We start from the raw sequence: 57,671 nt of genomic DNA on the forward strand, positions 1-57,671 counted from the left end.
CGCGGCCCCTCCGGTACGTCCGTGGCGGGCATCAGCACGTCCGCGCCGAGGCCGCTCGCCCGGGTGACGGTGTTGTCGACGTCCGCGACCGAGAAGTACGGCAGCCAGTGCGGCGGCACCTCCGGCGGGAAGCGGTCGTCCATCACCAGCATGCCGCCGAAGTCCCCACCGTGCACGCCCCATTGGGTGTACTGGTCGGAGCGGCTCACGGACCAGCCGAACACCTCCGGGTAGAACGCCGCGGAGGTCACCGGGTCGCGGGTGAGCAGCTCCACCCAGCCGAGCGCACCGGGCTCGTTGAGCACCCCGGCGCCCTGGAAGGCGCGGGCCTGCCAGAGCGAGAAGACCGCCCCGGACGGGTCCGCTGCCACCGCGAACCGGCCCAGGTCGAACACCTCGGCCGGCTCCATCAGGACCCGGCCGCCCGCGTCCTTGACCAGGGCGACGACGACGTCGGTGTCGGGCACGGCGAAGGACACCGTCCAGGCGGTGGGCTGGTCCGGCGTGAACAGCGGGGTGAGTCCGGCGGCCGGGGCGTCGCCGAGGAGCATCTGGGTGTAGCCGCCGGCCTCGGGGCGCGGGTCGGTCTCGGCACGCCAGCCGAACAGCTCGCGGTAGAAGGCCTTGGCCGCGGCCGGGTCCGAGGTGCCCAGCTCGACCCAGCAGGGGCCGTCCATGGTCACTGAATTCTGCTTCATGGCCTCTACTCTCGACTTTCTCTGAACGTTCTTCGACGAGATATGATGAATCGTCACGAATCTTGTTTTTCAAGCGATTTCGAGAACGACCTTGCCCCGGGCGTGCCCGGATTCGACGGCGGAGACCGCCTCGACCGCCCGGTCCAGCGGATAGCGGCCGGTGACGTGCGGGTCCAGCTCGCCGGCGGCGACCAGGGCGGCCAGATCGGCGAGGGTCTCCGGGGTGGCCGAGCGGGTGACGTAACGGCCGCCGAGCTCCGCGACGGTGACCGGGTCGGCCGTACTGACCAGCTCCACCCGGCCCTTGAGCGGGCCGGCGGCCTCCCTGAGGGCGACACCGCCGACCAGGTCCAGGACGCCGTCGACGCCGTCGGGCGCGGCGGCGGCGATCCGCTCGGCGACACCCTCGCCGTAGCGCACCTGGACCGCGCCGAGGGACTCCACGTGCTGCCGGTTGGCATCGCTCGCCGTGCCGATGACGGTCAGGCCGCGGCTGCGGGCGATCTGGGCGGCCGCGCTGCCGACGCCACCGGCGATGCCGAGGATGAGCACCGTCCGGCCGGCCCCGAGGCCGAGGTCGCGCACGGCGTCGTCCGCCGTGGCCACCGAGACGGACAGTGCGGCGGCCCGGTCGAAGCCGACGCCGCCGGGTTTGAGCGCGCTCGCGTCGGCGCGCAGAAGCGTCTGCTCGGCGAACGCGCCGGCGGCCGCGAGGCCGAACACCTCGTCGCCGGGGGTGAACCCGGTGACGCCCGGACCGACCTGTTGCACCACCCCGGAGGCCTCCTGCCCCATGACGGCCGGAAGGGTCCGCTCCCGGCCGAGCAGGCCGCGGCGGATCTTCCAGTCCACCGGGTTCACGCCCGCGGCGCGGACCGCGATCGCCAGCTGTCCGGGGCCGGCCTCAAGGACCGGGCGGTCCATGAACTCCTGTGTCTCCGGCCCGCCGTAGTCGACGAAGCCGAACGCCTTGGCCATCGCTGATCCCACTCCTCGGTCGCGGCTCCTGCTCCCCCGGGGCCCCAGGCCAGCATGCGGGGACGGGCGGGGCGGGGGCGGGCGCTGGTGGGCCGAACGGGGGCCGCGGGTGCGAGCCGGGGGCTGGGGCCGAGACGGCGAACAGATGACAGCGGACAGATGACAGATTTCGAAATCTGTTATCTGTCCGCTGTCATCTGTCATCTGTTACCTGTTATCCGTCGGTTGTCGACCGACCCGCACCCGCCGGCCGTCAGCTCCGTACGGCCCGGGCCACGGGGATCCACAGCTCCGCCTCGGCGTCGGCCGTCCCCGGGACGAAACGGGTCTGCAGGATCTCCGGGCCCGGCCGGGCCTCGTACGGGTTGGACGGGAACCACTGCGCGGCCACGTCCCCCCACATCTCCTGCAGGGCCTGCGGGAACGGCCCGCTGTTGCTGAACACGGCCCACATCCCGGCCGGGACGTGCAGGACGTCCAGGTCGTCCGGGACCACGGCGTCCTCGCGCGCCACCACCGCGTGCCAGTAGTCGAGTTCGGAGCCCTCCTCCCGGTTGGCGGAGAAGTCGTCGCTCACCGACACGATGCCGACCGGATCCCGGCCGGTGAGCTCCGCGATCCGCTCGACGGTGTCCTTGCCGAGCCCCCTGATGAACTCGGCGATCCCCGGGTTGACGCCCTGGTAGATCAGGGTGACCCGGGCCTTCCTGCCGACGATCCGGAAGTCCGGCTTCTGGACGATCCGGTATTCCATGCTGCTGCTTCCCTCCACGACGAGTCGGAAGGACATCCGGGGCTGGGAGGTGAGCACCGCACGGCTGCGCCGGGCCTCGCCGGGGCCGACCCCGTGCATCGCCCGGAAGGCCCGGGCGAACGCCTCGCCCGAGGTGTAGCCGTATCTGACCGCGATGTCGAGCAACGTCCTTTCGCCGTCGAGGACTTCCGCCCCGGCGACGGTCAGTCGCCGACGGCGGACGTACTCAGACAGCGGCATCCCGGCGAGCATCGAGAACAGCCGCCGGAAGTGGTACTCCGACGTCATCGCGATCCGCGCCAGGGCGGCCACGTCGATCTCGCGGTCCAGGTTCCGGTCGATCTCGTCCATCGCCCGGTTGAGGTGTTCGAGCACTCCTGCCCCCGTCCTTCCCTTGCTGATCTCCACCGTAGGAAGGACCCACCCTGCCGGACCCGACGATCGGTGCCCGCTCCGGTCGGGTACGGCAGGACCCGACCGGAGCGGCAGGAACGCGGAGCGGCAGCACCCCGGAGCGGCGCAGCAGTGCGGCGGGGTGGCTCAGACCAGGCCCTGGGCCAGCATCGCGTCCGCGACCAGCTCGAAGCCGGCGATGTTGGCGCCCACCACGTAGTCGCCCGGGTGGCCGTAGCGCTCGGCGGTGGTGAAGCAGGAGTCGTGGATGTGCTTCATGATCCCGGCGAGCCGCTCCTCCGTGGCGGCGAAGGTCCAGGAGTCGCGCGACGCGTTCTGCTGCATCTCCAGCGCGCTGGTCGCCACCCCGCCCGCGTTGGCCGCCTTGCCGGGGCCGAAGGCCACTCCGGCCGCCTGGAACACCCGCACCGCCTCCGGCGTGGTGGGCATGTTGGCGCCCTCGGCGACCGCCTGCACGCCGTTGCGGACCAGGGCGAGCGCGTCCGCCTCGGTCAGCTCGTTCTGGGTGGCGCAGGGCAGCGCGACGTCGCAGGGCACGCTCCACACGCCCGAGCCCTCGACGAACCGGACGTGCCCGCCGCGCAGCCGGGCGTAGTCGGCGACACGGCCGCGCCGGACCTCCTTGACCTCCTTGAGCAGGTCGAGGTCGATGCCCTTCTCGTCCACCACGTAGCCGGAGGAGTCGGAGCAGGTGAGCACCGTCGCGCCGAGCTGCTGCGCCTTCTCGATGGCGTAGACGGCCACGTTGCCGGAGCCGGAGACGGCGACCCGCCGCCCGTCCAGGCCCTCGCCGCGGCTGCGCAGCATCTCGGCGGTGAACATCACGCAGCCGTAGCCGGTCGCCTCGGTCCGGACCTGCGCGCCGCCCCAGCCGAGGCCCTTGCCGGTGAGGACGCCGCTCTCGTAGCGGTTGGTGATCCGCTTGTACTGGCCGAAGAGGTAGCCGATCTCCCGGCCGCCGACGCCGATGTCCCCCGCCGGGACGTCGGTGTGCTCGCCGAGGTGGCGGTGCAGCTCGGTCATGAAGGACTGGCAGAACCGCATGATCTCGGCGTCCGAGCGGCCCTTGGGGTCGAAGTCGGAGCCGCCCTTGCCGCCGCCGATGGCGAGCCCGGTGAGCGCGTTCTTGAAGATCTGCTCGAAGCCGAGGAACTTGACGATGCCGAGGTTCACCGAGGCGTGGAAGCGCAGCCCGCCCTTGTAGGGGCCGAGGGCGCTGCTGAACTCGACCCGGAAGCCGCGGTTGACGTGGACGGCGCCGGAGTCGTCCGTCCACGGCACCCGGAACATGAGCTGCCGCTCGGGTTCGCAGATCCGCTCGATGATCCGGGCGTCGACGAGCTCGGGGCGCTGGGCGAGGACCGGGCCGAGGGTCTCCAGGACCTCGTGGACGGCCTGGTGGAACTCCGCTTCGCCCCTGTTCCGGCGGACGACCTCCGCGTAGAGCGCCTCGATGACGCGCTGTTCGGCGTCGAAGGGGTGCGGGGAGGCTGCGGCGTGAGGGTTGGTGGGCATCAGATCAGGACCTTCCGTGGTCGTCGGTGGTCGTGCGCGAGGCGTTCCCGTGCCCAGGAAACGGGGGAAGTCTCGCCGTGTCCAGGACCCGGCTCCCGGGACATCCACATGCTGAAACCCCCTCACCTCGCGGACCGTACGATCCGGCAGCGCCCTCGGGTCCGCATGGAGCCCGGCTGAACCCCCGCGTCCGGGAAGGGCTCACGCCGACGGGAACGGGTCGCGAACAGGTCGGGAACAGGTGGGGCGCGGGCGCTGTTGTGCGCCTGCGTGCACCCGGTGGGCACGGACGGTACCCAGTTGTTCAAATTGGAACGACCGAGTACGGTCGACACCCGGCTCACCCGGAGCCGCCCGGTCCACCCCTCATCGACGGAGGCCCACCCATGCCGCAGCCCGGCCCCGCCACGGTGCGCTCGCGCGTGCGCATCCCGCTGACCTTCCCCGACGGCTACCGCGCCGAGGCGGAGGCCTTCACCTTCCACGGCCTCGCCGACGGCGCCGAGCACTTGGCGCTCGCGTTCGGCGAGGTGCCGGAGGGCGGCACCCCGCTGGTGCGCCTGCACTCGGAGTGCCTGACCGGGGACGTCTTCGGCTCCGACCGCTGCGACTGCGGCCCGCAGCTGCGCGAGTCCGTCGAGCGGATCGCCGAGGCGGGCGGGTTCCTGCTGTACCTGCGGCAGGAGGGCCGGGGCATCGGCCTCTACAACAAGCTCGACGCCTACGCCCTGCAGGACTCCGGCCTGGACACCTACGACGCCAACACCGCGCTCGGCCTGCCCGAGGACGGCCGTGACTACACCGCGGCGGCCCAGATGCTCGCCGCGCTCGGCGCCGCCACCGTCGATCTGCTGAGCAACAACCCGGACAAGGCCGCCCAGCTGGCCGACCTCGGCGTCACCGTCCGGCACCGGGTGCCGACCGGCGTGCACCAGAACGCCAGCAACGTCCGCTACCTGCGGGCCAAGGCGGAGCGGACCGGGCACTCGATCGAGCTCTCCCTGCTGGTCGGCTGAGCCCGCGGCCCCGCCCGGACCCGACCCGCCCGGACCCCGCCCGACCCGCCCGGACCCCGCCCGACCCGTCCGGACCCCCGTCCGGACCCCCGCCCGACCCGTCCGGACCCCCACCCGGGAAGCGTCCCCGGGAAGCACCCCCGCAGCGGCGCCGGCCCGAGGACCGCAGCCGCCGTCAGCGCCCCGTGCGCAGCACCGCCCGCTGGATGCCGAGGCAGGCGAGCGGGAGCGCGACCAGGACGGCCGCCCAGAACGCGCCGTGCCCCCAGAGCTCCGCGACGGACCGGTACAGCGGCCCGGCCACCGGGATGCGCAGGGCCTCCATCGGTCCGAGCGGCGGGGGCAGCGCCCCGAGCAGCAGCGTGCCGAGCACCCAGAGGGCGAAGAGCCAACGGGCCGTCCGGGCGCGGGCGAGGGTGGACGCGATCGACACCGCGGCCAGCAGCAGGGTGAAGCCGGCCTGGTAGGCGGCGCCGACCTGGCCGGTTCCCCAGGACGCCGGGGTGGTGTGGTGCCCGACGGCGGCCAGCCGCACCTCGACGGCCGACCCGAGCAGGAGCACCAGGACGACCGTGCCGCCGAGCGCGAACCGGACGCGGTCGCGCACCCCGGCGGGGCCGGGCCGCCAGTCCCGGGAGGCCGCCGGCCGGCCGGCGGCGCCACCCCTCGCGCCGCCCGGCGCACCACTCGCCGCCCCGCCCGTCGCCCGTCCCGTCGCCCCGCCCGTCGCGCCGCCCGTCGCGCCGGACGGACGGGGGGCCCGCCGCGGCGCCCGCCCGGCGCCGTCGTCCCGGGCGGTCCGGGCCGCCCGCATCAGGCGGGTGGCACGTTCGGCCAGCACCAGCGCCAGCACGACGCCGACGGTGGCCGCCACCCCGGCCCAGCTCCCCATCCCGCCCTCGAAGGTCACCACCCGGTCGACCACCGCCGGCGGCGGCTTGAGCACCGTCATCGGCGGCCCCAGCCGCAGGTAGCCGATCGCCGCGGCCCCGGCGGCGACCAGCGCGACCGTGCCCCGGCCGACCCGGGCGGGGAAGGCGACCAGGATGAGGGCCGCGGCGAGCGCCGCGCCCAGCTGCGGGGCCACCGACCGGGCCGCGTGGTCGCCGGCGGTGCGCAGGTGGCCGCCGAAGAGGCTGTTCGGGAAGACCTTCAGCTGGTTCCCGGCGTCCACGCTGAGCCGTGCCAGCGCGCCCGCCCAGAGCAGCAGGGCGAGGGCGACGAGCAGCAGCAGGGCCGCGGCGGCCCGGCGGGGCAGGCCGGAGCGGGCGTCCGCCCACCAGGCGCGGATCCGCGGGGCCGCCCCGGCCCGGAGCCGGCGGGCGGCGGCGGCCGCCCGGTCGGTCCGGGTCGCTCCGCCCGTGCGGGTCGCCGCTGCGCCGCGTTCGGTCGCGCCGCCCGCCCCGACCGCGCCGCGCCGGGCCCGCAGCGCCTCGGCGGCGACCAGGGCCGCGCAGCCGGACACCTCCCCCGGGTCCGCCGCCACGGCGCGCCGGCGCAGCAGCGACCAGCGGCGCCGCACGTCGTCCGCCCGCCCGCCGCGCACCGCCGTCCAGGCGGCCAGCACGGCGTCCGCCACGGCGGCCGCGACCACGGCCAGCAGCACGGAGAGCCGGCCCGGCAGGGGCAGCCGGTGCAGCGCGCCGGGCAGCGGGGAGAGCCGGGCCAGCAGCCGGGCGTGCTCCTGGGGCTGGACGGTCAGCCAGACGGCGAGCCGGTACGCCTCGGCCCGCTCGTCCGCGCCGAGGCCGTCGCCGGTGCGCCGGCCGCCGCCGAGCTCGTGGGCGGCGCGGTCCGCCTCGGCCACCACCTGCGGGACCCGGCCGAGCCCGAGCAGCCGCCCGCAGTGCTCGCCGGAGCACTCGGCGTGGTCGCAGTCGTAGCGGGCGGCGACGGCCGGCACCGAGGCGGCGAGCAGCTCGTCGACGAAGGCGACGCCGTCTGGCCCGGCGGCGATCCGGGTGAGGCCGTCCGCGTCGACCGGGCGCTCGCGGTAGACCGGGACGGCGGACGGCGCGAAGGCGGCGCCGAAGGCGAGGACCGCGAGCGCGGCCGCCGCCGCCCGGCGCGCACCGCGGGCGGTGTCGACCGCCCGCAGGTAGTGCAGGTCGAAGAGGGTGTCCCGGACCTCGTCGCGCAGCCAGGCCAGCAGCTGCTGCGCGCCACCGTCGACGAGCCACTCCGCCGCCTCCCCGGAGCGGTTCAGCATGCTCCGGGCCAGGACGGACGGGGCGTGGTACGGGTCGCCGAGGAAGGTCACCGGGCGGTGCGCGGGGCCGCCGCCGGGGCCCGGGGCGGGCCGCTGGGGCCGCACCACCACCGGGCTCTCGCCCGCCAGCCAGCGGGTGACCTGCGGGGCCCGCCAGCGGTGCGCCGGGTTCCTGGTCAGCAGGCCCTGGAGCAGCAGCAGCCGGCGCGGATCGGCGACGGCGGACAGGTCCGTCCCCTCGCCGAAGACCAGGTCGTACTGGAGCACCTCGTCGCTCACCAGCAGGCCGTCCGCGTCGAGGTAGTGGGGCCGGCCGGAGTACAGCTCGTACAGCACGTTGCCCAGGCCCCACCAGGGCCCGGCGGGGTGGTTGGCGCCGGCGAGCTGTTCGGGCGCCATGTAGGCGACGGTCACCTGCATCTCGGGGGTGAAGCTGCGGCTGGCGGTGAGCCGGGCGATGCCGCCGAAGTCCGCGATCACGAACTCCCCGGGGCCCTCCCCGGGGCCTGCGCCGCCGGGCCGGACCAGGATGTTGGAGGGCTTGAAGTCCACCGGGTTGCGCTCGATCCGGCGCTGCCAGAAGTCCAGCATGTCCACGAGCTCGCGGACGATGCGGTCGGTCTCCCGCCCGTCGGTGTGCCGGCCCTGCCGGTGCAGCTCGGCGACGTGGTCGGCCAGGGTGACCGGCAGGTACTCCATGGCCACCCAGGCGCAGCCCACCCCGGCGTGCTCGACCTGGCCGTAGTCGACGATCTCGGGCACGTGCCGCCGGTGGGCCGGGTCGCGCAGGTGCTCCAGCAGCTCGGCGTCCATGCCCTGCCCGGCCCGGGTGACCTTCACCGCGGCGTCGCCGCCGCCGTCGGTGCGCCGTACGTGCCAGACCGTCCCCTCGGTGCCCGATCCGGCGACCTCGTAGGGCTCGTAGCGGTTGAGCAGGGCCGCGGGGAAGGCCCCGCCGAAGTGGCCGCCGCGGGCGGGGGCCGGGCGCCGGGTGACGGTCGGCGGGGTGGCGCCGCGCGGCGGGGTGACCCTGGTCGGCGCGTCGGGCGGGGTGCGGAAGCGTCCGAGCCTGGTCGGCGGGTCCGGTGCGCCGTCCTCCCGGCCGCCCCAGGGCCGCCGGTCCACCCTCGTCCGCGGGCCCGTCCCCGTCCCCGTCGGCACGCCATCGGCCATCCGCCACTCTCCCGCCCGCCGCCGCAACCTTGACGCATCATCATGTCGCGGCTTCGGGACAGCGGTTACCGCTTTTCACCGGGCCTGTGGCCAAGCCGTTACGCGCCGCCGTGGCGCCAGACGTCGCCGATGGGGGCGGTGGCCGCGGCGGCGCCGGTCGGCGGCAGGCCGTAGGCGTCCTCCAGCGTGCGCAGCAGCCGGTAGTGGTCGATCCGCTCGCCGTAGTGCCCGGGGGCGACCGGCCCGCCCACCACGACGGTGGGGATGTGGTTGGCCGGGCTCCCGTCGTCCTCGTCCCAGGTGACCACCAGCAGACTGTTGTGGGTGGCGGCCCAGTCGGCGTAGCCGGCCAGGTTGTCCCGGAGCCAGTCGTCGCCCTGCCGGACGGTGCCGTCGTGCATGTCGTGGGTGAGGTCCGGGACGACGAAGGACACCGTCGGCAGCGCCGCGTAGTCGTGCGGGAACGCGGAGAACGGCTGGTTGACCTCGGACGGCAGGTCGGCGAAGTCCACCCACGGGTTGTGCCTGCGGGCGTAGCCGCCGTTGTCGCAGACGGTGGAGCCGGCGGCCGGCAGGCCCTCGGAGTAGCCGGCGAAGGACAGTCCGGCGGTGCGCAGCGCGGAACCGAGGTTCGCGCCGCCGAAGGTCTGCGGGCAGGAGTCGTCGGTGACGCCCTGCACCGAACCGGAGAAGAGCGCCAGGTAGTTGGGCTGGCTGGGGTGCGCCACGGCGAAGGAGCCGGTGAACAGGGCGCCGCGGTCGGCGAGCGCGTTGATGAAGGGCGCCTGGTCGGTCCGGCCGATGACGTCGGGGTAGGACCGGTTCTCCTCCATCACGACCACGACGTGGTCGGGGCGGGGCACCGCGCCCCCGGCACCCGACGGGGCCGCCGCGCCCGGGGCGGCGCCCGAGCCCGGGACGGCGCCCGGGCCCGACGGGGAGACGGTGGCCGACGGGGAGGCGGTGGCCGCGCAGCCCGCCAGCAGCAGGGCGGCAGCGGCCGCACCGACGGCCCCGCCCGTTCGGCGGCGCCGGCCGGCGGCCCGCGGCACCGCCCGGATCACCTCTCCAGCCTGGTCGCCCCCGGCGGGCGCGGCAAGCGCTGCCGCCCGGCGGAGCTGCTCCGGCACCGCCGAACCGCCCGGGCCTCAGGCGTCCCTGAAGCCGATGACGCGCTTGACCGCGCCGCGCATCCGCCGGTCGGCCGCCGTCAGCGGCAGGCGCTCGCGGTAGTACGCCGGGTTGCGCACCGCGCGGGCGCCGAAGCTCTCCTTGAACTCGGCCAGCGAGGAGTCCGGCCGGGCGTCGCCCATGTCGTAGCAGCGGCTCCCGGCCGCGCAGGCGTCCTCGACGGCGAGGCGGTGCAGCAGGTGGTTGGCGCGGACCGGGTTGGCCAGGGCCCGGTCCATCGCGCCCCGCCAGTACTTGGTGTGGTCCCCGTGCCGCAGGACGACGATCGCGGCGGCCGGCTCCCCGCCGCAGCGCGCCAGCCAGATCGCGCAGGAGGGGCCGAAGCGTTCGGCGACCGCCTCCAGCAGGCGCGGCGGCTCCTCCCGGCGGTGGCGCCACCGGGCCAGGGCGGGCGGCTCGTGCTGCTGCGCCGCCCACCGCTCGACCGACTCCCGGTAGAGGCGCTGGAAGAGCGGAACCAGCCGGCCGGTCCGGTCGACCTCCACCTCCACCCCCGCGCGCTCGGCCTGCCGCACGCCCCGGCGGACCCGGGCGTGGAAGCGGCGGGCCCAGACCTCCTCGAACCCGCCGTCGAGGTCGAGCAGGAAGGTGGTGCGGTCGTAGGCCGCGAAGGCGCCGGGGGCGGCCTCGCCCCAGACCGGGGAGGCCCGGGGGCTGAACCGCACGGCGACCCGGACGGCCGGCCGGTGCGCGAGGTCCTCCAGGACGGCCCTGGCCTGCCGCAGGTCCGGTGCCCCGTCCGGCACGAGGGCCCCGCCGACGCCCCAGCCGGGCCAGGACTCCTCCGCCAGCAGCCGGGTGGCCCGGCGCCGGTGACGCACCAGCGGGACGAGGATCCGGCGGCCGCCGTCGAAGCGGTACAGCCGACTCGCGTCCTCCAGCGGCCAGGCCTCGCAGAGGCAGTCGAGCCACGTCGGGGTCTGCGTCACCAGTGCGCCGCCGTCCCGCCCGAGCAGCTCCCACCACAGGGCGCGCGGCACCGGGCTGGTCACCCGCACACCGGCGGGCGGATTCCTGGGCATGGCACGGGGGCTCCTCTCCGGTCGTCGGGCCGGGGTCCCGCCTCCCAGGCTAGGGACGTCCGGGCGTTCCCGCCGGTCCGCCCGCTCCTCGCCCCCGAACCCCGCCCCCCGAGCCCCGCCCCGGGGTAGCACGGCGGCCGGGCGGCGGCCGGGCGGCGGCCGGGCCCCCGGTCATAGGATGGGCAGGCCGGCCGTACCGGCAGAGCGCCGCGACCGGGCCGGGGAGGCCGAGGACGGGAGCTGCTGGTGGTGAGCAACGGATCCGGCGGCCCGCCCACCGCCACCCGGTCCCTGCGGTCGCGGGGCAGGGCCGTCCTCACCGCCGCCAGGAACTACGACCCGCTGCTGCGCAACGCCCATCTGCTGACCGTCAGTTCACTCCTGACCTCGGCCTTCGGCGCCCTGTACTGGGCGCTGGCCGCCCACTGGTACGACGCGGCCACCGTCGGCCGCAACGTCGCCGCCGTCTCGGCCATGATGTTCCTCGGCGGAATCGGCCAACTGAACCTCGCCAACGCGATGGTGCGCTTCGTGCCCTCCGCCGGCCGGCGCGCCGGGCGCCTCGTGGGGCTGGCCTACGCCGTGGCCTCGTCGGTCACCCTGGTGCTCGCCGCCGGGTTCGTGCTGCTGATCCCCTGGCTCTCGCCCGGGCTGGACTTCCTGCACAGCTGGGGCCTGGGGCTGTTCTTCGCCGTGGCGACCGCCGGCTACGCCGTGTTCAACCTGCAGGACGGCGTCCTGACCGGCCTGCGGCGGGCGGACTGGGTGGCCCTGGAGAACGGGCTGTTCGCGGTCGAGAAGATCGGACTGCTGGCCGTCCTCGTCGCCTTCGGCGCGGAGAACGGGATCCTGGTGTCCTGGATGGCCGGCCTCGCGCTCGCCCTCGTGGTGACGAACGCCTTCGTCTTCCGCCGCGCCCTGCCCCGGCACCAGCGCGCCGCACCGCAGGCCGCCGCGGACACCTCGAGACCGACCTTCGGCTACCTGGCCGCGGACTACGCCGGTGCGATGTGCTGGCTGGCGGCGGTCAACCTGCCGCCCGTGATGGTGCTCAACCGCCTCGGCGCCGCCGACAGCGCGTACTTCTCGCTGGCCTGGACGGCGCCCTTCGCGCTGTACTGCTTCAGCTCCAACATGGGCTACTCGCTGGTCGTGGAGTCCGCGCGGGACATCACCCGGCTCGACGACTACCGGCGGGTGCTGCGCCACTCCGGTCGGGTGCTGGTGGCGGCGGTGGTGCTGCTGATCGCCGTCGGGCCGTGGGCGCTGCGGGTGTTCGGCGCGGACTACGCCCGCCACGGCACGGTCGTGCTCTGGCTGCTCGCGCTCTCCGCGCTGCCGAACCTGCTCACCACCACCGTCGTCGCCCTGTCCCGGGCCCGGCGCCGGATGGGCGTGGTGGTGGGCGTGCTGGCGTCGCTCTCGGTCACGGTGCTGGCGCTGACCGCGCTGCTGCTGCCGGTGCTCGGCATCGACGGCGCGGGCGCGGCCTGGCTGATCGGGCAGACCCTGGTGGCGGCCGTGCTGCTGTGGCGGCGCTCCTGGTGGCTCCCCGCTCCGCCGCCCGGGGGCGGGAGCGCCCCGACCGGTCCGGCGGCGGCCGCGCGCGGCCGCGAGGGGTGACTGAGGGGGCAGCCTGGACGCCTGGTGCCTAGAGTGGATAGGCACAGCGCCTGCACGGTCCCGAGGGCGCTTCCCCGCTTTCGGGAGCTTACGGGAGTCCACGAATGAACGATGTGCGGACCGCGGCGGCCGACGGTGCACCGGCACCGGTGGACCTGCACCTGACGGTGCCGGAGCTGACCGGCCGTCTCCTCGGATGCGCCTCCGACGGGCAGTGGCTCGACGCCTTCCTGCTGAGCGCCGGTGTGGTCCAGGTGGTCGAGGACGTGCTGGAGGGCACCGCGTGGCGGCCCCGCCGGCTGCTGGACCACCTGGCGAAGGGCGCCCGGCCGGGCGCGGTCGGGGCGGCCCGGGCCGGACTGCGCGGGGCCACCGGGCTCTGGCTGGCCGTACCGCCCGCCCGTGGACTGCGCGCCTGGTGCGGGCGGTTCGCGACGCTGCGCGACCGGCTCGCCGAACTGGCGCTCCAGGACGGGGCGGCCACCGGCCGGCCGCACGGGGAGGGCCAGGACGGCGCCGACCCCGGCCCCACCCGCCCGGACACCGCCGACCTGGACGCCGTCGGCCCGGACACCGCCGGCCTGGCGGCGGAACTGCGCGCCGCGGTGGCCGCGTTGGGCCGGCTGCCCGGCGCCCGGCGGCTGCTCGCCGGGGCGGTGCAGCGCCCGCCCGCCTGCTTCCGCAGCTTCGACCAGCACCCGCAGGACTGCGTCGCCCTGGCCCGGCTGGTCACCGCACGTCACCCGGACCGTCACCGCCCCCTGCTCGTCCTGGGCGTACGCACCTCCGGCAGCCACCTGGCTCCGCTGCTCGCGGCGGCGCTGCGCGGCCTCGGCCACCGGGAGGTGGTGGTCGGCACCACCCGTCCGGGCGCGGCCCTGCTGCCGGGCCGGGCGGCGCTGGTGCGCGAGCTGCGCCGCAGGTCGGGGCTGGTGCTTCTGGTCGACGACCCGCCGGTGACCGGCGGCTCCCTGGCGGGCCTCGCCGGTCTGGCCGTCCGCGGCGGTTTCGCACCGGACTCGGTCGTCCCCGTCCTGGCGTCCTTCGACGGCGCGGGCGCCCTGCCGCCCGCCCTGCGCGGCCTACCTTGCGTGACCCTCCCGGGCCGCGACTGGCACGTCCGGACGCTGCTCGGGCCCGCCGCGCTGGCCGCGGCGGTCGCCCGGCTGCTGCCGCCCGGCCGGCGCCTGCTGGACCTGACGGCCGACGCCCCGGGGCCGCTCTCCCGCCGCGCGCACCTGGCGGTGCCCTGCTCGGCCCGCGTGGTCGACCCGGACGGCGGTGTGCGCACCCTGCCGCTGCTCGCCGAGTGGGCCGGGGTCGGCTACTTCGGGGCGTACGCGGCAACGGTGGCCGGTGCGCTCGCCGGACTGGTCCCGGAGCCGCTCGGGATCGCCGACGGCGTGCTGGTCCGCCCCCGGCCGGAGCACCGGCCGGCCGACCGGCACGGCGTGCCACCCGCCGAGGTCGCCCGCTACGTCGCCGCCCGGCAGCGGCTGCTGGCCGTACCCGCCGACCGGAGCCTGCTGCTGGCCGGTCGCGACCCGGTCTGGGAGGCCTCCGCCCGCCAGCTGGCGCCGGTGGTCGGCCGGCTGCACACGCTGCTCCGTCCGCTGCTGCTGGACCGGCTGACCCGCACCCTGCTGACCCCGGCCCGCCCCTGCGTGACCGACGGCCTGACCGCGCGCCACCGCTGGACGGCGGGCGGCGCGGACGGCGCGGGCAGCGGAGGTGGCAGCAGCGGGCACGGGAGCGGCGCCGGCTGGCGCAAGACCGCCTACGCCGACGGCGCCTTCGGCCACCTCAACCTGGCGAGCTACGACGCCGTCTACGACCTCGCCGGCGCCGCGCACCGCCCCGCGTCCGGCACCACGGACCCCGCCCCGGCCCCGGACCCCGCCCGGGACGCCGCCCCGGACACCCCCGCGGACGCCACGAGGGACACCACGACGGACACCCCCGCGGACCAGGCCCCCGACCGCCCCGCGGACGACGACGCCGAGCTGCTCGCCGAGTACCGCCGCCTCACCGGAGAGGACGTGTCGGACGCCCGCTGGTGCCTGCTGCGGCTGGTCCAGGCCCGGCACGCCGCCGTGCAGGACGGCCTGCCGCCCTCCGAACGGACCCGGGCCGACGCCCGGCGGGCCCAGGCGCGCGCCGTGCAGCGCTTCCTCTCCGCCGTCTACCTGGCGGACCTGGACACCGAGCCGCGGGGGCCGTGCTGCGTCCTCGACGTGGACGGGGTGCTGGAGTCCGACGTGCTCGGCTTCCCCGCCTCCTCCCCCGCCGGCGCGCTGGCGCTGCGCGCGCTGCGGGCGCACGGCTACCGCACGGTGCTCGCCACCGGGCGCTCCGGCCCCGAAGTCGCCGACCGCTGCGCCGCCTACCGGCTGGACGGCGGGGTGGCCGAGTACGGGGCGGTCCTGGTGGACGCGGTGTCCGGCAGTACCGAGGTCCTGCTCGACCACGAGCGCCGCCGGGCCGGCGACGGCGGGCTGCGCGCCCGGCTGGCCGCCCTCGACCAGCCCGCCGCCGCCGACCCGCTCTCCCGCTGGTGCATCCGGGCCTCCGTCCGCTCGCCGCGGGACGGCCGGCGGCACGCGCCGGCGCCGCAGGCCGTCGCGGCCCTGCTCGCCGAGGAGCCGTTCGGCCGGCTGTTCACGACGGTGCCCGGCCAGGCCCAGACCGACTTCGTCCCGCGCGGCTGCGGGAAGGCCCCCGGGGCGCGGGCCCTGCTGGCCCGGCTCGGGGCGGACGGGCCGCCCGCGCTGGCGGTCGGCGACGGCGTCGCCGACGTGGAGCTGCTGGGCTGGGCGGGGCGCGGCGCGGCCCCGGCGAACGCGGAGCGGGCCGTCCGGGCGGCCGGCGTCCCGGTGACGCGGCGCGCCTACCAGGCCGGCCTCGCCGAGGCGGTGGGCCGGCTGATCGGGCACCGGCCCGGCGGCTGCCCGCTGTGCCGGGCACCGCGCCCGCCCGCCGACGCCCGCGCCCTGCTGGCGGTGCTCGCCGTGCCGGAGGCGGGCCGCTCCGGCGCGCCGCTGCGGCTGGCCCGGCTGGCCGTGGCGGCCGCGCGCACGACGCCGGCCACCCCGACCCCCCGGGCCGCCGGGACCTCCCGGACCACCCGCACCGCGCCGCCCGCCCGGGCCGGCCGGACCGCACCCCCTGCCGCGGCCGCACCGGCCGCGCCGAACCGCCCGGGCCGGGCCGGATGAGCCCGGCGGTCCAGCGCCTGCGCCGCGCCCCGCAGCCGTACCGGGCACGGGCCCGGTCCGTGCTGGCCGCGCAGTGCGCACTCGCCGCGGAACTGGTGCTGCGCCGGACCCGCCGACTGCCGCCCGGGCACCCGGGCGCGGGCGGGCACGCCCCCCGGCTGCGGTCCTCCCCCCGGGCGCTGCTGCCGCTGCGCCGGGCCCGGCTGGTCTACCGCATCACCGACCACTGGAAGTCCCGCAGGATCGCCCGCCGGCTGGGCCTGGACGGCACCTGCACCCTGCGGCCAGGGCCCCCGGGGCTGGCCGACGTCCTGGTGCTCTCCCTCGACGCCCCCGGCCGGGAGCGGCTGGCCGTCAAGCACGCCCGCACCGGCCACGCGGTGGCCTCCCTCGACCACGAGTGGCGGGTGCTGGAGACCCTGGCCGCCGACGCCCGGCTCGGCGGCTGGCGCGCCCTCGTCCCCGTGCCCGTCCACCAGGAGCTGACCGGGCCGCTGCCGCTGATCACCGAGAGCTGGCTGCCCGGGACCACCGCCGACGAGCTGCTGGCCGCCCCCGGCGCGGACGACGGGGTCGCCGAGCGCGCGCTCACCGCCGTGGCCGAGCTGCACCGGGCCACCGGGCGCACCGAGACCGCCACCGGCCGGCTGGTGGCCTGGGTCGACGAGCCCCTGGGCGTGCTCGGCACCGACATCCCCTGGTGCCGCACCGGGAAGGGGGCCGCCGGGCTGGCGGCCCTGCGCCACCGGCTGCGGGCCGGCCTCGCGGGCGCCGAGACCACCGTCGCCTGGACCCACGGCGACTTCCACGCCGGCAACGTCCTGTTCGACGGCCGGGGCAGCCGGGTCACCGGGATCCTCGACTGGGGCGGCGCCCGCCCGGACGGCCCCTGCGCCATCGACGCCTACACCTTCGTGATCGCCCTGGCCTGCCGCCGGGAGGGCCGCCAGCTCGGCAGCGCCGTCCGGGAGATGGTGCGCCACGGCGCACTGCCCGGGCCGGGCCTCGCCCTGATCGACGGCACCCGCGACGACCTGGTGGACCTGCGCCGCAGCGGCCCGGCCGGACCGCCGGACGACGCGGTGCTGCCCCTGCTGACCTGGCTGTGGCACGTCGTCTCGAACGTGACCAAGTCCCCCCGCTACGCGCGCAGCCACTGGTGGGTCTCGCGCAACGTGACCCCGCTCCTGGAGGAGGCCGCCACATGGCGGGCGACCCGGCCGTGACGCCGGTGTCGGCGCCCGGGCGGCCGCCCGCCGCCGGGGCGACGCAGCGCCGCCCCCGCCGGTTCGGCCGGCTGCCCTCGCTGACGGGCCGCGCGCTGCTGCCGGTCTCGCTGCTGCTGTGGCTGCTCTCGCTGCGCCACGTCCACCTGGAGCGGATGGGCGATCTCGGTCTGCTGCAGGTGCTGCCGGTCCTGTACTGGACGGCGGCCGGCCTGCTGACCGCGGGCTTCCTGCTCGTGCTGCGCGACCGCCGGCTCCGCCAGTGGTGGCTCGCCGGGTACGTCCTGGCCCTGATCGCCGTCGTCCACGCGACGCCCACGCTGCTCTACGCCAACCTGCGGTACTCCTGGGCGTGGAAGCACGTCGCCGTGATCGACGCGATGCTGCGCCACGGCGGCCCCGTCCCGCAGGCCGGGACGCTGGACCCGTACAACCAGTGGCCGGGCTTCTTCGTGCTGAACGGGCTGCTGCTGCGGCTCACCGGCCTCCACTCGGCGCTCGGGTACGCGAGTTGGGGCCCGCCGCTGTTCAACGCGCTGCTGCTCGCCCCGCTGCTGCTGCTCTACCGGGCGATCAGCACCGACCGGACGCTGGTGTGGGGCGCGGCCTGGGTCTACTACTCCTGCTCCTGGGTGGGGCAGGACTACTTCTCGCCGCAGGCCTTCGCCCTGGTGCTCTTCCTCGCGGTGATCGCCGTGGTGGTCCGCCAGTTGCCCGACCGGACGGACCGGACGGACCGGACGGGCCGGACGGGCCGGGCGCCCGGCCCCGCTCCACCGGGCGGCTCGCACCGCTCGGCCGCCCCCGCACCGGCGACGGGGCCTGCGGCCGGCGCGGCCGCGGGCGACGGGTGGATGCCGATCCGGTTCCTGATGGTCCTGGTGCTGGAGGCCGCGATCGTCTGCTCGCACCAGCTGACCCCGCTGATGCTGATCAGCTCGCTCGCCGCGCTCGCGATCCCCCGCCGCAACCGCCGGGTGGTGCTGCCCGCCCTGGCGGCCGCCGTGGCGATGACCGTGGTGTGGGACGCCACCGTGGCGCGCCCGTACCTGTCCGCGAACCTGGGCCAGTTCACCAAGGCGCTCACCACACCGGACTCCAACATCAGCGCCGGTCTGGCCAACCTCGGGATCGCCGCGCCGCAGCAGGTCACGGTCGACTGGATCGACCGCGGGCTGTCCGCGACGGTCGTCCTGCTGGCCGTGATCGCCTTCGTCCGCCGGCCGTGGCTGCGGCGCACCCCGCTGCCCTACCTGGCGCTGGCCCCGGTGCCGCTGCTGGCCGCGAACAGCTACGGCGGGGAGATGATCTTCCGCACCTACCTGTTCGCGCTGCCCGCCTGCGCGTTCATGCTGGCGGCGCTCGTGCTGCGGCCCTCCCCGCGGCCCCGGTTGCGCGCGGCCTGCTCGCTGGTCCTGTTCCTGGCACTGCTCGGCGGGCTCTTCTTCGGCTACGACAGCAAGGAGCGGATGAACTGGTACGACGACCGCGAGGTCGCCGCGACCGAACAGCTCCTCAAGGCCGCGCCACCGTACTCGGTGGTGGTGTCGATGACCGGCAGCGTGCCGGGCATCTACGAGGGCTACGACCAGCACCCCGGGGTGCGGCTGGCCGAGACGACCCCGCAGACCCGGGAGCTGCTGAACCAGGACCCGCTGGGCGGGTTGGAGGCCGCGGTGGGCTTCACCCACCCCGGTGTGCCCGCGTACCTGATCCTCAGCCGGGCGCAGGCCGCCGAGTGCCGGCTGACCGGCATCTGCCCGGCGGACCTGGAGGACCGGCTCGCGGAGGTGGTGTCCCGGACCCCCGGGTTCGACCTGGTGTACCAGAACCAGGACGCCGTGGTGTACCGCTTCGTCCCCAACCCGCTGCCCGGCCAGGAGCCGGCCGCGGGCCCGTCGCCGGCCCCGCAGCTCCCGGGCGGTGCCGTCCCCCAGCCAGGAGGCGGGCCGTGAACGGCACCTCGTCCGCAACCGCCGCCCGGGCCGGGTGGGCCCTGGCGCTGTCCGGGTGGGCGGCCCTGGCCGTCTACGCGCTCGCCGACGCCGACCCCGTCCGGGTGGCCGTGGCCGGCGCGTTCCTGCTGCTGTGCCCAGGCCTGGCCGCGGTGCGGTCGGCCCGGCCTGCGCTGGCCGCGCGCGGTGCGCCGATGGACCCGCTGGAGTACTGGGTGCTGGCGGTGGCGCTGAGCCTGGCCGTCGACACGGTGATCATCGTGGGCTTCTACCTGGCCGGCGGGCTCATCAGCGGCTGGGCGCTGGGGGCGGTGGCCGCCGCCACCACGCTGCTGGCGCTGCCGCAGTGCCGCCCGCGCGGCCGCAGACCTCCCCCGGACGGCCCGGACGGCGACGGCGGTCCGGGCGACCGCGACCGGGGCGGACGCGGCACACGCGCACGCGACCAGGGCGACGGCGGCACGGACGGCGGTGGCACGAACGGCAACCGCACGGACGGCGACCGCACGGACGGAAGGCGGCGCCGACGACGGCGGTGGCGCAAGCGCGTCGGCGGGGCCGGCGCGGGCGCGGCTGCGCTGCTGCTGGTCGCCGCGTGCGCCGGGGGCGGCCCGGCCGCCACGGTGACGGCGTCCACCCCGCCGAGCGGCGCCGGGGCGAGCAGCCCCACCGCCGGTCCGACCGCCCCGGCGGCCCCCGGCGCCTGGCACCTGGCCTTCCAGGACGACTTCGACGGCACGACGCTCGACCACGCGAAGTGGGCCACCTGCTACGACTGGAACCAGGACGGCTGCACCAACGCCGGCAACCACGAGCTGCAGTGGTACCTCCCGCAGCAGGTCGGCGTGGGCGACGGCCGGCTGACCCTGAGCGCCGACCGCTCGGACACCCGCGGGAGCGACGGCAAGGACTACCCGTGGACCTCGGGCATGGTCTCGACCGGCCGGGACTCCTGGAACGCGCAACCGCGGCACACCTTCACCCGCGGCTACTTCGCCGCGGCGGTGCGCATCCCCCCGGAGGCCGGCATGTTCCCCGCCTTCTGGCTCCTGCCGGCCTCCCGCACCACCCCGCCCGAGCTCGACGTCGCCGAGTTCATCTCCACCACCCAGTACGTGCAGATGACCGTGCACTTCACCGGGCCGGACGGCAACCCCAGGGACCAGTGGCAGCGCTGGGGCCCGCAGGACTTCCCCGCGGGCGACCACGTGTTCGCGCTCGACTGGGAGAGCGACTCGCTCACCTGGTACGTCGACGGCGTCCAGCGCTACCAGGTCACCGACCCGTCGAAGATCCCGGACGAGCCGATGGAGCTGCTGCTCAACCTGGCCGTCGGGTACCCGAGCTCGCCGCCGCAGAACGTCTCCTCGGCGCGGATGACGGTGGACTGGGTGCGGGTCTGGCAGCACTGAGCCCCCGGGGCCGCCCCGGGAGGCCGCACCCGTCAGGCCCGGGGCGGCCCGCCCGCCGGGCGGCCGAGCAGCGCCCGGCCCCGGCGGTACGCCCGCCAGCCCCTGGTCCGCATCCGCTCCGGGTACGGCGCCACCGGGGCGCCGACGCCCTGCACCCAGCGCCGGAACTCCGCCGCCGGGGTGTCCGCCCGGAGCATCAGCCGGGAGATCCGCAGCGGCTCGTCCCCGTCCGAGCTGAACGCGTTGCCGACCGCGCACGCCGACGTCCAGCCGGACGCCTGGACCTTCTGCCGGACGGCGGCGCTCGAGTAGCCGTGCGGGTAGGCGAACGAGGCGGCCTGGTGGCCCACCGCGTCCTCCAGTTCGTGCTTGCAGCCCCGGATCTCGTCCCACGCCTGCCGGCCGCGCACGGTGTCCAGCTGGGGGTGGGTGCGGGTGTGGCCGCCGATCTCGACGCCGAGCGCGTCCAGCGTGGCGACCTGGCGCCAGGTGAGCATCTCGGCGGGCGGCAGCAGGGTGCCCTCGCCCGCGTGCCCGGGGATGTGCACGGCGCCGGTGGTGACGAACAGGGTCGCCGGCAGGTCCCGGTCGCTGAGCATCGGGGCGACCGTCCAGTAGAAGTCGGCGAACCCGTCGTCGAAGGTGAGCACCGCGCAGTGCTCGGGCAGCGGGGGGCCGCCGCGCAGGGCCGACACCAGCCGGCGCAGCGGGACGATCCGGCGCCCGCCCTCCACCAGCGCGTCGAGCTGCCGGGCGAACACCCGCGGCGACACGGTGTACGGGGCGATCCAGCCGGGAGGGTCGTCGGAGACCGAGTGGTAGAGCAGCACGGGCACGGCGGTCATGACGCGCGCTCCGCGGGGACTGCGCGCACCGGCGCGTCCGGGGCGGCCGCGGGGCGGCCGGGCAGGGCGGCGGCGATCCGGCCGGCGGCGTAGCCGAGCACGGTGACGGACACGCCGGCGAGAAGCGCGGCGGCCCGGCGCGGATCGGCGCCGGCGGCCCGCAGGGAGCGGGCGAGCGCGGCCGGGATGGTCGTGGTGAGGTAGCGGCGCTCGCTCGCGAGAGCGGCGCGGCTGCCGCGCTTGCGGGCCACGGCGGCCTTGGAGCGGCCCTCCGCGAAGCAGCGGGCGCGGAAGTAGGCCCAGGTGGACCGGCCGGCCGGCACGTGGTGGCGGACCACCGCGGCGGGTTCGTGGAGCAGCAGGCCCCGGGGGTCGCGTTCGGCCAGCCGCAGGCACAGCTCGGTCTCCTCGCAGCCGAGCGGGCGGGTGCCGACCCGGCCGAGGTCGGTGCGGAAGCCGCCGGCGGCGAGCACCTCGGCGCGGCGGAAGGACATGTTGGCACCGATGAAGTTGCGCACGGCGCTGCGGCGGGTGGGCAGGCCGCGGTAGGAGCAGCCGACCACCCAGTCGAACTCGGCGGGGAACCAGGACGGGCGCCCGCCGTCCCACCGCGGCAGGACGAGGCCGCCGACGCCCTGGACCCGCGGGTCCCGGTAGGGGGCGAGGAGGTGGCCGGTCCAGCCGGGCTCCGCGGCGGCGTCGTCGTCGAGGAAGGCGACCACCTCCTGGGAGGCGGCGGCCACGCCGGAGTTGCGGGCGCCGGACAGGCCCTGCCGCTCGTGGTTGGGCAGCACCAGGACGCCGGGGAACTCCGCCCCGGCCCGGCGCACCAGCTCCGGGCAGTGGTCGACGACCAGCAGGACCTCGTCGGGCGGCCGGTGCTGGCCGTGCAGCGAGCCGATCGCGGCGCGCAGGTCGTCCCAGCGGTCGAGGGTGTAGGCGCAGACGATGACGGACAGGCCCGGGGGGTTCACGGCCGTCTCCGTTCGTGTGTCGGGAGCCACCGCGGCAGGGTGCACAGCAGTGGCACGGCGAGGGCGGTGGCAGCGGTCGCCCAGGCGAGGGCGGCGCCGGCGAGGCCGATCGCCGACAGCAGCCAGGCGGTCAGACCGGCGGCGGTCAGACCGGCGACGGTGAGGCCGAGGGCGGAGCGGCGACCGACGGTGCGACCGGGGGCGGTGCGACCGGGGGCGGCCGGCACGCGCCCGTTGCGCAGCAGCCGTCCACCGGCCACCACGGCGGCCTGCAGCCGGGCCCGCACCAGGGCGGGGTACGAGCACTCGCAGGGCAGCGGCAGCGGGCAGGAGCAGGTCCCGCGCCCCCGGGCGAGGGCGGCGGCCGCGGTCCGCGCGAACACGGCCCGTCACCCCGTCGCCCGGGCGGTGGCCCGGTCCCGGTGGACGCTGCGCACGTACCCGAGCGGCCCGTACAGCATGCCCTGCAGCTCCAGCCGGGCGAGGTGCCAGCTGGGGCGGCGGCCCGCCGCGCCCGGGTCCGGCCGGGTGCGTGCGCGGCGGGCCGCGTAACGGAGGCCGCCGGGGAGGCGGCGCAACAGGGCGGGCAGCATGGCGGGTTCGTGGTGCAGCGCGGCGGCGAGGTAGGCCCCGAAGCCTGCGCCGTAGCCGAAGGCCTGGGCGGGCAGGGCGTCCATGGTGCGCCGGTGGCGGTGCCAGATGATGGCGTCGGGCGCGTAGGCGAGGGCGTGGCCGGCGACCAGGATGCGGAAGAAGGCGAGCAGGTCGTCGCCGCCGCGGGCGGGGGTGCCGGTGCCGGTGGCGGGGTCGAAGCCGCCGAGGGCGCGCAGCGGGGCGGTGCGGAAGGCCATGTTGGCGCCGGAGCCGAAGCGGCCGGCGGCGAAGGGGAAGAGCGGGTCGCCGAGGCGGTCGGCGAGGCTCCAGGTACGGGCGGCGAAGCCCTTCGCGAAGCCGCCGTGGTTCTCCAGCGCGACCTGGGCGGGGGTGTCGAGTTCGGCGGGCAGGATCAGGCCGGTGACGCAGCCGATCCGCCCGTCCTCGGCGAAGGTCCGGGCGAGGGCGCCGATCCAGTCCGGGTCGGCGAGGGTGTCGTCGTCGGTGAAGGCGGTGATCTCCCCGGTCGCGGCGGCGAGCCCGGCGTTGTGGGCCCGGGCCAGGCCCGCCACCGGCTCGCGCAGGTAGCGGACCCGGCCCCGGTACCGGTCCCTGATCAGCCGTTCGGCGGCGTCGTCGGCGGGGGCGTTGTCCACGACGATGACCTCGGTGCGCGGATAGCCGTTCCGCAGCAGGGAGTCGAGGCAGGGTCGCAGCAGGCCCGCCCGGTTGTGGGTGGCGACGACCACGCTGACCGTGACCGGGCCCGCGGGCACCCGGGCGCGGCCGACCCGACCGGGACGCGCCGCGGGTGTCGCGGTGGACAGTGCGGGAACGCGCAGTTCCCGGTGGGCGGCGTCGACCAGCGCCCGGCGCAGTTCGGCGCTCCCGCCGGCTGCTCCGGTGGCCGTGACCAAGCCGAGCGGGTGTCCGTGCAGCCGCACCAACGCCAACACGCGTCCGGCCGGGTCGACGGCACCGAGACCGCCGGGCGAGCGCAGCCCGCTCGGTTCGTCCAGGTCCAGCTCGACGACGCGGACGGGGGTGTGGAGCGAGTCACGGGCGGCGGGGCGCGGGCAGGCTGCTGCGGTGCGCCGGTCGGTGCCATTCATCAGTGCTCCCCCACGGAGGCGGTCGCCGGGGACCGGGCGCCGGGACGCTCGGCGATCAGGGTCCTCAGCACCCGGCGGCCGTCGGAGACGGCGTGCAGGTGGGAGCGACCGCTGCGGCGGGGGAGTTCCAGGCTCGGCACCTCGGCGATCCGCAGTCCGGAGCGAAGCGCGTGCGCGATCATCTCGGCCTCGATCTCGAACCCGGTGGAGCGGAGGTCGAGGGCGCTCAGGAAGGAGCGGCGGAAGGCGCAGTAGCCGTAGCACAGGTCGGTGAGGCTCGCGTCGTAGAGGCGGTTGACGACGGCGAGCAGGGCCCGGTTGCCGAGCGAACGGATCCGGGTGAGGTCGAGCGAGCCGCCGCCGGCGATGCAGCGCGAGCCCTTGACGAAGTCGAACCCGTTGTCCAGGAAGTGCAGGTAGTGCGGGATCTCGCCGGGCCACATGGAGCCGTCGGCGTCCATCATCACGACGTACTCGCCGGTGGCGGCCGCGAAGCCGGTGCGCAGGGCGTTGCCCTTGCCGGGGCCGCTCTGCTGGACGCTGCGGACGGTGGGCAGGCAGTGCCGGGCCATCGGGACGGTGGCGTCGCTGGACGCTCCGTCGACCAGGATGACCTCGTCGACGCAGGACGGGATCTGCTCGAAGACCCAGGCGATGTTGCGGGCCTCGTTGTGGGCCGGGACGACCAGGCTGACCGAGTGCCGGGCGGCCACCTGGGCCTGGGCGGCCGGTCGGGCGGAGCGGGCGGTGGCGGGCGGGTCGCCCGCACGGCGCATCGGGTGGTGCGCGGTGGCGCGGTCGGTGGCCCGGCGCTGCGGGTGGGCCTCGCCGTCGACGGGCCGGTCGACGGGCGGTTGGTAGGGCCGCTCGGACGGCCAGTCCTCGGACCGCCTGGTCTCGGACCGCCGGTCTTTCGACCGTCCGTTCTCGGACGGGCTGTTCTCGGAGGGCCTGGTCTCGGACGGCCTGGTCTCGGACGGCGGCCCGGCGGACGGCGGTGCCACGGCGGGGTCCTGGGCCACGGAGGCGTGGTTGGTGGAGGGCAGGGTGGTGCTCATCGGGGGCGGCCTCTCGGGAGGGAGGCGACGGGCGGACGCCGGGGACGGCGCGGGCCCCTAACGGTGGCGAACGGGCCTTGGGCGCGGACGGATACGCGCGGGCGGGGCCCGGTGGGGAAGCCCGGAGCGAGGACCTCGGGGAGGCCTCGGGGCTGCCGAAACGAGGGAGGAGCTCCGTGGCGGCCGGATGGGGGTGCGCACCGCCCGGGCCCTCCCCGGCGCCTGCGGCGCCGGTCGTACGAACTGGCCTATGAACCACCGCACCTTCGGGTGCGGAGTGTGCCAGGGCCTCATCGTCCGTCGGCACGGACAGTCACGTCAAGAGGGCTTTGTCCGCTTTTTACCGTAACTTCCCATGACCCGTGGTGACACCGAGTCACCAGACCCGATCCTGCGCCGTCACACGGCGCGACCGGGCCGCCCGGCGCTCCCGGCGGCGCGAGCCCGCCCTGCGCCCGTCAGCCCCGCGCCCGTCAGCCCCGCGCCCGCCAGCTGCGCGCCCGTCAGCCCTGCGCCGGACGGCCGCGCAGCGGACGGCCCTGCACCGGGCGGCCCTGCGGCTCCTCCGCGATCCGGCGGGCGATCTCGCCCGGCCGCACCGGCCGGCCGAAGTGCCAGCCCTGCGCCCAGTCGCAGCCGATGGTGCGCAGGCGCTCGGCGTCCTTCAGGGTTTCCACGCCCTCGGCGGTGACGGTCAGTCCGAGCGCGTGCGACATCGACACCAGACCGCTGACGATCCGCCACCCGGTGGACTCGTCCTTCGCCGGATCGTGCAGATCGCCCACGAAGGACCCGGCGATCTTCAGCCCGGAGACCGGGAGGTCCCGCAGGTACGCCAGGTTGGACCACCCGGTGCCGAAGTCGTCCACGGCCAGCGACACGCCGAGGTCGACCAGCCCGTGCAGGGTGCGCAGCGCCTCGTCCTCCGGCCCGACGACCGTCGACTCGGTGATCTCCAGCTGCAGCCTGGCCGGGTCCAGCCCGGTGCCGTCCAGGATCCGGGCGAGGTCGGTGACCAGCGCCGCGCTGCGCGCCTGACGGACCGCCAGGTTGACGTTCAGCTGCGGGGCGGCGTCGCCGAACCGCTTGATCCAGTCCGCGGCCTGACCACAGGCCTGCTCCAGCACCCAGCGGCCGAGCGGCATGATCAGCCCCGTCTCCTCGGCGGTGGTCACGAACTCGTCCGGGCCGAGCACGCCCAGCTGCGGGTGGCGCCAGCGCACCAGCGCCTCCACCGCGGCCAGCCGGCCGTCCGCGAGCGCGTACAGCGGCTGGTAGTCGATGAAGAACTCGCCGCGGTCCAGCGCCGCCGGCATCCGCACCGACACCGCGTAGCGGCTGACCGCGCGGGCGTTCTCCTTGGGGTCGAACAGCGTCCAGCGGCCGCGGCCGGCCTCCTTGGCCCGGTACAGCGTCAGGTCCGCGGCCCGGACGGCGGCGCCCGGGGTGGTGGTGGAGACCCGCCGCTCCAGCACGCCGACGCTGGCGCCCACCGCCAGCTTGTGATCGCCGATCAGCACCGGCCCGGCCAGCGCCTTGAGCACCGTCTTCGCGGCCGCGACGGCCTCCTGCTCGCCCCGGCAGTTCTCCAGCAGCACCACGAACTCGTCGCCGCCGAGCCGGGCCACCAGGTGGCCGAGCGGGGTGAGCGCGGCCTTCAGCCGGGCGGCCACCGCGGCCAGCAACTGGTCGCCGGTGTCGTGGCCGAGGCTGTCGTTGACCACCTTGAAGCCGTCCAGGTCGACGTAGCAGAGGCCGAACCTGGCACCCGGCTCCGGCTCCTCGAACAGCTTCTCCAGCCGCTCGAAGAACGCCGCCCGGTTGGGCAGGCCGGTCAGCGGGTCGTGGGTGGCCTGGTGGCGCAGCCGCTCCTGCAGCCGGTAGCGGTCGGTGATGTCCTCCAGCATCGCCACCTGGTACTGCGGGACGCCGTCGTCGTCCCGGATCAGCGAGACGGTCAGGTGCGTCCAGACCACCTCGCCGTCCTGGCGGTAGTACGGCTTGTCGATCTGGAAGTACTCCCGCCGGCCGCTGATCAGGTCCTCGTACGCCTCCCAGACGCCCGGGGTGTCCTCGGGGTGCACGAGGTCGCCGACCCGGCGGCCGGTCATGTCCTCCGGCCCCGCGCCGAACAGCTCCTGCAGCGCCTTGTTGACGGCCAGGATGTTGCCGTCGGTGTCCCCGATGCCGATCCCGATCGCCGCGCTCTCGAACAGCGCGCGGAACCGCGCCTCGGAGGCGCGCAGCGCCCGCTCGGCCTCCTTGCGGGCCGCGTCGGCGGCGGTGCGGATCGCCTCCTGCTCACGCAGCGTGCGCTCGCGCAGGGCCGCGGCCCAGCCGGCCGCGAAGGCGCCGGTCAGCGCCGGGCCGCGCTCGTCCCCGGACGGCTGCGCCTGCAGCAGCTCCACCGCCCTGGCCAGCAGCACCGGGTCGGTGAAGTGCGCGTCGACCAGCTCCGCGCCGGCCTGCGCGGCCAGCCGGGGCTCGAACGGCTCCTCCTGCTGGGCGCGGTGCAGCAGCCCCGCCGTCCGGGCCACCAGCCGGCCGAGCAGCCCGGGGTGGATGGCGATGCCGTGGTCGGCGGAGAGCAGCCGCGCCCAGGCCTCGTGGAAGCGCTCGGCGCTGTCGGACACCGGGGCGGCGCTCATCGGTCCACCCGGGTGGGCGGGGCGGGGGGTGCCGGAGCGATGACGGACGCGACGGCGGGAGCGGTGGCGGGAGCGGCGGGGGGTGCGGCGGGGGGTGCGGCGGTGGCCGGCGGGGCGGGACGCGCGGGGCCCGCGGCCGGCGGGGCCGCGTGCGGACCGGTCCGACCGGCGAGCGGACCGGTGCGGCCGGCGCGACCGGCGCGACCGGCGCGACCGGCGAGCGAACCGGCGCGACCGCCGGCCGCTGTGCCCGCTCCGCGACCGTCGGCTCCTCGTCCGGTCCGTCCGCTCAAGGGCGGAACCCCATGCCTGCCACCCCGGTCATCCGCTCGGGGTGCTCGCCGACCGCCTCCGGCTGGTCCGGGCGCCACTGCGGGAGGTAGACCACGCCCGGTTCGACCAGCTCGAAGCCGTCGAACATCGCGGTGATCTGCTCATGCGTGCGCATGGTCAGCGGGGTCGGCGTCATCCGGTACAGCTTCTGGTGGTCCTCCGCCTGGTCCGGGCGCCCCTCCAGGGAGGCGTGCGAGAGGACCAGCGCGCTGCCGGACGGCAGCACGTCGCGGATGGTGCGGATCAGCTTCCACGGGTCCTCGTCGTCGGTGACGAAGTGCGCGACGGCCACCAGCAGCACGGCCACCGGCTCGCCCGCCGACAGCAGTCCGGCCACCTCGGGGCGGCCCAGCAAGTCGTCGACGTCGCGCAGGTCGGCCTGGACGACGGAGCACTCCGGGTCGTCCGCCAGCAGCAGGCGGCTGTGCGCCACGGCCACCGGGTCGCGGTCCACGTAGACGACCTCCGCCCCGGGCCGGATCGCCCGGGCGACCTCGTGCACCGCGCCGAAGGTCGGGATGCCGGAGCCGATGTCCAGGAAACGGGTCACGCCGCGCTCGGCGAGGAAGGAGACCGCGCGGCGCAGGAAGGCGCGGTTGGAGCGCATGATCTGCGGCAGTTCGGGCCACAGCTCCATGGCCCGGCGGGCCATCTCGCGGTCGACCTCGAAGTTGTGCGAACCCCCCAGGTAGTAGTCGTAGACCCGCGCGGCGTTCGGTTTGTCCAGGTCCGTACCCTCCGGTACCCAGCTCGGTCGCCGCATGCCTGTGACTCCTTCACTCCGGTTGTGGGGCCGCAGCGCCTCACGACGACTGCTGTGACAGCTGAGACTACAAGCACAGAAGATCCTCCTCTGCACCCCGAACGGGTGCAAGCGGAGTGCCCCCTTCCCGGAACGCGGCGTTCGCACCGCGTTCGCCCCCCGTCCTGCCGAACCACCGGTTCCCGGCCCAGAATGGACGTGATGGCCGGAGGCATCGAGGACTACGCCCTCATCGGTGACTTGCAGACCGCCGCCCTGGTGGGCCGGGACGGATCGGTCGACTGGCTCTGCCTGCCCAGGTTCGACTCCCCCAGCTGCTTCGCCGGACTCCTCGGCGACCAGCGCCACGGCGCCTGGCGGATCGCCCCCGCGGGCGCCGCCGAGTGCCACGCCCGCCGCTACCGGGGCGACAGCCTCGTCCTGGAGAGCGAATGGCAGACCGCCGGCGGGAAGGTCCGGATCACCGACTTCATGCCGCAGCGCAGCCCCGGCGGACGCCCCGGCCCGGTGCACCACGGCGAGCAGGACGGCCGCCCCGGCCCGGGAGGGCACCGCGACCCGCAGCTGATCCGGATCGTCGAGGGCCTGGAGGGCACCGTCCGGATGCGCGGCACGCTGCGGCTGCGCTTCAACTACGGCCGCATCGACCCGTGGGTCCGCCGCACCGGACACCACCGGGTCGCCGTCGCCGGGCCCGACTCGGCCTGGTTACGGGTACCCGCCGGGGTCCATACCTACGGCCTGGACGGCGTCACCGTCTCGGACTTCACCGTGACCGCCGGGCTGCGCGTCCCCTTCGTCCTCACCTGGCAGCCCTCCCACCTCACCACCACCCCGCGCACCGACCCCGAACAGGCCCTGCTCGCCACCGTCGCCCGGTGGCAGACCTGGGCCTCCGACTGCCGCTACCGCGGCGAGTGGCGGGCCGCCGTCCTGCGCTCGCTGATCACCCTCAAGGCCCTCGCCTACGCGCCCACCGGCGGCATCGTCGCCGCACCCACCGCCTCCCTGCCCGAGCGGATCGGCGGGGCCCGTAACTGGGACTACCGCTTCTGCTGGCTGCGCGACTCCTCCATGACGCTCTCCGCCCTGCTGCGCGGCGGCTTCCGCGAGGAGGCCGCCGCCTGGCGCCGCTGGCTGCTGCGCGCCATCGCCGGCGGGCGCGGCGACCTCCAGGCGGTGTACGGGGTCGCCGGGGAGCGGGTGCTCGGCGAGGCCACCGCCGACTGGCTCCCCGGGTACGAGGGCTCGCGGCCCGTCCGGTTCGGCAACGCCGCCGTCGACCAGCTCCAACTCGACGTCTACGGCGAGGTGGTGGACACGCTGCACCTCGCCGTCGAGGCCGGACTGCCGATGGAACGGCACGTCTGGACCCTGCTGCGCGCGCTGATGGACCACCTCGAACAGCACTGGCGCGAACCGGACGAGGGGCTGTGGGAGGTACGCGGCGGGCGGCAGCACTTCGTGCACTCCAAGGTGATGAGCTGGGTCGCCGCCGACCGTGCCGTCCGGCTGGCCGAGAGCACCGGGCTGCCCGCCCCGGTCGACCGCTGGCGGGCCCTGCGGGACGCCGTGCACGCGGACGTCTGCGCCAACGGCTACGACCGGCGCCGCGGCGTCTTCGTCCAGCACTACGGCGGGCGCGGCCTCGACGCGGCCACGCTGTTCGTGGTGAAGAGCGGCTTCCTGCCCCCGGACGACCCCCGGGTGGTGCGCACCGTGGACGCCGTCCGGGACGGACTCGACCACGGCGGACTCGTGCTCCGCTACCGGGCCGGGCCGCACGGCGACGGCCTGCCGGGCGGCGAAGGGGCCTTCCTGGCCTGCTCGTTCTGGCTCGCCGACGCGCTCGCCGCCACCGGGCGGGTCGACGAGGCCCGCGCCCTGTTCGCCCGGGTGGTCGCGCTCGCCAACGACCTGGGGCTGCTCGCCGAACAGTGGGACCCGCACGCCGGACGCCAACTCGGCAACACCCCACAGGCGTTCAGTCACGTGGCCCTGGTCAACACCGCCTTCACCCTGGCCGAGTCGACCCGGGGACGGTAGCGGCGGGGCACCGCTAAGGTTTGCGCGTGGACCCCAACCACTACCGGTTCCGCGGCGTGTGGCGGCTCGCGGCGCCGGCGCCGGCCGTGTACGCGGCGCTGGAGGACGTGCGGAGCTACCCGCGGTGGTGGCCGGAGGTGCTCGACGTGCGGCCCGTCGACGAGCGGTCCGGGGAGGTCGTGGTGCGCGCGCTGCTGCCGTACCGGCTGGTGATCCACCTGGAGGCGCGGCGGCGGGACCCGGCCGCTGGGGTGCTGGAGGCCACCATGCGGGGCGACCTCGACGGGTGGTCGCGGTTCACCGTCACCGCCGACGGCGACGGCACCCGGGTGCTCTTCGAGGAGGACGCCCGGCCCGGCAGGCCCCTGTTGCGCCGCCTCGCCCTCCCGCTGCACCCGCTCTTCCGCGCCAACCATGCGGTGATGATGCGCCGGGGTCGGCGCGGACTGGCGGCGTACCTGGCGGCGGCCGGGGGCGAACGGCGAACAGATGACAGCTGACAGATTTCGAAATCTGTTATCTGTCATCTGTTCGCCGTCATCTGTTCGCCGTCGGTCGTCAGCCGTCAGCCGTCAGCCGTCAGCCGTCGGCCGCTACCTGCCGTCCCCCTGCGGGAACAGCCACCGCCGCAGCAGCCGCGTCACCAGCGGCAGCGCCGCGTACGTCATCAGCCCGCTGATCAGCGGTGCGGTGACCAGCGGCCGGACGGCCACCGGAAGCGCCGCCAGGTGCGGGCCGAGCCACACCGCGGAGGCCACCGTCAGCGGGGCGATGGCGACGGTGGAGGCGACCGCCATCCGCCAGCGGACCGGCGGCCGGCGCTGCGCCGCTCCCGGGGTGGTGGCGAACCAGCCCTCCATGCCGAGGATCTCGTGCCGGTGCACCTCGTGGTGGTGGCCGTCCGCCTTCTCGAAGCAGGCCGCCCGGGCCGGGGAGGACTGCCAGGACCGGAAGGCCGCCGCGTCCCGGAAGTGCAGCAGCAGGTGCCAGGGCTCGTCCGGCCCGGCCGGGCGCAGCAGCCCCGTCCCCAGGTTGCCGTCGTGCGCGGAGGCGGCGGCGAGGATGTTCTTCGCCCAGACCTCGAACGTCTCCTCGTAGCCCGGCTCCACGCGGCGCGCCACGAACAGCGTCACCTCGTCGTGCTCCTCGGCCTGCCCGATGGCCGTCCCCCGTGCCGTCGTCGCCATGCCTGCACCCTTCTCCCCGTGCGGCTCCGCCGTGCGCGGGCCGGTCCGGCTTCCCCGGTCGCGAGCCGCCGGGCAGCCTACGGGCGGCCCGCCGTTGCCGTCCGCCGCGCCCGAACCGTGGGACGCGGCGCCGCCGCCGGGCGGGAATCGCCCCGGATCTCCGCCGGGCCCGACAGAATCCAGGAGTCAGGCCCCGACGCCGGCCGCGCTTCACCCCACCGGAGGTCCGCCATGAGCACCGCCCCGCCCGAGGACTTCGGCTTCGACTCCCCCTTCGACCGGGCCGGGACGGGCAGCAGCAAATGGGCCCGCGCCGGGGCACCGGGGGTGATCGCGATGGGTCTGGCGGACATGGACCTGCCCGGCCCGCCGGCCGTGGCCGCGGCCCTGCGGAGCCGGGCCGCTCACCGGGCGTACGGGTACACGGTGTGCGACCCGGCCGGTCGGGCCCTGGTGGCCCGCTGGTACCGGGAGCGGCACGACGTCGAGGTGGATCCGGACTGGGTCCTGCTGCTGCCCTGCGGCCCGCGCACCGCGCTGCGCCTGCTGCTGGAGACCGTCCGGCCGCAGGCGCCGGTGCTGTTCCCGACGCCGGAGTGGGGCGGTTTCGCGCAGATCTGCCGGGCCGCCGGGGTGGCGCACCGGGAGCTCGCCCTGACCGTCACCGGCGACGGCTACCGGTTGCCCGAGGCCGGCCAGCTCCCGCGCCCCGCCTCGGCCCTGCTGCTGAGCAGCCCGCACAATCCGTCCGCCCGGGTGTGGCCGGGCGCCGCGGTGCGCGGCCTGGCCGCCTGGGCGGCGCGGTGCGGGGCCCTGCTGGTCTCGGACGAGGTGCACGGCGACCTCACCCATCCGGGCCGGCACCACCCGGTGGCCGTCACCACCGCCCACCCCTGGGACCGGCGGCACGTCGTCTCGCTCAACTCGATCGGCAAGACCTTCAACTGCTCCGGGATCCCGTCCGCCTTCGCGCTCGTCCCGGACCCGGCACTGCGCGCCCGCTTCACCGACACCCTGGCCGGGTTCGGGCTCTGGGAGGGCGGTCTGCTGGAGCAGACGGTGCAGGAGGCGGCGCTGCGCGCGGGCGGCCCGTGGCTGGACGCGCTGCTCGCCCACCTGGCGGCCGCCCGCGCCCGGCTGACCGAGCGGCTCGGCCCGGCCGTCCGGTCGGCGCCGCAGGCCTCCTACCTGCTCTGGCTGGACGCCGCCGCCCTCGGCCTGCCGCCCGAGGGGGCCCGGCGGGCGCTGCTGGAGCGCTGCGGCCTGGAGGCCTCGGACGGCGCCGAGTTCGGCACGGGCGGGCGGGGCTCGCTGCGGCTGAACTACGCGTTGCCGGGGCCGGTGCTGGACGAGGTGCTGGAGCGGCTGGACCGCCTGTGAGCGGCCGGGAGCCCCGGCTCGGACCCGGCGCGAAACCCAGCGCGGACCTGCCGTGAACCCCGGCGCGAAACCCAGCGCGGACCCGGCGCGCAGCCCGTCACGGGCCTGCCGCGGGCCTGCCCCGAACCGCCCGGAATCCCGGATTCACCCGATCGCCACACCCCTGACCTGCGGAAACGAACGTTCACCCGATATTTGCGGAGCGTCCCCGCATGCTCCGTAGCAGACTGGGCAGGGTAGACCGGGCCGCAATCGTGATCCCGAGGATGGTGAGTCCGGTGATACCGATATCCCACTCCACTCAGCCCGAGCGGCAGAGCCCGCAGCCGCCCCCGACGGGGGTGACCCCGCTGACCGAGTCGGGGGCGCGAAGCCACGTGGCGGGCGTCTGCTTCAAGATCGGGCCGCCCCGCCTGGTCGGGGTCGAGGTCGAGTGGTTCGTCCACGACGACCGATGTCCCACCCGGCCCGTACGGCCGGAACTCCTGCGTGACGCACTGGCGTCGATGCCGCTCGGCGGCCCCGACGGCACCTCGCTCCCCTCCGGTTCGCGCCTGACGCTCGAACCCGGCGGGCAGGTCGAGCTCAGCTCCCCGCCCGCCACCGGCCTGGTGGCCTGCGTCGAGGACACCCGACGCGACATGACCGCCCTGCGGGCCGCCTTCGCGGCGCAGGGCCTGCGCCTCACCGGCACCGGGACGGACCCCCTCGCCCGGCCGCGCCGGATGGTGCTGGACCACCCCCGCTACCTCGCGATGGAGCGCTTCTTCGACTCGGCCGGGCCCTGGGGCCGGATCATGATGACCGGCACGGCGTCGGTGCAGGTGTGCGTGGACGCCGGTGACACGGACGGCCCGCACGCGGTGCGGCGCCGCTGGCTGCTGACCCACCGACTGGGCCCGGTGCTGGTCGCCGCCTTCGCCAACTCCCCGCTGCTGGACGGGAAGCCGACCGGCCACCGGTCGACCCGGCAGACCGTCTGGTCCCGGATGGACCCGAGCCGCACGCTCGCCCCGCAACCCGACCACGGCGACCCCGGCGAGGCCTGGGCGCAGTACGTGCTCGACGCCGAGGTGCTGTGCATGCGCCGGCCCGAGGGGCTGCCCTGGACGGCCCCGCCCGGGCTGACCTTCCGCGACTGGGTCCGCGGCGGCGGCGAACGCCCGCCCACACTGGCCGACTTGGACTACCACCGCACCACCCTGTTCCCGCCGGTGCGCCCGCGCGGCCATCTGGAGCTGCGGATGATCGACGCCCAGCCCGGCGACGGCTGGGTGGTGCCCGCCGCCCTCGTCACGGCGCTGCTGGACGACCCGGTGGCCGCGGACGCCGCGCTGGCCGCCCTGGAGCCGCTGCAGCGCGCCGACGGTCCGCGTCCGCCGCGCAGCGACGCCTGGCGCCGGGCCGCCACGCTGGCCACCGCCGACCCCGAGCTGCGCCGCGCCACCCTGGCCTGCTTCGCCGCCGCCGACGCCGCGCTGGGCCGGCTGCCCGGCGCCGGACGGCTGCGCACCGCCGTCGCCGAGTTCGCCGAGCGCTACCCCGCGCGCGGCCGCTGCCCCGCCGACGACCAGCTGGACGCCCTGCGCTCCGGCACCCGACGCACCCTCCCGGAGGAGGCCGCACCATGACCGACGTCCGACCCCCCGCCGCGCCCGCCGACCCGGTGGCGGGCACCGAGGCGCTGCGCGAGGCGATCGCCGCCGAACTGCTGGCCGCCCGGGCCCGGACCGCCGCGCTGACCGACTGCGTCGAGGACGCCGACCTCACGGCCCAGCACTCGCCGCTGATGTCCCCGCTGGTGTGGGACCTCGCGCACATCGGCAACCAGGAGGAGCTCTGGCTGCTGCGCAACGTCGGCGGCCGCGACCCGATGCACCCGGAGATCGACCCGCTGTACGACGCCTTCCAGCACCCCCGGGCCGAGCGGCCGAGCCTGCCGCTGCTGCCGCCCGCCGAGGCGCGGGCGTACGCGCACGACGTGCGCGGCCGGGTGCTCGACCTGCTGGCCGCCAGTCCGCTGGAGGGCGCGCCGCTGCTGGACGCCGGGTTCGCCTTCGGGATGATCGCCCAGCACGAGCAGCAGCACGACGAGACGATGCTGATCACCCATCAGCTGCGCCTGGGCGAGCCCGCACTGGCCGCCCCCGCACCGCCGCCCGCCCCGGCGGACGCGGCCGCGCTGCCCGCCGAGGTGCTGGTCCCCGCGGGCCCGTTCACGATGGGCACGGACACCGAGCCGTGGGCGCTGGACAACGAGCGCCCGGCGCACGTGGTCGACCTGCCGGCCTTCCTGCTGGACACCACGCCGGTCACCAACGGCGCGTACCAGCGGTTCATCGCGGACGGCGGCTACGACGAGCCGCGCTGGTGGACCCCCGAGGGCTGGGAGCACCGCCGGCGCGCCGACCTGAGCGCCCCGCTGTTCTGGCGGTTCGAGGACGGCCAGTGGCTGCGCCGCCGTTTCGGCACGGTGGAGCCGGTCCCCGCGGACGAGCCGGTGCTGCACGTCAGCTGGTACGAGGCGGACGCGTACGCCCGGTGGGCCGGGCGGCGGCTGCCGACCGAGGCGGAGTGGGAGAAGGCCGCCCGGCACGACCCGGTCGGCGGTCGCTCACGCCGCTACCCGTGGGGTGACGGAGCGCCCGGCCCGGAGCACGCCAACCTCGGCCAGCGGCATCTGCGCCCGGCCCCGGCGGGCGCTTACCCGGCGGGCGAGTCCCCGTACGGCGCACGGCAGATGATCGGTGACGTGTGGGAGTGGACGGCCAGCGACTTCCGCCCCTACCCGGGGTTCCGGGCCTGGCCGTACGCGGAGTACTCGGAGGTCTTCTTCGGCCCGGAGTACAAGGTGCTGCGCGGCGGCTGCTTCGCGGTCGCGCCGGTCGCCTGCCGGGGCACCTTCCGGAACTGGGACTACCCCGTCCGCCGGCAGATCTTCGCCGGGTTCCGCACCGCCCGCGACCTGGAGTCGGCCTGATGTGCCGCCACATCGCCTACCTGGGCGAGCCGGTGGCGCCGCGGGAGCTGCTGGTGCACCCGCCGCACGGGCTGCACCGGCAGTCCTGGGCGCCGCGCACCCAGCAGCACGGCACGGTCAACGTCGACGGCTTCGGCCTCGGCTGGTACGCGGACGGCGACGAGGTGCCCGCACGCTACCGCCGGGCCGGGCCGATCTGGGCGGACTCCGCCTTCGCCGACCTGGCCCGGGTGATCCGCACCCGGGCCCTGCTGGCGGCGGTCCGCTCGGCGACCGAGGGCTGCGCGGCGGGCGAGAGCGCGGCCGCGCCGTTCGCCGCCGAGCGCTGGCTGTTCAGCCACAACGGCGCGGTGGCGGGCTGGCCGGGCAAGCTCGACGCGCTGGCCGCCCTGCTCCCGCCCGCCGAGCTGCTGGAGCTGGAGGCGCGTTCGGACTCGGCGCTGCTGTGGGCCCTGGTCCTGCACCGGCTGCGGGCGGGGTCCGGTCTCGGCGAGGCGCTGGCGGACACCGTCGCGGACGTCACCGCGCACACCACCGGCCGGCTCAACCTGCTGCTGACCGACGGGCGGGTCGTCGCCGCGACCACCTGGGGCGACACCCTGCACCACCGCACCCTGCCCGGGCTTGGCACCGTGGTGGCCTCCGAGCCCTACGACGACGACCCGGACTGGACGGCCGTCCCGGACGGCTCGCTGCTCCTCGCGGACGGACGCGACGTCACCGTGCACCCACTCCCCCGCCGCCGCTGATCCCCCACTCCCCCTTCATCTTCTGAACAGAGGATCAACCTGTCATGGACACTTTTGATCTCACCCGACTGCTGCCCGCGGACCATTTCAGCACCGCGTTGCGCCACGACGTGCAGCACGGTCTGACCTCCGAACCGAAGTGGCTGCCGCCGAAGTGGTTCTACGACGCGCGCGGCAGCGAGCTGTTCGAGGAGATCACCCGGCTGCCGGAGTACTACCCGACCCGCGCCGAGCGGGCCATCCTGACCGCCCGGGCCGGTGAGATCGCCGCCGCCACCCGGGCGCACACCCTGGTGGAGCTCGGCTCCGGCTCCTCCGAGAAGACCCGGCTGCTGCTGGACGCGCTGCGCACCCTCGGCAGCCTGGAGGCCTACGTCCCGGTCGACGTCAGCGAGAGCGCGCTGACCGGGGCCGGCACCGCGCTCGCCGCGGAGTACCCGGGGCTCGCCGTGCACGGCGTGCTGGCCGACTTCACCGCCCGGCTCGGCCTGCCCCCGGAGGGCGGCCCCCGGCTGGTCGCCTTCCTCGGCGGCACCCTCGGCAACCTGCTGCCCCCGGAGCGGGCCGCCTTCCTCCGCGGCCTGCGCGCCGCCCTCGACCCGGGCGACTTCCTGCTGCTGGGCACCGACCTGGTCAAGGACCCCGCCGTACTGGTCTCCGCCTACGACGACTCGGCCGGGGTGACCGCCGAGTTCAACCTCAACGTGCTCAACGTGCTCAACCGCGAGCTCGGCGCCGACTTCGACCCGTCCGCCTTCGCCCACGTCGCCCGGTGGGACCCGGAGCAGGAGTGGATCGAGATGCGGCTGCGCTCGCTGCGCTCGCAGACCGTGAAGATCCCGGCGCTGGACCTCCCGGTGCACTTCGACCGGGGCGAGGAGCTGCGCACCGAGGTCTCGGCCAAGTTCCGCCGCGAGAGGGTGGCCGACGAGCTGGCGGCGGCCGGGCTGCGGCTGAGCCACTGGTGGACGGACGAGGAGGGCCGGTTCGGGCTGTCGCTGGCCGCGCCGCAGTGACGCCGGCGGCGGCATCCGGAGGCGGCCCGGCCGGCCGGTGGACACTTCAATTTGGTTGTTCACCTTACGAATTCTCGAACCCGGCCAATCAGGCCCCGGTGTACAAGACTTAAACGAAAAGGGGTTACGATCTCGGCTACCGAGCTCAGTGTTGAGTACCAGGAGTCAAGATCGTGAGCGTCACCCAGAAGCCCTCCGGGGCGGTCGAGGCCTCCGCGCCCGGCCGCCTCGGCTTCGTCGTCTTCATCACCGCCGCAGCCGCCCTCGGCGGCTTCCTGTTCGGCTACGACAGCTCCGTGATCAACGGCGCCGTCTCCGGGATCCAGCAGAAGTTCGGCGTCGGCGACGGCGTGACCGGCCTGATCGTCTCCTCCGCCCTGCTGGGCTCCGCGGTCGGCGCCGCACTGGCCGGCCGGTTCGCCGACCGCTACGGCCGCATCAAGGTGATGAAGGCGGGCGCGCTGCTGTTCGCGGTCAGCGCCGTCGGCTCGATGCTCCCGTTCTCCGCCTGGGACCTCGCCCTCTGGCGCGTCCTCGGCGGCGCCGCCATCGGCATCGCCTCGGTGATCGCCCCGACGTACATCGCCGAGGTCGCGCCGACCAGGTACCGGGGCCGGCTGGCCTCGTTCCAGCAGGCCGCGATCGTGCTCGGCATCGCGATCTCCCAGCTGGTCAACTGGGTGCTGGCCGACGCGGCCGGCGGCGACACCCGCGGCCGCCTGCTCGGCCTGGAGGCCTGGCAGTGGATGCTCGGGGTCTGCGTCGTCCCGGCCGCCGTGTACTTCGTGCTCGCCTCGGTGATCCCGGAGTCCCCGCGCTACCTGATCCAGGCCGGCCGCCTGGACGACGCCCGCGCCGTGCTCGCCGACGTCGAGGGCCGGGACGTCGACGCCGACGCCCGGATCGCCGAGATCCAGGGGCTGATCGCGTCCGACCACCGGCCGCGCTTCCGCGACCTGCTCGGCGGGCGCTTCGGCCTGCTGCCGATCGTCTGGGTCGGCATCGGCCTGTCGGTCTTCCAGCAGCTCGTCGGCATCAACGTGATCTTCTACTACTCGTCGATCCTGTGGCAGTCGGTCGGCATCGACCAGAGCAACTCGCTGCTGATCAGCTTCGTCGGCTCGGTCATCAACATCCTCGGCACGGTGGTCGCGATCCTGCTGGTGGACCGGATCGGGCGCAAGCCGCTCGCACTGATCGGCTCGGCGGGCATGGCCGTCGCCCTGGGCGCGGCCGGCTGGGCGTTCTCCTCGGCCACCGGCAGCGGGGACAACGTCTCGCTGCCCGACCTGCAAGGCACCGTCGCGCTGGTCGCGGCCAACGCCTTCGTGCTGTTCTTCGCGATGTCCTGGGGCGTCGTGGTCTGGGTGATGCTCGGCGAGATGTTCCCGAACCGGGTCCGGGCCGCCGCGCTGTCCGTCGCCGCCTCCGCGCAGTGGCTCGCCAACTGGGCGATCACCGTGTCGTTCCCGTCACTGTCGCGCTGGAACCTGTCCGCGACCTACCTGGTGTACGCGGCCTTCGCCGCCCTGTCGATCGTCTTCGTCGCGAAGTTCATGAAGGAGACCAAGGGCGTCCGGCTGGAGGACATGGGCTGATCCGACAGTCGGACCTTCGGCCCCCGCACCCTAGCGCCATGAGCGCGGGTGCGGGGGCCGAATCGTTCACTCCCTGCGGTGGCGCGAGCACCTCCGGTACTCCTGATCGGCAGGAGGGATGTGTCCTTGATCTTCAACCGGCTCCGCACCCGCAGACCAGCCGCCGCACCCGCCGGCGCCTGTCCGTACGCCCACGCCCCGGCCGGGCACCCGCAGACCGCCCCGGGGCCGTCGCCGGTGATCGACCGCCGCACCGGTCCGTCGCCGTCCACCGCACCGTCGTCCACCGCACCGTCGTCCACCGGAGTGCCGTCCACCGCACCTCCGTCCGTCGGACCTCCGTCCACCGAACCGGCGCACGCCGGCCCGCCGCGCGCCGACTCGTCGCCGTCCCTCGACCTGCCGCCCGCCGGTCCGCCACCCTTCACCGACCAGGAGCAGGCGGCCGAGTTCATCCGGCAGTTCCACCGGGAGCAGCCCGCCGCCGGCGCCCCGGACGACCGGCTCCGGGCCGTCCGCGACGAGATCGAACGCACCGGCACCTACGAGCACACCCCGGCCGAACTGGCCTACGGTGCCAAACTCGCCTGGCGCAACGCCGCCCGCTGCATCGGACGGCTGTACTGGCGCAGCCTGGTGGTGCGCGACCTGCGCCACCTCGGTTCGGCCGACGACATCGCCGCCGAGTGCTTCGAGCACCTGCGGCTGGCGGGCAACGGCGGGCGGATCCGCCCGGTGGTGTCGGTGTTCGCCCCCGACCGCCCGGGCCGCCCGGCCGCCCGCATCCTCAACCAGCAGCTGGTCCGCTACGCCGGCCACCGCGACGGCGGCGCCGTGGTCGGCGACCCGGCCGGCGTCGCCCTGACCGCCCGCGCCCGCGACCTCGGCTGGAAGTGCGCCGAGGACCGCTTCGAGGTCCTGCCGCTGCTGGTCCAGGAGCGGCCCGGCGAGCGGCCCGACTGGTACGGGCTGCCCGACGACACCGCGCTGGAGGTGCCGCTGAGCCACCCCGCGTACGACTGGTTCGCCGACCTCGGGCTGCGCTGGTACGCGGTGCCCGCGATCAGCGACATGACGCTGGAGATCGGCGGCGTCCGCTACCCGACCGCGCCGTTCAACGGCTGGTACATGGGCACCGAGATCGGCGCCCGCAACCTCGCCGACGCCGACCGCTACGCCATGCTCGGCACCGTCGCCGAACGGCTGGGCCTGGACACCTCCAGCGACCGCACGCTCTGGCGCGACCGCGCGCTGATCGAGCTCAACATCGCGGTGCTGCACTCCTTCCAGGAGGCCGGGGTGACGATCGCGGACCACCACACCGAGTCGGAGCGTTTCCTCAAGCACGTCGCCCAGGAGAAGCGGCTCGGGCGACCGACCCCGGCGGACTGGAGCTGGATCGTGCCACCGGTCTCCGGCGGCCTCACCCCCGTCTACCACCGCTACTACGACCCGGTGGACCCGTCGCTGCGCCCGGCCTTCGTCCCGCGCGAGCCCTGGTGAGGGCGGTCCCGGCCTGAGGGCGGTCCGGGCGTGAGGACGGTCCCGGGGTGGGCGGCGGTCCGGGCGTGAGGACGGTCCCGGGGTGGGCGGCGGTCCGGGCGTGAGGACGGTCCCGGGGTGGGCGGCGGTCCCGGGGTGGGCGGCGGTCCGGGCGTGAGGACGGTCCCGGGGTGGGCGGCGGTCCCGGGGTGGGCGGCGGTCCCGGCGTGAGGGTGCCGGGCCGGGGGCGTCAGCGCCCGCTGGACCGCGCTGCGCGCTCGTGCTGCCCGTGCTGCTCGGGCTGCTCCGGGCGCTCCACGCGCTGCAGGCGTTCGAAGCGCAGGACCAGTCCGTCGAGCAGTGCCTCCAGCCCGGTCTCGAAGGCCCCTTCGTCCACCGCCCCCCGGTGCCCGGCCAGCCGGTGCGCCTCGCCGAGGTGCGGGTAGTCCGCCGCGTCGTAGACCTCGGCGTCCGCCGGGAAGCCGGCCGCGAAGGAGGCCAGCGCCGAGCCGGTGACGAAGTAGCGCATCAGCGCGCCGATCCGGGTGGCCTGGCCGCGCGGCCAGCCGGCCTCGACCAGGTGGCCGAACACGGCGTCGGCCAGGCGCAGCGCGTTCGGCCGCCGGCCGGGGCCCTGGGCCAGCACCGGCACGATGTTGGGGTGGGCGGCGAGCGCGGCGCGGTAGGAGCGGGCCCAGTCGCGCAGTGCGTCCGGCCAGGGGGTCGGCGGGGTGCCGGGCCGGACCGGACCGGCCCCGTCGGCGGTGCTGCCCGTGGCGCCGGTGTCGCCGACGGCCGCTGTGTCGGCGGCACCGGCAGCGCCAGCTGCGCCCGGGCCGCCGAACATCGACAGGTCGACCTCGCCGATCACGCTGTCCACCACGGCGTCCAGCAGTTCGTCCTTGGTCGCGACGTGGTTGTAGAGCGAGGGCCCGCTGACCGAGAGCTCGGTGGCCAGTCGGCGGGTCGAGAGGGCGGCCAGGCCCTCGGCGTCGATCAGCCGCAGCGCGGCGGCGACGATCAGCTCGCGGCTGAGCAGCGGGGTGCGCGGGCGGGCCATCGGGATGCCTCCTCCGGTTCGTCCGGTCGGGTGGGTGGGGACCGATTCTGGCAGGGTGCCCCTTCCCAGCGCGGCCCGGCCGGGGCTACAGTCCACCCGTAAAACTTGCAGCGCTAGTTTACGGGCCGGGAGGCGCCGTGAACCCGGGAACCGCCGTGGAGGAGTCACCGTGAACCTGGAGCTGTCCGAGGAGCAGAGCGCCGTCCGCGACCTCGCCGCCGAATTCGCCGACCGCGAGATCGCCCCGTACGCCGCCGACTGGGACCGCGCCGAGTCCGTCGACCGCGCGATCATCGGGAAGCTGGCCAGGCTCGGCTTCCTCGGCCTGACCATCCCCGAGGAGTACGGCGGCAGCGGCGGCGACCACCTCGCGTACTGCCTCGTCCTGGAGGAGCTCGGCCGCGGCGACTCCGCGGTGCGCGGCATCGTCTCGGTCTCGCTCGGCCTGGTCGCCAAGTCGGTCAACGCCCACGGCACCGAGGAACAGAAGCGGCACTGGCTCCCCCGGCTCACCTCCGGGGAGTCGCTCGCCTGCTTCGCGCTCACCGAACCCGGCACCGGCTCCGACGCGGCCAACCTCACCACCCGGGCCGTCCGGGACGGCTCGGACTGGCTGATCAGCGGCGCCAAGACCTTCATCACCAACGGCACCTGGGCCGACGTCGCCCTGGTCTTCGCCCGCACCGGCGGCGACGACCCCGACCGGCAGGGGCACCGCGGGATCACCGCCTTTCTCGTGCCCACCGACCTGCCCGGCTTCACCCGCACCGAGATCCACGGCAAGCTCGGCCTGCGCGGCCAGGCCACCGCCGAACTCGCCTTCGACGAGGTCCGGGTGCCGGACACCGCCCGGCTCGGCGAGGTCGGCCGGGGCTTCCGGGTGGCGATGTCCGCGCTGGCCAAGGGCCGCATGTCGGTCGCGGCCGGCTGCGTCGGCATCGCCCGCGCCTGCCTGGACGCCGCCGTCCGGTACGCGGGCGAGCGCGAGCAGTTCGGCAAGCCGATCGCCTCCCACCAGCTCGTCCAGGAACTGCTGGCCGGCATCGCGGTCGACGTCGAGGCCGCCCGGCTGCTCACCTGGAAGGTCGCCGACCACATCGACCGCGGCCTGCCCTTCGCCACCGAGTCCTCCGTCGCCAAGCTCCACGCCAGCGAGGCCGCCGTGCGCGCCGCCAACAACGCCCTCCAGGTGTTCGGCGGCTACGGCTTCATCGACGAGTACCCCGTCGGCAAGTACCTGCGCGACGCCCGCGTGATGACGCTCTACGAGGGCACCAGCCAGATCCACCAGCTGCTCATCGGCCGCGCCCTCACCGGCGTCAACGCCTTCTGACCCGCGTGGCGCCGTGGGGACCCTCCCGGGCGCGCCGCCCCGACCCGCCCGGACCCCGTGTCCCGGGCCCAGCCCCGGGCCCCACCGCCCGGACCCCGTGTCCCGGGCCTCGTGTCCAGGGCCCCACCGCCCGGACACCTCGCCCACCCGAGAGCCCCACACCCCCGCACCGAACATCCCCCGACCCCGCACCTCCCCACCGGAGCGATCGGCCCCACCGGACCGTTCCTCCCACCGGACCCATCGGATAGGAGCCCGACGACGTGCGTCCCGTCTACTTCGCCGCAGCCCGCCGCACACCCATCGGCCGACTGCGCGGAGCGCTCGCCACCGTCCGGCCGGACGACCTCTCGGCCACCGTGCTGCGCGCCCTGCTCGCCGACGTACCCGCCCTCGACCCCGCCCGCATCGACGACGTCTACTGGGGCGCCGCCAACCAGGCCGGCGAGGACAACCGCAACGCCGCCCGGATGGCCGTCCTGCTGGCCGGCCTCCCGGACGCCGTCCCCGGAGCGACCGTCAACCGGCTCTGCGCCTCCGGCATGGAGGCCGTCACCCTCGCCGCCCGGGCCATCGGCTCCGGCGAGGCCGACGTCGTCCTGGCCGGCGGCTGCGAGTCGATGACCCGCGCCCCCTTCGTCCTCCCCCGCCCCGACGAGGCCCTGCCGCACCGGATCGAGACCCACGACACCCGGCTCGGCTGGCGGCTGACCAACCCGCGGATGGCCGAACTCCACGGCGTCCTCAGCATGGGAGAGACCGCCGAGGAGGTGGCCGGCCGCTACGGCATCGGCCGGGAGCGCCAGGACGCCTTCGCCCTGCGCAGCCACCAGCGGGCCGCCGCCGCCCGCAAGGACGGGCACTTCGACGCCGAGCTGATCCCGGTCGAGCGCCCGGACGGCGTGACGGTCGACCAGGACGAGTGCATCCGCGAGGACACCAGCCTGGAGAAGCTCGCCCGGCTCAAGCCCGCCTTCCGCCCCGGCGGCACCGTGACCGCCGGCAACGCCTCACCGATGAACGACGGCGCGGCCGGGCTCGTCCTGGTCAGCGAGGAGGCGCTGCACGACCTCGGACTGCGCCCGCTCGGCCGGTACGTGGCCGGCGCCTCCGCCGGGGTGCACCCGGACGTCATGGGCATCGGCCCGGTGCCGGCCACCCGGAAGGTGCTCGGCCGCGCCGGCTGGTCGCTCGCCGACCTGGACACCGCCGAACTCAACGAGGCCTTCGCCGCCCAGGCCCTGGCCTCCGCCGACGGCATCGGGTTCACCCCCGAGCAGGCCGACGAGCTGGTCAACCCGACCGGCGGGGCCATCGCGCTCGGCCACCCGCTGGGCGGATCCGGCGCGCGCATCCTCACCACCCTGCTGCACCGGATGCGCCGCACCGGCGCGCGGCGCGGACTGGCCACCATGTGTGTGGGCGTCGGTCAGGGCACCGCCGTCCTCGTCGAGAACGTCCTCTGAGGGAGTGACCGAAGTGACTGAAGTCAACGGGTTCGAAGGCCGCTTCGCCGGCAGGGTCGCCGTCGTCACCGGAGCCGCGCAGGGCATCGGCGCGGCCACCGCCCGCCGGCTCGCCGAGGAGGGCGCGGTCGTCGCCGTCGTCGACCTCACCGCCGAGCGGGCGTCCGGGACGGTCTCCGAGATCACCGCCAAGGGCGGCACCGCGCGGGCCTACGGCTGCGACGTGGCCGACTACGACGCGGTGGAGGCGGTATTCGCCCAGGTCGCGGCGGACCTCGGCGGGGTGCACATCCTGGTCAACAACGCCGGGATCACCCGCGACAACCTCTTCTTCAAGATGCCGAAGGCCGACTGGGACACCGTCCTGACGGTCAACCTGACCAGCGCGTACAACTGCAGCCACGTCGCGCAGAAGTACATGGTGGCGCAGAAGTACGGCAAGATCGTCTCGCTCAGCTCGCGCTCCGCCCTGGGCAACCGGGGGCAGGCCAACTACGCGGCCGCCAAGGCCGGCATCCAGGGCCTCACCGCGACCCTGGCGATCGAACTCGGGCCGTTCAACATCAACGTCAACGCCGTCGCCCCCGGGTACATCGCCACCCCGATGACCGCCGCCACCGCGGAGCGGGTCGGCAGCACGGCCCAGGAGCACCAGGAGGAGGTCTCCGCCCGGACCCCGCTGCGCCGCGTCGGGCAGCCGGAGGAGATCGCGTCGGTGGTCGCCTTCCTGGCCAGCGAGGACGCCTCCTACGTCAGCGGGCAGACGCTGTACGTCAACGGCGGGGCGCGGTAGGCCCGGCGGCGGGGCCCGCCCCGTCCGGTGATACCGGCGGGCCCGTCCGGTGATACCGGCGGGCCCGTCGGGTGATACCGGCGGGCCCGCCCGCGGCGGCGGGCTTCAGCTGACGTGTCATCACATGACCGTCCCGGGAGTGCGGTTACCTTCCCCTGGGACGGCCTTTACCTTTTCGCGTGGCCGAGCATGACCATGGTCCGGTGGGACGACCCCACCAAATGACTATGGCATGATCATGCGACAGTCGATGGGATGGCCGCACCGACCCGACCGGACCAGGTCGGGCCCAGCGTCCCAAGGAGTCCCATGGGCAGCCCCGCCACCCTCCGCCGCGCCCTGGCTCTGCTCGCCGTCGGGGCCACCGCCCTCACGGCCGGCACCATCGCCGTACCGGCCGTCGGCACCGCGACCGCCGCCCCCTCGCACGACCTCACGGGCGTCCACGTCCGCCCCGCCTCCTTCGGGCACCACAACGCCCAGGCGCGCCCCGTGCCCCTGAGCACCACCCAGTGCGTCAGCCAGATCGGCATCCACTGCTACTCGCCGCTGCAGTACCGGACCGCCTACAACCTGGACCCGCTGTACCAGCAGGGCGTCACCGGCAAGGGCCGCACGATCGTCATCGTCGACTCCTTCGGCTCCCCGACCATCCAGCACGACCTGGAGGTCTTCGACAAGCAGTGGGGCATCCCCGACACCAACGTCGAGGTGGTCAAGTGGGGCAACGTCCCCGTCTTCGACCCGAAGAACCCCGACCACACCGGTTGGGCCGGCGAGACCACCCTGGACGTCGAGTACGCCCACGCCGTCGCCCCCGACGCGCACATCGTCCTGGTCGAGACCGGCGTCGCCGAGACCGAGGGCACCACCGGTCTGCCCGAGATGATGGACGCCGAGAAGGCCCTCATCAAGGAAGGCCGCGGCGACGTCATCTCGCAGAGCTTCGGCGCCACCGAGAACACCTTCCCGGGCTACGACAAGGGCGACTTCAAGTCCCTCACCGACCTGCGCTACGCCTTCCAGGCCGCCGCGGACCACAACGTCACCGTGCTCGCCGCCTCCGGCGACAACGGCGCCACCGACGCGCAGGCCAACGGCACCGACCTGTACCCGTACAAGGTCAACTCGTGGCCGTCCTCCGACCCGCTGGTCACCTCCATCGGCGGCACCCAGCTGACCCTGGACGACAGCGGCAAGCGCACCGCGGCCGACAAGGTCTGGCACGACCAGTACGGCGCCGGCGGCGGTGGCGTCTCCGGCATCTTCGAGCGCCCGTGGTACCAGGCCGGCGTCGCCAACGTCACCGGCAACCACCGCGGCACGCCCGACATCAGCATGAGCGCCGCGGTCGACGGCGCCGCCTGGACCTACGAGTCCTACGACCCGACCGCGGTCGGCTGGCACCTCACCGGCGGCACCAGCGAGGCCACCCCGCTGTTCTCCGGCGTCGTCGCCCTCGCCGACCAGCTCGCCGGCCACCGTCTCGGCCAGCTCAACTGGCGCCTCTACGGCCTCAACCTGCTCCCGAGCGACTGGAGCGGCATCGTGGACGTCAAGGACGGGGACAACGGCTGGAACGGCGTCACCGGCTACAACGCCGCCAAGGGCTACGACCTCGCCAGCGGCCTCGGCACCATCGACGGCAACAAGTTCGTCCACGCCATCGCCGGTCGGTGACGGCGCACCGCGGGTGACGATCGACAGGTGACGAGCAACGGGTAACAAGTAACAGCGGACAGATGACAGATTTCAACATCTGTTATCTGTCCGCTGTCATCTGTCTGCCGTCATCCGTTCGCCGTTCCCTGCTCGTCCGGCCGCCCGGACCGTCCGTACGCCCGGCGGAGCCGGTGAGGCGCCGCACGTGCGGCGCCTCACCGGCTTCAGGCGTGCTCGGCCGCTGCGGCTCCGGCGGCCGCCGGGGCCGCAGCGGCCAGCTGGGCGAGGTAGCGCTCGGCCGCGCGGAGCTTGCGACCGTCCGGCCCCGGCAGGTACGCCCGGAGCTCGATGATCTCCGGCGCGATCCGCAGCGCCACCGCCCGGTCCTGGACGGACCGCCAGCACGCCTCGGCGTTGGTCGCCGCCTGCTGCGTCTCCGGGTGGTCCGGCCCCTGCGAGCGGAGCAGCGTCAGCGCCACCTCCCGGTAGATGTCCGCGGCCTCGGCGGGCCGGCCCGCGAGGCGGCACACGTGCGCCCGGACCTGACGGACCTGCAGGACCGGCTCGGAGACGGCACCGTGCTCGGCGATCGCCTCCAGTTCGAGCGCGAAGGCGAGGTCGGTGGCGGCCGCGTGCTCCCCGGCGTCGGCACTGCGGACGATCCGGCCGATCACCTCGCGGTAGTCGGCGCGCGGAGGGCCCGCCGCCGGAGCCTCGGTGAGCGGGGCCTCTGCGGCCGCCGGAGCCTCGGCGGGTGCCTCGTCCGTCGGCGCGTCGGCCGGGAGCACCTCGGCGGCGGGCACCTGGTCCGCCGATGTCCCGTCCGCCGGCTCCGAGTCCGCCGGAAGCGCATCCGCCGGAGCCGGACCGCTGTCGGTCGGAGCCGGCTCCTCCGGCGCACGGTCCTCCACCGGTACCTCGTCCGTTGACGCCTCGTCCGCCGGAGCGCGGTCCGTGAGAGCCTCGTCCGCCGGAGCGCGGTCCGCCGGCACCTCGTCCGTCGGGGTGGCTTCCACCGGTGCCGCGACGGTGGGCGGGGTGTCGACCGGGGTGTCGACCGGAGCGTCGGCCGGGACGGCGTCCCGAGGCTGCGCGACGGCGTCGACGGGCGGGTGCTCGGCCGCCACCGCCGGCTCCGCCTGCGGCCGGGGCTTGGCCAGCGACACGCCCGCAGCCGCCGCCGCGTCCTCGGGCACCGCGCCCTCGGGCACGGCGTCCACCGGGGCGGGCTTGCGCAGGACCACGCCCGAGGATCCGGCGGGCTCGCCCTTGCGCAGGCTGACCGGGCGGGCCGGCCGGGGCGGGGTCGGCGGCACACCGGGCTTGACCAGGTCCACCATGCCGCCCGGAACCACCGGGGCCGTCACCGGCGCGTCGGACGGTGCCTGGGCGGACGCCTCGGCGGGCACCCGGGCCGGGACGGAACCCGGGGCCGGGACCGACCCCGGCAGCCCGGCGACGGCGTCCAGCGGCCCGTCCTGACGCGCCGGCCGCGGCACCGGTGCGACGGCCAGAGCGGCGGCCGGCAGGGCGTCGGTGAGCGCGGCTCCGGCCGGCACCGGATCCACCGGTACCGCGGCCACCGGCGCGAGGACGTCGCCCGCCGGGCCGTCGCCCCGCCGGGCGGTGTTGCGGAAGACGGGACGGTCCGGGGCGTGGGTGGCCAGGATGACCACATCCGGGCGCAGCACCGAGTACACCTGCTGCCGCAGTTGCTCGGGCGCGAGGACGTCGCCCGCGCCGGGGCGGCCGCCGTGCAGGGCTTCGATGAGGGCGCGGGTGAAGGTGCCGATCTGCTCCGGGTCCGGGCTGACGACGGCCCAGAGCGGGATGCCCTCGCTGAGCGGCGAGACGGTGCCCTGGAGGTAGGGCCAGGCGTTCTGGTCGGCGCTCAGGTCGGCGATGACCAGTGTCTGCCACTCGGCCGGACGGTGGCTCAGCTCGGCCGCGACGGCCTGCCAGGGCAGCCCGTCCTGCTTGGCGTCGCGCAGGGTGAGCTGGAGCTGGCCGCCGCGCTTGTCGGCGACGATGTGCCCGCCCAGGTGGACGAGCAGCGGCCCCGGGTGGCGGGAGGCGGCGCGCAGGTGGGCCAGGACGGTGTGCGGGTCGCCGGCGCCGGGCAGGTGGACGGCGTCCACCGCGTCCGCGGCGAGCAGCACCTGCGGGGACACGCCGGCGAGCATCGCGGACAGCACCGGCGCCTGTGCGGGCCCGCCGCGGCCCCAGGTGCGGCGGCCGGAGTTGCCGTAGCCGCCCTCGATGACCAGGATCCGCCCGCGGGGTGCCGCCCCGAACGCGCCCACCGCCCCGGCCCCCGGGACGGGGAAGGGCAGCGGCGTGGCCGTGGACGGCGGCGCGCCCACCGCGGGCATGCCGGTGACGGTCCATCCGGTCGGCGCGGTCGGCGGCAGGGCGGGCGCCGGTGCGGGCGCCGGCGCCGGCGCCGAAGGCGCTCCGGGCTGCGGAACACCGGGCAGCGACGGCCCGGGCTGGGGCAGGCCGGGCTGCGGCGCGACGGCCGGCAGGGCCGGCGGGGCCGACGGCACCGGAGGCGGCTCGTAGAGGGCGGCGGGCCCCGGCGGGTGCTCCTCGGCGGGGACGCGGGCGGACGGCGGTACGGCGTCCCAGGGGCCCGGGTCCGCCGTCGGGTCGGGACCTCCTGGGACAGCTGTCGTCTCCGCCGCCATCTTCTGGTCACCGCCCCGCCCCGCCGCCCAGCGGCGTCTGATGCCCTTGCTGCGTGGTGACTGCCACCACTCCCGTGCGCGCCACCCTACGAGATCCCGGCGTACCCGATCCAGGCCGGGTCTCCGATCCCGCCCCGCCCGGCCCGTTATGGTGCCCTCGTGGTCGACTCCGGCGTTCCCCCGCTCCTCCCGCTGCTCTTCCTCGACGTCGACGGACCCCTCGTTCCGTTCGGGCCGCCCCCGCCGGGCGGCCACCGCACCTACCGCAGCCCGAACGCCGCCGCCACTCCCGCCCCGGACGCCAACCCGCTGCTGGCCCGGGCGGATCCGGCGCTGGGGCCGCTCCTGCTCGACCTTCCCTGCGAGCTGGTCTGGGCCACGACCTGGAGGTCCGACGCCAACGACTGCCTCTCGCCCTGGCTCGGCCTCCCCCGACTCCCCTGGGTGGACTGGCCGGACACGGACGACGACGAGCCGGCCGGGCCGCCCGGCCTGCACTGGAAGACCCGGACGCTGCTCGCCCGGGCCGCCGGCCGCCCCTTCGTCTGGGTCGACGACGAGATCACCGCGACGGACCGTCACTGGGTCGCCGCCCACTCCCCCGCCCGCACCCTGCTCCACCGCGTCGACCCCCAACGGGGGCTCACCGCAGCCGACTTCACCGTCCTGAGTGTCTGGCTGCGGGCCGGTTGACGGTCCCTCGTGCGCCTCCCGGGCCTCCCGGGCCTCCCGGGCCTGCTGGGGCCCCGCGGACCTTGCCGGCTCCTGGTGCCCCTTCAGCAGTCGGGGCCGGTGAGGTCCACCCAGATCCAGGGGGCGTGGTGCCAGGAGCGGACCTCACCGACGACCAGGTCGACGCAGCTCCCGACCTCCGGGAGGTCCCGCACGAGACGGCGCACCCCGGGTTCGCCGCCGCGGCGGATGAGGTCCAGGGACGCTCCGACCGGCTCGTAACCGTGGATCCGCGCCGAGAAGCCCCACGGGTGGTGGCGGACGACCGTCACCCGGACCCGTTCACCGGGGCGGAGTTCACCGAGCGGCCGATCCGCTTCCTCCGTCATGGCTGCCCTCCTCTTCGTCGGGGCACCGTGCTGCCCCCACCGATCATGCCCGGGCACGGCGCTGCCCGGCGCCCTGGGGGGCGACCGGGCAGCGGGAGCGGGCGGGACGGGTCGTGGGGTCAGGAGCCGGCCAGGAGGTCGCGCAGCAGGGCGACGGTGTCGGCGTCGAGGTCGCGGCCGGTGCGGCGGCTCAGGGCGTCGAGGCGGTTGACGGCGCGCAGGAGCTGGTCGCGGGCGCCGGCCGAGGCGTAGGCGTAGAAGAGGTCCCGGTGCAGGAGTTCGACGTCCGGGGCGACGGCGAGGCCGCGGAAGACGGCGGCCTCGGCGCTGCGGTGGTCGCCGTACTGCAGGCGGCGGGCGGCCAGTTCGTGGGCGGTGTCGACGATGGCGGCGATCATGTCCTGGCGTTCGGCCTCGGCCCATCCGTAGGAGGCGGGGGGCGCCTCGGCGAACGGGGCGCCGCGGACCAGGGCCAGGGCGTGGGCGAGGGCGGCGTCGGCGGTGGCGCTGGTGCTGCGCATGCCGCGCCGGTAGAGGCTGCGGAACTCGTCCCAGTCGCAGGTGACGGCCGGGGCGAAGGTGTAGCCCTCGGTGGTGTCGGTGGCCAGGAAGGTGCGCCCCTCGGGCGAGCTGCCGAACCAGGCGGCCAGGTCCGCGAGTTTGCCGGGCAGCGGGCTCCCGGTGTCGGCCGCCGTGGGGTGCGGGTCGAGGTGGGCGGCGCCCGGGTGGAGGTCGTGGTCCAGCGCGTGGTGGTCGGCACCGGGACGCAGCGCGAGGTAGACGGCGAGTTCGGTGAGCCGCGGCAGGGCGCCGGGTTCGGCGGTGCCGAGGACACCGGCGACGTCGACCGGTCCGAGCAGCCGGATCCGGGGGGCGTTGCGGGTGGCGTGCGCCTCCGGGGAGCGGAGGATGGCGAGCAGGTCGTCGCTGTCGCTGCGCCCGGGGGTGGTCTGCGCGACCGGGGCGACGGCGGCGGGGCCGGGCTCGTGAGCCGCCCCGTCCGCGGTGGGCTCGGACCCGGTGGGCTCGGGCCCGACGGCGCCGGGCCCGACGGCCTCGGGCGTGCCGGTCCCGGTCCCGGGCCCGGAACCGGGCTCGGGCCGGGCCGGGGTCCGCGGGTCGGTGCCGGTGGGCGCGGGCACGGGCTGGTGGTTCGGGGTGGGCTCGGCGCCCGGCTGCGATCCGCCGGGCCCACCGGGCTCACCGGGCGCCGCGGGACCGAACGGCTGGGCAGGACCGGAGGGCTGCGCGGGACCGGACGGCTGCGCGGGCACCACCGGCCGGACCGGCTGGACCGGCAGGACGGCCGTCGGGGTGCCCTCCACGGCCTCCGGTCGGCGCAGGTCCCGGGTGGTCTCGTCGGTGGCCGGCTCGGCCGCCGACCCGGGCGCGGGATCGCCGTCCGCGCCGCTGCCGGCGGCGGGTCCGGCGGCCGCGACGGAGTCCGGCGCGCTCCCGCCCTCCACCGCCGCGGCCTGCCGCCCCTGCCCGTTGACCACGTGCCTCCCCGCTCCGGGCGGGGGAACCGCTCCGGGCGGGGGCACCGGGCCCACCGGGGAAACCGTTCCGGACGGGAGCACCGGGACGGCCGGGGGAAGCGGCCCCGCCGGGGCCGGCGGGACGGGCGTGGCCGGGTCGGTACCCGCGAAGGGGCTGGCGCCGGTGCCGATGACCCGGGCCAGCAGCCGCGGGCCGGCGGCCGTGTCCGTGCCGCCCCCGGTGCCGGCCGCCGGAGCGCCGACGGCGGCCAGGACGGGGACGGCGGCGGGCAGTTCGGCCGTGTCCGCGTCGTCGGCGTCGGGGTCGAAGCCCGGACCGTCCAGGGTCCAGGCCGGGGCGGGGTGCTGGGTGGTGTCGTCGGCGGCCCTCAGCAGTTCGGCGACCTGGTCGTACTGCCGGTCGTCGAGCCGCTGGAGCTCGACCGTCAGGTGCAGCCCGGGGATGGCGGCCTGGCCGGTGGTCGGCAGGGTCCAGCGGGCGACGGGGCCGGTGCCGCGCTCGGGGGCGCGGGTGATGACGGCGACGCAGGTGCGCGGGCGGGCGTCGAGCAGCCGGCCCAGTTCGGCGGGGACACCGCCGCCGGGCTGCTGGGCGCAGAGCACGATCTCCGGGATCCAGGACTCGTCGGCCTGGCCCCGGCTGCGGGCGTCGCGCGGGCTGGCGGCCTCGGCGGCGACCAGGGTGGCGCGGGCCTTGGCGGTGCGCGGGCCGAGGGCGGCCAGCGCGGCCTCCAGGGTGGGGTGGCGGTGGATGCGTTCGGCGGCCGGGCCGCTGATCGGGATCTCCTCGGCGAGGTCGACGAGGTGCAGGTGGAGCCGGTCGGCGAGCGGGCTGTGAGCGAGCTCGACGGCGAGGGTGCGCAGCACGTCGCGGGCGTCGTCGGGGTGTCCGGAGAGGTGGAGCAGCCGGACGGCCTCGAGGTCGGCGAGCACGACGGAACCGTCCGGCGAGGTGCCGAGGGTGACCAGGGCGGGGTACGGCGCGGCGGTCTTGCGGGCCTGGGCGGCGCTGAGCAGGTCCCCGGAGTCGGGGCCGCACCACCAGACGTTGGCCGCGTGCGCGGCGCGGAACGGCGTGATCGGGGTGGCCGGGCCGGACAGGTGCAGTTCGATGGTGTGGCCGGGGGTGATGCGGGCGGCGACGATGGCGGGCAGCCGCTTGCCGCCGCGCACGGTGTGCCGGGCCATGGTGCGCAGGGCGCGGTCGAGGAGGTCGAGGCCGGCGTCGTCCTGCCGGGCCCTCAGCTCGTTCTCGAAGGCGGCGGCCTCGGCGTCCGGCATGGTGATGCGGTGCCGGGGCCGGCGGGCTCGCTGCTGGGTGCCGCGCTTGTGGGCGACGGTGCCGATCATGATGGCGGCGAGCAGCACGCCGACGGTGGAGGCGGTGAGGGCCACCCGGTAGTCGTCGCTGGGGGCCGGTTCGGCATGGGCGGCGGGGGCCGGCGCGTGGGTGGGCGCGGGCGCCGGGGTGGCCGGCGCGGACCGGGCGGGCGCGCCCTGCGTCGGGGCCGGGGTCGGGGCCGGGGTCGCGGGCGCGTGGTCGGCGGGCGGTGCGGGCTGCGGTGCGGGAGCCGGCTCCGGCGAAGGGGCGGGTGCGGGTGCGGCGGCCCCCGGCACGGTGAGGACCATCCCCGGCACCACCACGTCGGGGTCGGTGAGCCGCTCCCCGTCAGGGGCCTGCGCCCCCTTGTTCGCCTCGAACAGCTTCGGCCACGCCTCGGCGTCCCCCAACTCCCGCTGGGCGATGGCGGAGAGGCTGTCGCCGGACCGTACGGTCACCGTGCCGTGCCCGGCCGGAGCCGGCTCCGTCCCGGACTGCGGGGCCCGCGCGGAGCCGTCGGCCCCGCCCGGCGCGGGCGTGTCGGCGGGTGCGGGTGCCGGGGTCGCCGCGTCGTCGGCCTTGGCGTCCGCCGGCATCAGCAGCTGCCAGCCGGGCTGGATCGGCCGGTCGGCGTCGAAGCGGGTGCCCGAATCGTCCATCACCCTGCCGTCGTTGAGCTTGGCGATCTCCGTCCACCGTTCGCCGGAGCCCAGCTGACGTTCGGCGATGGACCACAGGCTGTCCGCGGGCCGGCTGTCGCGCACGGTGTAGCCGGCGTGCTGCTCGGCGGCGGGGGCCAGGGCGGGTGCGGCCTGGGCGGCGGTGAGGGCGGCGCGCTGCACGCCGGCCGTCACCTGGGCCGGGGCACTGGCGGTGTGGGCGGGCGCGGCCGCGAAGGCGGAGCCGGCGACCGGCACCAGGGCGAGCACCGAGCCGACCAGGCCGGCGGCCAGCCGCTGGCTCCAGCCGAAGGCGGGGATGCGGCGGGCGATCCGGCCGCGCAGCTGGGCCGGGATCTCCAGCAGGACGGAGAGCGCGAAGCAGCCCCAGGCCAGCCAGCCGACCACCACCAGCAGCCACAGGAACAGCCGCCCGTCGTCCGGCCCGGTGAGCGCCTCGCCGACGCCGTCCGGCGCCACCTCGCCCATCGCGGCGACCGCGCGGGTGCCGTACAGCAGCAGCGCGGGCACGCCGACCAGCAGGGAGAGCAGGGTGACCAGCGCGGCGAGCGCGGTGATCAGGGCTGCGGCGCGGCCCCGGCCGCGCGGCGGGCGGGGCGCTGGCGCGGCGGGCCCGCGGGCGGCCCGGTGTCCGCTCGGGGCCCGGCCTGGGGCGGTTCGGGCCTGGTCCTTGGCACGTGGCGCGGCCATCAGTCGGTCTCCGCTTTCTCGACTCCGTGGACGAGGGTCGCACTGCCCTTGCCCGTTACCTTCCGCTCCCCCAACGCGCCCAGCAGGACGGGCCGGTAGTCGGCCTGCACGGTGACGGTGACGACCTTGCCGTCGCCGGAGAACTCGACCTCGCCGACCCGCAGGCCGTAGAGGACGAGGTAGGCGTCGGCGGCCTGCCGCACGTAGTCCTGCCGGACCTTGAATCCCTTGCCCTGCAGGACGGCGGCCTGGTCGAGCTGCTGTCCGCCGACCCGTGCGGCCTCCTGGGCGTAGGCGTCGGTGCGTTCGGCGACCCGCAGTCGGCCGCCGGCGTCGATCACCAGGGCGATGACGAGCACGACGTAGGCCGCGCAGATCGCCACGAAGAGGGCGACCGCCCCCCGGTCCGACCGGCGGCGGCGCCGCACCCTGACGGGCATCCTCATCCCCGCTGCCCCTTCCGCACCCTGTTCTCCCCACCGGCCCCCACCGGGCGCCGCCCGGTGCCGTTGCGTCATCCCCCGAGCGCTCTCCGCTTGCGTTTCCCCCGCGCGGGCCGTCCCAATCCCCGGGCCGTACCGCGTCCCCGTCACCACCCGCACCTCGTCCGGCGGCGCGGGCCGCACCGGGCCCCCGGCCGCGGGCCGAACCGCTTCGGACACCGCGGGCCTGACCGCGTCCGACACCGCGGGCCGCACCGCGTCCCCCGTGACCCGCCGCACCACGCCCCCCGTGGCGGCCCCTGCCGCGTCCCGTGCCGCCATCCGCCGGTCAGGTGCCCCGGTAGCGGTCCACCACCGAGGTGAACTCGCCGACGAGGTGCTTGGTCACGGGCACCCCGGACGGTCCGCCGATCAGGTCGGCGAGCTCGACGTCGCACACCACCGTCACCCTGACGGTGGTCACGGTGCCGCCGGGAAGGTCCAGTTGGCCCGGGACGACGCGGACGTCGGAGCCGCGGCAGGACACGCCCTGCTGGCGCAGCGTGTCGAGCGCCGACTCCCGGGCCGGCTGGGTCATGCCGTCCACGCTGCGCTGCAGCGAGGCGGTGCGGGCGCCGGCGCGGGCCGCCGCCTCGACCGTGCCGGCGGTGGTCTGCACCCGCCCGGCCGCGATGGCGACCAGGACCAGCCCGACCACCGCCGGCACGACGATCGCCGCCTCGATCGCGATCCCGCCGCCGTCCCGGCGGCGCGGTGCGAACCGCCCCCGCCGGCCCGGCCGCACCGCGCCCCCGCCCGCCACGCCGGGCCGCCGCCTCACGGCTTCACCCCCGGCGGCGGCACGAAGCGCTCGCGCGGCGCCTCGGCGAACTGGCTGACGGCCGGCGCGGACAGGCCCGGGATCAGCAGTGGCGGCCGCACCGAGACGGTGACCCGGACCAGTCCGGCCGTGCTGCCGTCGGTCGTCACCGTGTACTCGTGCACGCCCTGCCGGTCCAGGAAGTCCCGGGCCTGCCGGCGGGCCGAGTCGTCCTTCACCTCGTCCGCCCCGGTGCCCTGGATCCGCCCGGCGTCCACGCCCTCGCGGGCGGCGGTGAGCGCGAGCTGCCGGTCGTACCAGATCAGCGCGGCCTGGACGACGAGCATCAGGAGCACCAGGACGACCGGGAAGACGATGGCGAGGCTCACGCTCATCGACCCCCGGTCGCCCCGGCGGCGAGGTCGGTACGTCACTTGGTGGCGCCGCCCGCGCCGCCCGGAAGGTTCGGGTCCTGCTCGACCTTGGTCACGACCTTGTCCTTCAGCAGGTACAGCGCGGTCGCGACGGCACCGGCGACGAACACCAGCGCGATGATGGCGAGCGCGAGTTCGATGCTGATGGCGCCGCGGTCGCCGCGCGCGCGGGCGGCGCGCAGCCGGCCGAGCCGGAGGGTGAACAGCAGCAGGGCGAACTGCACGGGCAGCAGGACGGGCCGCAGCAGTCGGCCTGCCAGATGGGCGAGTCGGACGGTCATTTCGGGTCTCCCGGGGGTGTGGTGTGAGGCAGACGCACTGTTCCGCAGGTCAGTTGAGCATCTGGTGGAGCGCGGGGAAGACGATCAGGACGGTCATCAGCAGGGTGAGGGCGGCCCCCGGCGCGACCATCCGCTCGCTGTCGGCGTTGGCCCGGGCGAGGTCCTCGGCGAGCAGTTCGCCGCGCAGGCCCTTGGCGCGGGCCCGCAGGGTGTCGTACACGGCGGCGCCGTCGGTGCCGGACAGCCGCATGATGTCGGCCACGTCCTGCAGCGGGCTGAGGCCCAACTCCTCGGCG

The 57,671-nt window shown here is 76.0% G+C and carries 44 protein-coding genes (2 of these 44 running past the window's edge); 20 read left to right on the plus strand and 24 right to left on the minus strand.

The window, feature by feature from the left end:
* The 4 genes from ACIRS1_RS00470 to gdhA form a co-directional block, all read right to left on the minus strand.
* On the minus strand, positions 1 to 698 hold the 5' portion of the coding sequence (locus ACIRS1_RS00470) for a VOC family protein (RefSeq protein ID WP_402835657.1). Its footprint begins 67 nt before the window's first position; the window shows 698 of its 765 coding nt (coding positions 1–698); the start codon lies at positions 696 to 698; its stop codon lies off the left edge, out of view.
* A gap of 69 nt (positions 699 to 767) precedes the next feature.
* Complete coding sequence (locus ACIRS1_RS00475; protein WP_402835659.1) at positions 768 to 1,676, minus strand: NADP-dependent oxidoreductase; 909 nt, start codon at positions 1,674 to 1,676, stop codon at positions 768 to 770.
* A gap of 253 nt (positions 1,677 to 1,929) precedes the next feature.
* On the minus strand, positions 1,930 to 2,805 hold the full coding sequence (locus ACIRS1_RS00480; RefSeq protein WP_402835661.1) for a GyrI-like domain-containing protein: 876 nt from the start codon (positions 2,803 to 2,805) through the stop codon (positions 1,930 to 1,932).
* A 165-nt stretch (positions 2,806 to 2,970) separates the two neighbouring features.
* Positions 2,971 to 4,359, minus strand: coding sequence for an NADP-specific glutamate dehydrogenase (gdhA, locus tag ACIRS1_RS00485; RefSeq protein WP_402835662.1), 1,389 nt, complete (start codon positions 4,357 to 4,359; stop codon positions 2,971 to 2,973).
* 386 nt (positions 4,360 to 4,745) lie between these two features.
* Here gdhA and ribA point away from each other — a divergent pair, with 386 nt between their 5' ends.
* Positions 4,746 to 5,375: a GTP cyclohydrolase II gene (ribA, locus tag ACIRS1_RS00490; protein ID WP_402835663.1), complete on the plus strand. Its 630-nt coding sequence runs from the start codon at positions 4,746 to 4,748 to the stop codon at positions 5,373 to 5,375.
* Between the two features lie 175 nt (positions 5,376 to 5,550).
* Here the strand turns inward: ribA and ACIRS1_RS00495 are convergent, their stop codons facing one another.
* The 3 genes from ACIRS1_RS00495 to ACIRS1_RS00505 all read right to left on the minus strand — a co-directional run bounded on the left by ACIRS1_RS00495 (position 5,551) and on the right by ACIRS1_RS00505 (position 10,970).
* Positions 5,551 to 8,757: a hypothetical protein gene (locus tag ACIRS1_RS00495; RefSeq protein WP_402835665.1), complete on the minus strand. Its 3,207-nt coding sequence runs from the start codon at positions 8,755 to 8,757 to the stop codon at positions 5,551 to 5,553.
* Positions 8,758 to 8,855: 98 nt separating this feature from the next.
* Positions 8,856 to 9,821 (minus strand): alkaline phosphatase family protein, encoded by a 966-nt coding sequence (locus ACIRS1_RS00500; protein ID WP_402835667.1) that lies wholly within the window; start codon positions 9,819 to 9,821, stop codon positions 8,856 to 8,858.
* An 84-nt stretch (positions 9,822 to 9,905) separates the two neighbouring features.
* A complete protein-coding gene (locus tag ACIRS1_RS00505) occupies positions 9,906 to 10,970 on the minus strand; it encodes a GNAT family N-acetyltransferase (RefSeq protein WP_402835669.1) in 1,065 nt (354 codons plus the stop codon).
* Positions 10,971 to 11,219: 249 nt separating this feature from the next.
* On the opposite strand from ACIRS1_RS00505, the gene ACIRS1_RS00510 reads away from it, so the two are divergent.
* The 5 genes from ACIRS1_RS00510 to ACIRS1_RS00530 all read left to right on the plus strand — a co-directional run bounded on the left by ACIRS1_RS00510 (position 11,220) and on the right by ACIRS1_RS00530 (position 20,401).
* Positions 11,220 to 12,593, plus strand: coding sequence for a lipopolysaccharide biosynthesis protein (locus ACIRS1_RS00510; RefSeq protein ID WP_402835671.1), 1,374 nt, complete (start codon positions 11,220 to 11,222; stop codon positions 12,591 to 12,593).
* Between the two features lie 104 nt (positions 12,594 to 12,697).
* Positions 12,698 to 15,808, plus strand: coding sequence for an HAD family hydrolase (locus ACIRS1_RS00515; protein ID WP_402835673.1), 3,111 nt, complete (start codon positions 12,698 to 12,700; stop codon positions 15,806 to 15,808).
* On the plus strand, positions 15,805 to 17,034 hold the full coding sequence (locus ACIRS1_RS00520) for a phosphotransferase family protein (protein ID WP_402835675.1): 1,230 nt from the start codon (positions 15,805 to 15,807) through the stop codon (positions 17,032 to 17,034). Before ACIRS1_RS00515 ends, ACIRS1_RS00520 begins: the two co-directional genes overlap by 4 nt.
* On the plus strand, positions 17,013 to 18,989 hold the full coding sequence (locus tag ACIRS1_RS00525; RefSeq protein WP_402835676.1) for a glycosyltransferase: 1,977 nt from the start codon (positions 17,013 to 17,015) through the stop codon (positions 18,987 to 18,989). The genes ACIRS1_RS00520 and ACIRS1_RS00525 overlap by 22 nt, the downstream gene beginning before the upstream one ends.
* On the plus strand, positions 18,986 to 20,401 hold the full coding sequence (locus ACIRS1_RS00530; protein ID WP_402835678.1) for a family 16 glycosylhydrolase: 1,416 nt from the start codon (positions 18,986 to 18,988) through the stop codon (positions 20,399 to 20,401). Before ACIRS1_RS00525 ends, ACIRS1_RS00530 begins: the two co-directional genes overlap by 4 nt.
* Positions 20,402 to 20,433: 32 nt before the next feature.
* On the opposite strand, the gene ACIRS1_RS00535 is transcribed toward ACIRS1_RS00530, so the two are convergent.
* From ACIRS1_RS00535 to ACIRS1_RS00565, 7 genes are all read right to left on the minus strand, one after another.
* Positions 20,434 to 21,246: a polysaccharide deacetylase family protein gene (locus ACIRS1_RS00535; protein WP_387897308.1), complete on the minus strand. Its 813-nt coding sequence runs from the start codon at positions 21,244 to 21,246 to the stop codon at positions 20,434 to 20,436.
* The gene (locus ACIRS1_RS00540) at positions 21,243 to 22,220 is read right to left on the minus strand and encodes a glycosyltransferase family 2 protein (protein ID WP_402835680.1); all 978 of its coding nucleotides are present in this window, start codon (positions 22,218 to 22,220) and stop codon (positions 21,243 to 21,245) included. The genes ACIRS1_RS00535 and ACIRS1_RS00540 overlap by 4 nt, the downstream gene beginning before the upstream one ends.
* On the minus strand, positions 22,217 to 22,603 hold the full coding sequence (locus ACIRS1_RS00545) for a hypothetical protein (RefSeq protein ID WP_402835682.1): 387 nt from the start codon (positions 22,601 to 22,603) through the stop codon (positions 22,217 to 22,219). The genes ACIRS1_RS00540 and ACIRS1_RS00545 overlap by 4 nt, the downstream gene beginning before the upstream one ends.
* Positions 22,604 to 22,609: 6 nt before the next feature.
* Positions 22,610 to 23,926: a glycosyltransferase family 2 protein gene (locus tag ACIRS1_RS00550; protein ID WP_402835684.1), complete on the minus strand. Its 1,317-nt coding sequence runs from the start codon at positions 23,924 to 23,926 to the stop codon at positions 22,610 to 22,612.
* Positions 23,926 to 24,984 carry a glycosyltransferase gene (locus tag ACIRS1_RS00555; RefSeq protein WP_402835686.1) on the minus strand — a complete coding sequence of 353 codons (1,059 nt, stop codon included), beginning with the start codon at positions 24,982 to 24,984 and terminating at the stop codon, positions 23,926 to 23,928. The genes ACIRS1_RS00550 and ACIRS1_RS00555 overlap by 1 nt, the downstream gene beginning before the upstream one ends.
* A gap of 503 nt (positions 24,985 to 25,487) precedes the next feature.
* Entirely contained in the window at positions 25,488 to 27,632 is a 2,145-nt protein-coding gene (locus ACIRS1_RS00560) for a putative bifunctional diguanylate cyclase/phosphodiesterase (protein ID WP_402835688.1), read from the minus strand.
* 289 nt (positions 27,633 to 27,921) lie between these two features.
* Entirely contained in the window at positions 27,922 to 28,728 is an 807-nt protein-coding gene (locus ACIRS1_RS00565; protein ID WP_360220689.1) for an SAM-dependent methyltransferase, read from the minus strand.
* A gap of 201 nt (positions 28,729 to 28,929) precedes the next feature.
* Between ACIRS1_RS00565 and ACIRS1_RS00570 the strand changes: the two genes are divergently transcribed.
* Together ACIRS1_RS00570 and ACIRS1_RS00575 are read left to right on the plus strand one after the other, a co-directional pair.
* Positions 28,930 to 30,774, plus strand: coding sequence for a glycoside hydrolase family 15 protein (locus tag ACIRS1_RS00570; protein ID WP_402835690.1), 1,845 nt, complete (start codon positions 28,930 to 28,932; stop codon positions 30,772 to 30,774).
* A 26-nt stretch (positions 30,775 to 30,800) separates the two neighbouring features.
* A complete protein-coding gene (locus ACIRS1_RS00575) occupies positions 30,801 to 31,274 on the plus strand; it encodes an SRPBCC family protein (RefSeq protein WP_402835691.1) in 474 nt (157 codons plus the stop codon).
* A gap of 93 nt (positions 31,275 to 31,367) precedes the next feature.
* On the opposite strand, the gene ACIRS1_RS00580 is transcribed toward ACIRS1_RS00575, so the two are convergent.
* Entirely contained in the window at positions 31,368 to 31,961 is a 594-nt protein-coding gene (locus ACIRS1_RS00580; protein ID WP_402835693.1) for an antibiotic biosynthesis monooxygenase, read from the minus strand.
* Positions 31,962 to 32,192: 231 nt separating this feature from the next.
* Between ACIRS1_RS00580 and ACIRS1_RS00585 the strand changes: the two genes are divergently transcribed.
* The 7 genes from ACIRS1_RS00585 to ACIRS1_RS00615 all read left to right on the plus strand — a co-directional run bounded on the left by ACIRS1_RS00585 (position 32,193) and on the right by ACIRS1_RS00615 (position 41,187).
* Positions 32,193 to 33,341 carry an aminotransferase class I/II-fold pyridoxal phosphate-dependent enzyme gene (locus ACIRS1_RS00585; protein WP_402835694.1) on the plus strand — a complete coding sequence of 383 codons (1,149 nt, stop codon included), beginning with the start codon at positions 32,193 to 32,195 and terminating at the stop codon, positions 33,339 to 33,341.
* Positions 33,342 to 33,619: 278 nt separating this feature from the next.
* Positions 33,620 to 34,972, plus strand: coding sequence for an ergothioneine biosynthesis glutamate--cysteine ligase EgtA (egtA, locus tag ACIRS1_RS00590; RefSeq protein WP_402835696.1), 1,353 nt, complete (start codon positions 33,620 to 33,622; stop codon positions 34,970 to 34,972).
* Complete coding sequence (egtB, locus tag ACIRS1_RS00595; RefSeq protein WP_402835698.1) at positions 34,969 to 36,321, plus strand: ergothioneine biosynthesis protein EgtB; 1,353 nt, start codon at positions 34,969 to 34,971, stop codon at positions 36,319 to 36,321. Before egtA ends, egtB begins: the two co-directional genes overlap by 4 nt.
* Positions 36,321 to 37,070, plus strand: coding sequence for an ergothioneine biosynthesis protein EgtC (egtC, locus tag ACIRS1_RS00600; RefSeq protein WP_360220710.1), 750 nt, complete (start codon positions 36,321 to 36,323; stop codon positions 37,068 to 37,070). Before egtB ends, egtC begins: the two co-directional genes overlap by 1 nt.
* 44 nt (positions 37,071 to 37,114) lie before the next feature.
* On the plus strand, positions 37,115 to 38,086 hold the full coding sequence (gene egtD / locus ACIRS1_RS00605) for an L-histidine N(alpha)-methyltransferase (RefSeq protein ID WP_360220713.1): 972 nt from the start codon (positions 37,115 to 37,117) through the stop codon (positions 38,084 to 38,086).
* 173 nt (positions 38,087 to 38,259) lie between these two features.
* Positions 38,260 to 39,684 carry a sugar porter family MFS transporter gene (locus ACIRS1_RS00610; RefSeq protein ID WP_402835700.1) on the plus strand — a complete coding sequence of 475 codons (1,425 nt, stop codon included), beginning with the start codon at positions 38,260 to 38,262 and terminating at the stop codon, positions 39,682 to 39,684.
* 399 nt (positions 39,685 to 40,083) lie between these two features.
* Positions 40,084 to 41,187 carry a nitric oxide synthase oxygenase gene (locus ACIRS1_RS00615; protein ID WP_360220734.1) on the plus strand — a complete coding sequence of 368 codons (1,104 nt, stop codon included), beginning with the start codon at positions 40,084 to 40,086 and terminating at the stop codon, positions 41,185 to 41,187.
* 229 nt (positions 41,188 to 41,416) lie between these two features.
* On the opposite strand, the gene ACIRS1_RS00620 is transcribed toward ACIRS1_RS00615, so the two are convergent.
* A complete protein-coding gene (locus tag ACIRS1_RS00620) occupies positions 41,417 to 42,226 on the minus strand; it encodes a TetR/AcrR family transcriptional regulator (protein ID WP_402835702.1) in 810 nt (269 codons plus the stop codon).
* Positions 42,227 to 42,395: 169 nt separating this feature from the next.
* Between ACIRS1_RS00620 and ACIRS1_RS00625 the strand changes: the two genes are divergently transcribed.
* The 4 genes from ACIRS1_RS00625 (at position 42,396) to ACIRS1_RS00640 (ending at position 47,498) form a co-directional block, all read left to right on the plus strand.
* The gene (locus tag ACIRS1_RS00625) at positions 42,396 to 43,559 is read left to right on the plus strand and encodes an acyl-CoA dehydrogenase family protein (protein ID WP_360220722.1); all 1,164 of its coding nucleotides are present in this window, start codon (positions 42,396 to 42,398) and stop codon (positions 43,557 to 43,559) included.
* Positions 43,560 to 43,822: 263 nt separating this feature from the next.
* Positions 43,823 to 45,025, plus strand: a complete 1,203-nt coding sequence (locus ACIRS1_RS00630) for a thiolase family protein (protein ID WP_402835705.1) — start codon at positions 43,823 to 43,825, stop codon at positions 45,023 to 45,025.
* A 13-nt stretch (positions 45,026 to 45,038) separates the two neighbouring features.
* The gene (locus tag ACIRS1_RS00635) at positions 45,039 to 45,818 is read left to right on the plus strand and encodes a beta-ketoacyl-ACP reductase (RefSeq protein WP_402835707.1); all 780 of its coding nucleotides are present in this window, start codon (positions 45,039 to 45,041) and stop codon (positions 45,816 to 45,818) included.
* Positions 45,819 to 46,127: 309 nt separating this feature from the next.
* On the plus strand, positions 46,128 to 47,498 hold the full coding sequence (locus ACIRS1_RS00640; protein ID WP_360220731.1) for a S53 family peptidase: 1,371 nt from the start codon (positions 46,128 to 46,130) through the stop codon (positions 47,496 to 47,498).
* 206 nt (positions 47,499 to 47,704) lie between these two features.
* Here the strand turns inward: ACIRS1_RS00640 and ACIRS1_RS00645 are convergent, their stop codons facing one another.
* Positions 47,705 to 49,852: a hypothetical protein gene (locus tag ACIRS1_RS00645; RefSeq protein ID WP_402835709.1), complete on the minus strand. Its 2,148-nt coding sequence runs from the start codon at positions 49,850 to 49,852 to the stop codon at positions 47,705 to 47,707.
* A 474-nt stretch (positions 49,853 to 50,326) separates the two neighbouring features.
* Here ACIRS1_RS00645 and ACIRS1_RS00650 point away from each other — a divergent pair, with 474 nt between their 5' ends.
* Entirely contained in the window at positions 50,327 to 50,860 is a 534-nt protein-coding gene (locus ACIRS1_RS00650; RefSeq protein WP_402835711.1) for an HAD domain-containing protein, read from the plus strand.
* A gap of 83 nt (positions 50,861 to 50,943) precedes the next feature.
* Here ACIRS1_RS00650 and ACIRS1_RS00655 read toward each other — a convergent pair whose 3' ends face one another.
* From ACIRS1_RS00655 to ACIRS1_RS00685, 7 genes are all read right to left on the minus strand, one after another.
* A complete protein-coding gene (locus ACIRS1_RS00655) occupies positions 50,944 to 51,228 on the minus strand; it encodes a hypothetical protein (protein WP_402835713.1) in 285 nt (94 codons plus the stop codon).
* A 119-nt stretch (positions 51,229 to 51,347) separates the two neighbouring features.
* On the minus strand, positions 51,348 to 55,418 hold the full coding sequence (locus ACIRS1_RS00660) for a LysM peptidoglycan-binding domain-containing protein (RefSeq protein ID WP_402835714.1): 4,071 nt from the start codon (positions 55,416 to 55,418) through the stop codon (positions 51,348 to 51,350).
* Entirely contained in the window at positions 55,418 to 55,864 is a 447-nt protein-coding gene (locus ACIRS1_RS00665) for a hypothetical protein (protein ID WP_402835715.1), read from the minus strand. The genes ACIRS1_RS00660 and ACIRS1_RS00665 overlap by 1 nt, the downstream gene beginning before the upstream one ends.
* A gap of 325 nt (positions 55,865 to 56,189) precedes the next feature.
* The gene (locus tag ACIRS1_RS00670; RefSeq protein ID WP_402835717.1) at positions 56,190 to 56,681 is read right to left on the minus strand and encodes a TadE/TadG family type IV pilus assembly protein; all 492 of its coding nucleotides are present in this window, start codon (positions 56,679 to 56,681) and stop codon (positions 56,190 to 56,192) included.
* Positions 56,678 to 57,055 carry a TadE/TadG family type IV pilus assembly protein gene (locus tag ACIRS1_RS00675; protein ID WP_402835719.1) on the minus strand — a complete coding sequence of 126 codons (378 nt, stop codon included), beginning with the start codon at positions 57,053 to 57,055 and terminating at the stop codon, positions 56,678 to 56,680. The genes ACIRS1_RS00670 and ACIRS1_RS00675 overlap by 4 nt, the downstream gene beginning before the upstream one ends.
* Before the next feature lie 35 nt (positions 57,056 to 57,090).
* Entirely contained in the window at positions 57,091 to 57,375 is a 285-nt protein-coding gene (locus ACIRS1_RS00680; RefSeq protein WP_360219835.1) for a hypothetical protein, read from the minus strand.
* Positions 57,376 to 57,424: 49 nt separating this feature from the next.
* A protein-coding gene (locus tag ACIRS1_RS00685) for a hypothetical protein (RefSeq protein WP_360219838.1) crosses the window boundary here: on the minus strand, positions 57,425 to 57,671 show its final stretch. It continues 635 nt past the right edge of the window; only the last 247 of its 882 coding nucleotides appear in the window; its start codon lies beyond the right edge, outside the window; its stop codon occupies positions 57,425 to 57,427.

This window comes from Kitasatospora sp. NPDC101176 (assembly GCF_044768035.1).
In the GTDB taxonomy this organism is placed as follows: Bacteria; Actinomycetota; Actinomycetes; order Streptomycetales; family Streptomycetaceae; genus Kitasatospora.

What these genes read in the sequence shown, in the direction of transcription:
- egtC (WP_360220710.1), top strand. Translation starts at nt 36,321, where the DNA reads ATGTGCCGCCACATCGCCTACCTGGGCGAGCCGGTGGCGCCGCGGGAG.
- ACIRS1_RS00525 (WP_402835676.1), top strand. Translation starts at nt 17,013, where the DNA reads ATGGCGGGCGACCCGGCCGTGACGCCGGTGTCGGCGCCCGGGCGGCCG.
- ACIRS1_RS00475 (WP_402835659.1), bottom strand. Translation starts at nt 1,676, where the DNA reads ATGGCCAAGGCGTTCGGCTTCGTCGACTACGGCGGGCCGGAGACACAG.
- ACIRS1_RS00495 (WP_402835665.1), bottom strand. Translation starts at nt 8,757, where the DNA reads ATGGCCGATGGCGTGCCGACGGGGACGGGGACGGGCCCGCGGACGAGG.
- ACIRS1_RS00570 (WP_402835690.1), top strand. Translation starts at nt 28,930, where the DNA reads ATGGCCGGAGGCATCGAGGACTACGCCCTCATCGGTGACTTGCAGACC.
- ACIRS1_RS00555 (WP_402835686.1), bottom strand. Translation starts at nt 24,984, where the DNA reads ATGAGCACCACCCTGCCCTCCACCAACCACGCCTCCGTGGCCCAGGAC.
- egtD (WP_360220713.1), top strand. Translation starts at nt 37,115, where the DNA reads ATGGACACTTTTGATCTCACCCGACTGCTGCCCGCGGACCATTTCAGC.
- ACIRS1_RS00655 (WP_402835713.1), bottom strand. Translation starts at nt 51,228, where the DNA reads ATGACGGAGGAAGCGGATCGGCCGCTCGGTGAACTCCGCCCCGGTGAA.
- ACIRS1_RS00645 (WP_402835709.1), bottom strand. Translation starts at nt 49,852, where the DNA reads ATGCCCGCGGTGGGCGCGCCGCCGTCCACGGCCACGCCGCTGCCCTTC.
- ACIRS1_RS00565 (WP_360220689.1), bottom strand. Translation starts at nt 28,728, where the DNA reads ATGCGGCGACCGAGCTGGGTACCGGAGGGTACGGACCTGGACAAACCG.
- egtB (WP_402835698.1), top strand. Translation starts at nt 34,969, where the DNA reads ATGACCGACGTCCGACCCCCCGCCGCGCCCGCCGACCCGGTGGCGGGC.
- ACIRS1_RS00515 (WP_402835673.1), top strand. Translation starts at nt 12,698, where the DNA reads ATGAACGATGTGCGGACCGCGGCGGCCGACGGTGCACCGGCACCGGTG.
- ACIRS1_RS00535 (WP_387897308.1), bottom strand. Translation starts at nt 21,246, where the DNA reads ATGACCGCCGTGCCCGTGCTGCTCTACCACTCGGTCTCCGACGACCCT.
- ACIRS1_RS00660 (WP_402835714.1), bottom strand. Translation starts at nt 55,418, where the DNA reads ATGGCCGCGCCACGTGCCAAGGACCAGGCCCGAACCGCCCCAGGCCGG.
- ACIRS1_RS00675 (WP_402835719.1), bottom strand. Translation starts at nt 57,055, where the DNA reads ATGAGCGTGAGCCTCGCCATCGTCTTCCCGGTCGTCCTGGTGCTCCTG.
- ACIRS1_RS00505 (WP_402835669.1), bottom strand. Translation starts at nt 10,970, where the DNA reads ATGCCCAGGAATCCGCCCGCCGGTGTGCGGGTGACCAGCCCGGTGCCG.
- gdhA (WP_402835662.1), bottom strand. Translation starts at nt 4,359, where the DNA reads ATGCCCACCAACCCTCACGCCGCAGCCTCCCCGCACCCCTTCGACGCC.
- ACIRS1_RS00665 (WP_402835715.1), bottom strand. Translation starts at nt 55,864, where the DNA reads ATGAGGATGCCCGTCAGGGTGCGGCGCCGCCGCCGGTCGGACCGGGGG.
- ACIRS1_RS00550 (WP_402835684.1), bottom strand. Translation starts at nt 23,926, where the DNA reads ATGAATGGCACCGACCGGCGCACCGCAGCAGCCTGCCCGCGCCCCGCC.
- ACIRS1_RS00620 (WP_402835702.1), bottom strand. Translation starts at nt 42,226, where the DNA reads ATGGCCCGCCCGCGCACCCCGCTGCTCAGCCGCGAGCTGATCGTCGCC.
- ACIRS1_RS00580 (WP_402835693.1), bottom strand. Translation starts at nt 31,961, where the DNA reads ATGGCGACGACGGCACGGGGGACGGCCATCGGGCAGGCCGAGGAGCAC.
- ACIRS1_RS00640 (WP_360220731.1), top strand. Translation starts at nt 46,128, where the DNA reads ATGGGCAGCCCCGCCACCCTCCGCCGCGCCCTGGCTCTGCTCGCCGTC.
- ACIRS1_RS00560 (WP_402835688.1), bottom strand. Translation starts at nt 27,632, where the DNA reads ATGAGCGCCGCCCCGGTGTCCGACAGCGCCGAGCGCTTCCACGAGGCC.
- ACIRS1_RS00680 (WP_360219835.1), bottom strand. Translation starts at nt 57,375, where the DNA reads ATGACCGTCCGACTCGCCCATCTGGCAGGCCGACTGCTGCGGCCCGTC.
- ACIRS1_RS00520 (WP_402835675.1), top strand. Translation starts at nt 15,805, where the DNA reads ATGAGCCCGGCGGTCCAGCGCCTGCGCCGCGCCCCGCAGCCGTACCGG.
- ribA (WP_402835663.1), top strand. Translation starts at nt 4,746, where the DNA reads ATGCCGCAGCCCGGCCCCGCCACGGTGCGCTCGCGCGTGCGCATCCCG.
- ACIRS1_RS00585 (WP_402835694.1), top strand. Translation starts at nt 32,193, where the DNA reads ATGAGCACCGCCCCGCCCGAGGACTTCGGCTTCGACTCCCCCTTCGAC.